Below are 52,665 nucleotides of genomic sequence, written 5' to 3' on the forward strand. Positions count from 1 at the left end.
GGTGGGGGTGGAACAACCGCAGTGTGAGAGCGCTCTCAGGCTGAGTCGAGCAGAGCTTAGCGAGCCGAGTGCTGTCAGGTCTATGCCAATGCAGAGGCCGATTCCCGGGTGCCCTGGGCGCCGCGTCCGGCACCGGCCGGAGCCGAGGGCTCGAGACCTCCCGGAGCGCTGCTCCGGAAGGCGGCCCGAGCCGTGCGTCCCCCTGGGCGGGGAGCGGTCAGAGCCGTTCGCCCGCCACCTCGTCCTCGCCCGGCTCCGGTCCCGCGCCGGCCGCCCGTGCCCGGTGGGTCCGCAGCCGGTCGAGGCGCGAGATGACGGGGGTGGCGCTCACCCCGTGCAGTACGACGGACGCCAGCACCGTGAAGGTCACCACCGCCCACAACCGCTCGGCCGGGACGCCGAAACCGGTGGAGCCGAGTGCGTGCGCCAGGTAGAACAGCGAGCCGATGCCGCGGACCCCGAAGAAGGCGATCACCACCCGCTCCCGGGGGCCGGCGGACGTACCGAACTGGGCGGCCCACGCGGTCAGCGGCCGGACCGCCACCAGCAGCAGCAGCCCCACGACCGCCCCCTGCCAGGTCAGCGACGCCAGCCCGCCCTGCGCGACGAACACACCGAGCAGGAACAGCAGTACGGCGGTCAGCAGCCGCTCCACCTGCTCCACGAAATCGTGCAGCACCATGTGGTAGCCGTGGGCGCGCTCCGCCGCACGGATCCGGCAGGCGGTGACGAACACGGCCACGAAGCCGTAGCCGTGCAGCAGCTCCGTCACCCCGTAGGCGAGGAACGTGGCGCCGAGGGCGACGAACCCCTCCCGGTGCTCGGACAGCCGCATCGCCCGCCGGCCCGCCCGGAAGAACAGCCACCCGAGCAGCGCGCCGACGGCGAGCCCCGCGGACACGCCCACCGCGCACTTGTACAGCACGTCGACCAGCGCCCAGTGGGCGATCCCGCCACCGGTGGGACGTCCGCCCGCGGCGGCGAGGGCGACGGCGGCCAGGACGAAGGGGAAGGCGAGGCCGTCGTTCAGCCCCGCCTCGCCGGTCAGCGTGAAGCGCACCTCGTCCTCGTCGTGCTCGGAGTCCGTGGGCGCGCCCACCCGCACCTCGGAGGCGAGCACCGGATCGGTCGGCGCCAGCACGGCCGCCAGCAGCAGCGCGGCGGCCGGCGGCCAGTCGAGCAGGCCCCAGGCCAGGAGACCCACGGCCGCGATGGTCAACGGCATGGTGACGCCCAGCTGCCGCCAGGTGCCCTGCCAGCTCCGGCGGCCGAACGGCCGGTTCAGGGCGAGACCGGCGCCCATGAGGGAGACGATCACACAGATCTCGGTGACGTGCTCCACCCACGTCCGGTCCGACACCGGGTCGATGCCGGGAACGGGCAGGGGCGACAGCTGGAGGGCGATTCCGCAGACGAGGAACACCAGTGGCAACGACAGCGGTCTGCGGGCCACCAGCCGGGGCAGCACGGCCGCGCCGAGGGCACCGGCTCCGAGCAGGGCGAAGAGGTAGTCGGGGGAGGTCACCGATCACAGGTGCCCGGAGTCGGCCGCGGACACGCCGAGGTTCCGGCCGAAACATCATCCCGGCGTCGGGAGCCCGCCCGAACGGACGGACGGACGAACGGGTGCCGCCCTCGCCGCCCGCCGGGTCGCGCACTCCGGTGTGAAGGGCGGGGCCCGCGGGAAGCACCGCGACCGGTGTGCACCGAGTGCGCCGCCTCGTGACGCGGAGGACTTGACGGAGCGGGGCGTGCTCGGCGCTACTGGAAGACGTGCCGGGCGCACATGCGTGGGGGGCCCGCCCGGCGCCGACCCGGTGTACCCACCCCCGCCGGACGCATGCCGAAGGGGTGACCGGTGCGGTCTCGATGGGCGGCGGCGGTCGTACTGCTGGCCTCGGTGCTCCTCCTGACCCTGTGCTCCCCGGCGCCGGCAGCGGACCGGCCCGCCCCGGCGCACCCCGGAGCACAGCAGAACCAGCCGGCGCAGGACCGGCACGACGAGCCGGCCGAGGCGGTGCCGGAGGCCGCCGGAACGCCGGAGACCGCCGGAACGCCGGAGACCGCCGGAACGCCCGAGACCGCCGGAACGCCCTTCCCCGGAGAGGGCGACGCCTCCCCCCACCGGCCCGTCGCCCGCCCGCCGAGGGCCTCGGGAGCGGCCGGAGCGGTCGGCACCGTCCACCCGACGGCCGGGACCGCGTCGACGGCCACCGCGCAGCGACGATCCGCTCCCCGGCCGTACCCGGTGGGACCGCCACGGGGCCGGGGTCCGGCCGATCCGGCCCCCGTCGCCGCCGGCCTGCAGACATTCCGCTGCTGAGCGACCGCGGTACCGCCCAAGGCCTGCGCCGTGCGGCCGGGTGCTGCCCGCCGCGTGCTCCCCGAGCCGGTCCACGGCGACGAGCAGGTCTTCTCGTGTCCCGGAGACCATGACGACACAGGAGGCACACATGCAGGGAAAGCGCGTTCTCGTGGTGCGGCCCGACGAACTCGGGCCGAGCGAGCACAAGACGTGGAGACAGCTGCGCGCGGAGTCCGGCGCGCCGGAGAACCCGTTCCTCGATCCGGCGTTCACCACGGCCGTCGGACAGGTCAGGCCCGGCGCCAGGGTGGCCGTCCTGCAGGACGACGGGGCCCCGGTCGGCTTCCTCCCGTACGAGAAGGGGCCGCTGGGCCAGGGCCGGGCCATCGGCCTGGGAGTGTCGGACAGCCAGGGCGCCGTCCTGCGCCCGGGCCTCCGGCTCGACCCGCGCACCCTGCTCGCGGCCTGCGCGCTCTCCTCCTGGGAGTTCGACAACCTGGAGGCCGGCCAGCACCTCTTCGTGCCGCACGCCGTCGAGGAACTGGCGAGCCCGGTCATCGACCTGGACCGGGGACACGAGCACTACACCGACGGGCTGCGCGCCCGTTCCCCCGGTTTCCTCAAGCAGACCCTGGCCAAGGAACGCAGGCTCGCCCGGCAGGTCGGCGAGGTGCGGTTCGTGTACGACAGCCGGGACCCGGAGGCCTTACGGGCGCTGATGCGCTGGAAATCCGCCCAGTACCGGCGGACGGGCCGCCGGGACCGGTTCGCCCAGCAGTGGATCACCCGGCTGGTGGACCTGCTGGCGCACGGCGACGATCCCGAGTGCCGCGGACTGCTCTCCGTGCTGTACGCCGGCGGCCGCCCCGTCGCCGCGCACTTCGGCCTGCGCTCGGCCACGGTGCTGTCCTGGTGGTTCCCCGCGTACGACCGCGACCACGGCCGGTACTCACCCGGACTGGTGCTGCACCTGCGGATGCTCCGGGCGGCCGCCGCCGACGGCATCCGCATGGTCGACCTGGGCAGCGGTCCCGCCCGCTACAAGGACTCCCTCAAGACCCGCGAACTCCCCGTCTACGAGGGCGCCGTGGTGCGTCCGGGACCGGGCGGGGCCGCGTACCGGCTGGGCCGGGAGCCGGCGCGGGCCGCCCACCGCTTCGTGCGCGGCCATCCCCGGCTGGCCGACGCGGCCCGGCGCACCCTGACGGGGCTGGGCCGGCTGCGCGAGCGCTGACCGCGTCCGGCGTACGCCGACGTCGGTACGCGGGATTACTCCCGCCGTCAGATGTCCGCGCGGCGCGGGCCCGGCACCGTGGGCCGGGTGAAACTCAGCCGACCCGCACGCCGGGCCCACCTCGTCGTCCACGTCCTCGCCTCCGCCGGCTGGCTCGGACTCACCGCCGGGCTGCTCGCGCTCGGCGTCACCGCGAACACCACCGGATCCGCGGCCGCGGTGGAGGCGTCCGTCCGGGCCATGAAGCTCTTCGCGGACTGGCTCCTGCTGCCGGTCGCCCTCCTGACGCTCACCAGCGGGCTCGTCCTGTCCCTGGGCACGTCCTGGGGACTGGCGAGGCACCGCTGGGTGTGGACGAAGTTCTGGCTGACCCTGGCCACGACCACCGCCACGGCCTTCGTGCTGCGGCCGGGCGTGAACGCGGCCGCGGCGGCCGTGTCCGCCGGGCATCCCCTGCCCGACGGGGGCGACGTCCTGATGGGGCCGGTCGTCTCCCTGACCGCCTACGTCTTCATGACGGTGATCTCGGTCCTCAAGCCGTGGGGCCCGACCCGCCGCGGCCGGCGCCTCCGGGCGGCCGCCCGGAGGCCGGGGACGGCCGAACCGGCGCGCCGGTGACCTACGGGCGCGTCACAGGGTGCGCTCCAGCCGGTCCGCCATCAGCCGCACGAAGCGCGCCGGGTCCTTCGGCCGGCCGCCCTCCGCCAACTCGGCCAGGGAGTACAGGAGTTCGGCCGTGTCGGTGAGGTCCGAACGGTCCTCGCGCTCCCCGTACGCCTCGTTCAGGCCCTTCACCAGCGCGTGGTCCGGGTTGAGTTCGAGGATGCGCTTCGTGCGCGGCACCTCCTGGCCCATGGCCCGGTACATGTTCTCCAGCGCCGGCGTGAGGTCGTTCGCGTCAGCGACGAGACAGGCCGGGGACACCGTCAGACGCGTGGACAGCCGCACCTCCTTGACGTCCTCCTCCAGCCGCTCCCGCAGCCAGCCGAGCAGACCCGCGTACTCCTCGGCCTGCTGCTCCCGCTCGCCCTCGCCCTTGTCGTCCTCCCGCGCGCCGAGGTCGACCTCGCCCTTGGCGATCGACCGCAGCCGCTTGCCCTCGTACTCGCCCACGGCGTCGACCCACATCTCGTCGACGGGATCGGTGAGCAGCAGCACCTCGATGCCGCGCTCCCGGAACGCCTCCATGTGCGGCGAGTTGTCGATGCTCTCCCGGGACTCACCGGTGATGAACCAGATGTCGTCCTGCCCGTCCGGCATCCGCTCCACGTACTGCCGCAGCGTGGTCGTGCCGTCGTCCCCGTGCGTGGTCGCGAACGAGGCCACCGCGAGGAGGGCGTCACGGTTGTCGGGGTCGGTGACCAGGCCCTCCTTCAGCACGGCGCCGAACTCCCGCCAGAACGTGGCGTACCGCTCGGCGTCGTCCGTCATCATGCTCTTGACCGTGGCCAGCACCTTCTTGGTGAGCCGGCGCTGCATCATCCGGATGTGCCGGTCCTGCTGGAGGATCTCGCGGGACACGTTCAGCGAGAGGTCCTGTGCGTCGACCACACCCTTGACGAAGCGCAGGTACGGCGGCAGCAGCTCCTCGCAGTCGTCCATGATGAAGACGCGCTTCACGTACAGCTGCAGCCCGTGCCTGAAGTTCTGGGTGAACAGGTCGTGCGGGGCGTGCGACGGGAGGAACAGCAGGGCCTGGTACTCGAAGGTGCCCTCGGCCCGCAGCTGGATGGTCTCCAGCGGTTCGCGCCAGTCGTGGCCGATGTGCTTGTACAGCTCGTGGTACTCCTCCTCGGACACCTCCTCGCGCGAGCGCGCCCACAGCGCCTTCATCGAGTTCAGCGTCTCGGGCCCGGCCGCCTCGCCGTCCTCGCCCGTCTCCCCGACGAGCCTGACCGGCCAGGTGATGAAGTCCGAGTAGCGCTTGACGATCTCCTTGATCTTCCACACCGAGGTGTAGTCGTGCAGCTGGTTGTCGGGGTCGGCCGGCTTGAGGTGCAGCGTGACCGAGGTGCCCTGCGGCGCGTCGTCGACCCGCTCCAGGGTGTACGTGCCCTCGCCGCGCGACGTCCACCGGGTGCCCTGCCCCTCGCCCGCGCGCCGGGTGAGCAGGGTGACCTCGTCCGCGACCATGAAGCCCGAGTAGAAGCCGACGCCGAACTGGCCGATCAGCCCCTCCGCCCCGGCCCCGTCCTGCGCCTGGCGCAGCTCCCGCAGGAACTCCGCGGTGCCCGAGTGGGCGATCGTGCCGATGAGCTGCCCGACCTCGTCGTACGACATGCCGACGCCGTTGTCCCGCACGGTGAGGGTGCGGGTGTCCTTGTCGATCTCGAGCTCGATGTGCAGGTCGGAGACGTCGGCGTCGAGGGAGTCGTCCCGCAGCTTGGCCAGACGCAGCTTGTCGAGCGCGTCGGAGGCGTTGGAGACGAGTTCACGGAGGAAGACGTCCTTGTTCGAGTAGACCGAGTGGATCATCAGCTGGAGCAGCTGACGGGCCTCTACCTGGAACTCAAACGTTTCGGTCGGCATGATGCGCGATTACCTCACTGATCCACGGATCACCGGATACTGGCGCGATCACTTTAGTAAAAGACGGCGCCGGCCGGTCGCGTTCACCGCCGCTTCCCCGGCGTCCCGGACGCGGGCCCGACGGCCGGCGCCGTACCCCGGGCGCTCCCCGGGGCGCGCCGACGGCCTTTTCCGTCCGGCGTGCGAGCATGGACGGATGGGCATCCACCGCAGGAACAACATCCGTGTGACCGGGCGCACCTCCGGCCGCACCGTGGTCCTGGTGCACGGGTTCGGCTGCGACCAGAACATGTGGCGGCTGGTCGAGCCCGCACTGGCCCGGGACTTCCGGGTGGTGCTCTTCGACTACGTGGGCGCGGGCCGCTCCGACCTGTCGGCCTGGCAGGAGGAGCGCTACTCCTCCCTCGACGGTTACGCCCGTGACGTGGTGGAGGTCTGCGAGGAACTCGATCTCCGGGACGCGGTCGTGGTCGGCCACTCCGTGAGCGCGATGACCGGGGTGCTGGCCCGGGCCGCGGCCCCGGACCGGATCGGCTCCCTGGTCATGGTCTGTCCGTCGCCGTGCTACATCGACGAGGACGGCTACCGCGGCGGCTTCAGCGCGGAGGACATCGACGAGCTCCTGGAGTCCCTGGACTCCAACTACCTGGGCTGGTCGGCGGCGATGGCTCCCGTGATCATGGGCAACCCGGACCGGCCCGAGCTGGGCGAGGAGCTCACCAACAGCTTCTGCGCCACCGACCCGGACATCGCCCGGGTCTTCGCGCGCACGACGTTCCTGTCCGACAGCCGCGAGGACCTCGCGGGCGTGACCGTGCCCACGCTGATCCTGGAGTGCGAGCAGGACGTCATCGCGCCTCCGGAGGTCGGCGCGTACGTCCATGCCGCGATACCCGGCAGCGAGCTGGTCACCCTGCCCGCCACCGGCCACTGCCCCCAGCTGAGCGCCCCGGAGGCCACCAGCGCGGCGATCCACGCGTTCGTGTCGGCCCTAGGCCGATGAGCAGGGCGGCAGGGGGGCCGGAGGAACCGGACACGGACGGGTCCGGCACGCGCGCGGCGTTCAGCGCGCTGCTGGAGGACTCGGCGGAGGACCTGTACGAGTCGGCGCCGTGCGGCTACCTGTCCACCCTGATGGACGGCACCATCGCCAAGATCAACGCGACCCTGCTGGGCTGGCTCGGCCTGTCCCGCGGCGAGGTGGTGGGCCGGATGCGCTTCAGCGACCTGCTCACCGTCGGCGGCAAGCTCTACCACGAGACGCATTTCGCCCCCCTGCTGCGCATGCAGGGACACCTCGGCGGTATCGCGCTGGAGATGAGGACCGCGTCCGGCTCCCGGCTGCCGGTGCTGGTCACCTCGACGGTCAGGCGCAGCGACGGCGGCGAGCCAATGCTGATCCGGACCACCGTCTTCGACGCCACGGCCCGGCGCGCCTACGAGAAGGAACTGCTGCGCGCCCGCCGCGCGGCCGACGAGGCCCGCAGGCAGGCCGAGACCGACCGCGAGGCGCTGCGTGAGGCGCTGGCCGTGCTCCAGCAGAGCCTGCTGCCCGCGGCCCTGCCCGACCTCCCCGGGGTGGAGGCCGCCTGCCACTACCACACGGCCTCCCCGATCCAGCTGGGCGGCGACTTCTACGACCTGTTCGCGCTCGACGACGACCGCTCCGCCTTCTTCCTCGGCGATGTGTGCGGCAAGGGGCCGCAGGCCGCCGCGCTGACCTCACTGACCCGCTACACCCTGCGCGCCGCGGCGCTCCACGACGCCGATCCCGTCGCCAACCTGCGTGTCCTCAACACGCTCCTGCTGGACCGGTACACCGGCGACGATCCGCGGTACTGCACCGTCGTGGCCGGTGTGCTGGAACGCGCGGGGGACACGGTGGAGGTCCGCCTGGCCTCCGGCGGCCACCCTCCCGCGCTGGTCCTGCGCGCGGACGGCCGGGCGGAGTACCTCCCGACGCGCGGCGGCATGCTCGTCGGAGTCCTGCCCGGGGCACAGTTCGTCCAGGTCCGCACCACCCTGCACCCGGGCGACACCCTGCTGATGTACACCGACGGCCTCACCGAGGCCCGTATCGGCCCCGGCCGGGAGCTGTACGGTTATGAGGCCCTGGAGTCCTTCGCCGCCGGTCTCGCCCCCTCGGGCCCCCACCGCGTGGTCGACGCCCTGAAGGACCTGCTGAAGGGTTTCGGCGAAGGACTGGACGACGACACCGCCCTGCTCGCCATCGGCCTCCCCGCCCGCACCGACACCGAATGCAGAACCCCGCGATGAAACCTTTGACGATCACCGAGTCGCCCACGCCCGCCGGTCTCGCCCTCGAGGTCGCCGGTGACCTCGATCACAGCAACGCGCGGCAGCTGCGCGAGGCCGCGTACGGAGCGACCCTGCCGACCGGGCGGCTCCTGGCGGTGGACCTGGGCAAGCTGGAGTTCTGCGACTCGAGCGGCATCACCGCGTTGATCGCCGTCCGCAACCACGTCCTCTCGGCCGGTGCCGACGTGGTCCTCGTGGCTGTGCCGGCCAACCTGCGGCGACTGCTGCACCTGACCGGCCTCGACGAGTGGTTCGACATCCGCGACAGCGTGTAGCCCGGCGGGGGACGCCCCTCCCGCGCACCCGCGGAGGACCCGGCCGCTCATCCGAGCACCGTGTCCCGATTGCGGTCCCCGTATCCGGGGCACCCGGACCACGCCGCATCCACCGCCGGTGACCTCGGGAACCGCGCGGGGCGGCTCAGGACTACCGGCAAGGGGACAGCGGTGACGGTGCGTATCGGAGCAGAGGAAGAGTTCCATGTCCTGGACGTGGAGAGCGGTCGGCTCGCACCACGGGCCGACACGCTGCTCGGCCGGCTCGGCGGATCCGGGTTCAGCCGTGAGCTGCAGCAGTCGGCCGTGGAGCGCAACAGCCGGGTGCACGACACCCTCGACGGTCTCCACGCGGACCTGTCCGGCGCCCGGCGCCGGCTGGACGCCGCCGCGTCCTCCTGCGGCCTGGCCGTCGTGGCCGCGGGCACCGTTCCGCTGGCCCGCGTCACCTCCCGCGACATCACCGCGGATCCCCGCTACCGGCACATGGCCGACGATTACCGCCGGGTCGCCGACGAACAGCTCATCTGCAGCGCCCAGGTGCACGTCGACATACCGGACCGGGACACCGCGGTACGCGCCATGTGCCTGGTGTCGCCCTGGCTGCCGCCGCTGCTGGCCCTGTCGGCCAGCTCACCGTTCTGGCTCGGCTCCGACACCGGATACGCCAGCTGGCGCACCATGGTGTGGCAGCGGTGGCCGACCGCGGGCCCCGCGGGATGCTACGAGGACGCCGCCGACTACGACGCCGCCGTGGCCGAGCTGATCGGTTCGGGCGTCATCAGCGACACCGGGATGCTCTACCACGACGTACGGCCGTCGGCGCACCAGCGCACGCTGGAGCTGCGGGTCTGCGACGCCTGCCCGCGCGCCGAGACCGTGGTGCTGGTCGCCGGACTGTTCCGTGCGCTGGTGCGCGACGCCTGCGACCGTCTGGAGCGCGGGGCGGACCGCGGGTGCGACGGACACCACGAGTGGCTGCGCGCCGCCACCTGGCGTGCCGCGCGTTCGGGCCTGGAGGGCCGGCTCGTCGATCCGGTGACCCGCCGCGCGACCCCGGCCCCCATGGTGCTGCGCGGGATGCTCCACCGGCTGCGCCCGGCACTGGAGGCCTCCGGTGACTTCGCCACCGTGCGCACGCTGCTCGAAGAGGCCCTCGCGACGGGCAGCGCGGCGCACCGGCTGCGGCGGGTGGCCCGGGACGAGGACCTGCTCGCCGGCATCGACACGCTGGTCGCCGAGACCCGCGGCGACCGCCTCGCGGCCGGCGCCTCCGGCCGCCGCCACCGGCGTCCGGGCACCCCGCGCGGCGCCGGCCGGACCCCGGCCCGCGTCCACTCGGCGACGACACCGGGCACACCCGGCTGATCCGGACGGACCGCGGGCCCTCCGGCCCCTCACGCGCGTCCGCAACCCCCTGACCAAGGAGAGTGTCACACCGTCATGCCCAGCAGCACGCACGTCTCTTCGCCCCCGCCCCAGGACCGGTACCCGAGGGAAAGGAGGGCCCACTGATGTGCGGCCTCTGCGGGGAGATCCGGTTCGACGGCGGGCAGCCGGACATCGCGGCGCTGGAACGCGCGACCGACCGGCTGGCACCGCGCGGCCCCGACGGACGCGGCCTGTGGTCCCAGGGGCCCGTGGCCCTCGGACACCGCCGACTGAAGATCATCGACCTGTCGGACAGCGGCGCCCAGCCCATGACCGACCCGCGTGCCCGTCTCGCCGGCGTCTTCAACGGCTGCGTGTACAACTACCGCGAGCTGCGGGACGAACTGCGCGCGCTCGGCCACCGCTTCTTCTCGCAGTCCGACACCGAGGTGGTGCTCAAGGCCTACCAGCAGTGGGGCACCGGCTGCGTCGAGCACTTCCACGGCATGTTCGCCTTCGTGATCGTCGAACAGGACACCGGGCGCGTCGTCCTGGCCCGCGACCGGCTGGGCGTCAAGCCGCTCTACCTGTCCGGCACGACCGAACGCCTGAGGTTCGCCTCCTCCCTGCCCGCACTGCTCGCGGCCGGCGGCGTCGACACCTCGCTGGACCCCGTCGCACTGCACCACTACCTCAGCTGGCACGCCACCGTCCCCGCGCCCCGCACCGTCCTCACGGGCGTACGCAAGCTGCCCCCGGCCACGGTGCGGGTCGTCGAGCCCGACGGAAGCCACCGCGACCACCGCTACTGGCACCCCGCCCACACCCGCCGCCCCGAGTACGCCGGCCTCGGCGCCGACGACTGGACCGACGCCGTGCTCGACGCCCTGCGCACCGCCGTGCGCCGCCGCATGGTCGCCGACGTGCCGGTCGGCGTGCTGCTCTCGGGCGGCCTGGACTCCAGCCTGATCGTCGCCCTGCTGGCCGGCGAGGGCCAGGAGGACCTCGCGACCTTCAGCGTCGGCTTCGAGTCCGAGGGCGACGAGGAGGGCGACGAGTTCTCCTACTCCGACCTCGTGGCCCGGCACTTCGACACCCGCCACCACCAGCTGATGGTTCCCTCCGACCGGGTCGCCGGCGCCCTCGACGGGGCGGTCCGCGCCATGAGCGAGCCCATGATGAGCCATGACGTGGTGGCCTTCCACCTGCTGTCCGAGCAGGTGGCCAAGGAGGTCAAGGTCGTGCAGAGCGGCCAGGGCGCCGACGAGGTGTTCGCCGGTTACCACTGGTACGCGCGGATGGCGGACGTGCCGCGCCCGCGTGCCGCCGAGGCGTACACCGACACCTACTCCGACCGCTCGCACGCCGATCTCGCAGCCATGGTCCACCCCGACCTGCTGCCCGGCCACGACGTCTCCGCCGAGTTCGTCCGCGCGCACATGGCGACCGAGGGCGCCGAGACGGCGCTCGACGCCGATCTCCGCCTCGATACGCTCGTGATGATGGCCGACGACCCGGTCAAGCGGGTCGACAACATGACGATGGACTGGGGCCTGGAGGCCAGGGTGCCGTTCCTCGACCACGAACTGGTCGAACTGGCCGCCGCCTGCCCGCCCGAGCTGAAGCTCGCGGACGGCGGCAAGGGCGTCCTGAAGGCCGCCGGCCGCAAGGTCCTGCCCCGCCGGGTCGTCGACCGGCCCAAGGGCTACTTCCCCGTCCCGGCGATCAAGCACATGGCCGGGCCCGTCCTCCAGCGGGTCCGCGAGACCCTCGCCGCCCCCGAGGCCAGGGCCCGCGGCGTCTTCCGCGAGGAGTACGTCGCCGAACTGCTCGCCGCACCCGACGCGCACCGCACCAGGCGAGGAGCGAACACGCTGTGGCAGATCGCGCTGCTGGAGACATGGCTGCAGACGCACGGCATCCGCTGACACCCGTGGAGACGCGCACCGACGCCACCACGCGGGCGCTTCCCGCACCCGAGCCCGCCCCGCTCGCCGACGCCTCGACGCCGTACGACGTACCGCCCCCGGCCGTCCACGGCTGCTGGTACCCCTCGGCCGACCCCGGCGGCCGGCACGTCGCCTTCATCTGCGACCGGGCCGGGGTGCCGCAGCTGTGGACCGCCCCCGTGGACGGCGAGGAGGTGCGCCGGCTCGACGCCGACCCGAATCCGGTCACGGAGGTGTCCTGGTCCCCGGACGGACGCTGGATCGCCTACACCGTGGCGCCGGACGGCGGCGAGCTCACCAGCGTCCTGTGCGTACGCCCCGACGGCACCGGGCGGCGCCTGCTGGCCGGCGGCGAACCGGGCACCTCCGCACGCCTGGGCTGCTGGCAGCACGACGGCTCGGCGGTCGCGGTGACCGTCACCGATTCCGCCCCGCCCGGGCGGCCCTTCGCCGCGCACCCCGGGGCGGACGGCTTCTCCCGCCCCGCCCGGGCGGGCCGCGACGGCCGGGCCGTGCTGCTGGAACCCGGCGCACCACGGCCCGGCCTCACCACGGGGGCCGTCGACGGCGACCGGACGGCGTCCGCCGAGGAGCCGGAACCGAGGGCCCTCTCCGCCTACCTCGTCGACCCCGAGGGCATGGCCGCACCCGTGCTGCTGGCGAGCGAACGCGGCGCGGCCAACCAGCGCGTGTGCGACCTCAGCCGGGACGGCAGGCTCGCCCTGGTGTACCGGGGCCCCCGCGGACGCCGCGAGGCCCTCGTGGTCCGCACCGGCGACCGGGTGGTGACCTGCGCGCTGCCGGTCGCCGACGGCGACCCGTGGATCGGAGGCTTCTCACCGGACGCCGGCACCGTGTGGCTGCGCAGCGACGGCGACCGCGAACACGCCGCCCTCGTCGCCGCGCACCTCGATCCGCGGGGACACCTGCTCGGCACCGCGGTGGCCGCCCAGCGCCCCGACTGCGGCCTGGAGCTGCTCGCCCTGAGCCGCGACGGGCGGAGCGCGGTGCTGGCGTGGAACGTGCGCGGCGTCAGCGAACTGGAGGTGACCGAGCTGACCGCCGCCCGGTCGCCCGACTTCCCGGCCGGCGTCCCGTCCTCCCGGTCCGCCTCCGCCGGTGCCGCACGGACCGTCGGCCTGCCCCACGAGGTGGTCACGCGCATCGCGCCCACCGCCGACCCCGACGCCCCCGTCGTCGCGCTGTCCGGGTCCCGGCGCCACCCCGGAGTGTGGTGGCTGCCGCACGGACTGCCCCTGCGCACCCCGTGGTCCTCGCGCGACGAGGACGCGTTCCCCGAAGGCCGCACGCCGGTGCGGCCGATGCCCATGAGCCCCGTGGCCCGCGACGGCCTCGTCCTGGGCGGCTGGTACTACCGTGCCCCGGGCCGCTCGCCCGGCGAACCGGCACCGTGCGTCCTGCACCTGCACGGCGGGCCGGAGGAACAGGAACGCCCGGTGCTCGAACCGCTCTACCTCGAACTGCTCGGCAGGGGACTGGACGTGTTCGCGCCCGACGTCCGCGGCTCCTCCGGCCACGGCCGTTCCTTCGTCGACGCGGACCTGGGCGCCGGGCGCTTCGACGCGATCAACGACGTCGCGGACTGCGCGGCGCACGTGATGGTGCGGGGCCTGGCGGACCCCCGGCGGATGGCCGTGATGGGCCGGTCGTACGGCGGCTACCTGGTGATGGCGTCCCTGGTGTGGCACCCGGACCTGTTCCGCACCGGCGTGGCGGTCTGCGGCATGTCGGACCTCACCACCTTCTTCGCCGGGACCGAACCCTGGATCGCGCAGTCCGCCGCCCACAAGTACGGACACCCGGAGCACGACCGGGAACTGCTGCGCGCGCTGTCGCCGATGAGCCGGATCGACGCCCTGCGGGTCCCGGTCCTCGCCGTGCACGGCGAGCACGACACCAACGTGCCTCCGGGGGAGTCCGAGCAGTTCGTCCGGGCCGCCAGGGAGCGCGGGCTGGAAGCGGAACGCCTCCTGCTGCGCCACGAGGGCCACGACTTCCGCCGCTCCGACAACCGCCGCCTGTTCCGCCGGACCGCCGCCGACTGGCTGGAGAGGCACCTGGCGGACTGAGATGTCTGAGGTACCTGTCACACTTCAGTGGCGTGCGGGGGAGCGATGCGGGTAGTCGCGCGGTGTGATCGGTGAGTGAAGGCGGACCGGATGGAATCAGTTCCAGTCGACGAGGGGGACACGGTGCCGGGCGCACCGCGACTGCGGGCTTCGTACGCCCTGGACGAGGACGGCACCTGGATAGCCCAGGCGCGTCACCTCGCCGCCGCGTTCCTGGCCCGGGTGCGGGCCGAGGACGGCCTGCCGGTGTCGACCCGCGCGGTGGAGATCACCCAGCTCGTGGTCAGTGAACTGGTCACCAACGCCCGCAAGTACGCTCCGGGCCCCGTCGGTCTCGACCTGCGGGTCGCCGGCGACACCGTCGAGGTGATCGTCCGGGACGGCAACCCCGCGCCGCCGGTGGCCCGGGACGCGGACCCCGGCCGGGTGGGCCAGCACGGACTGGAGATCGTGATGGCCGTCGCCCAGGCCCTGCACGTACGGCAGGAGCCGGCCGGCAAGAGCATCACGGCCCGCATCTCGCTCCTCGCCTGAACCCGCCGGGCCCCGGGGCCCGCCGATGCGGCGCCGTCCGCACGCCCGGCGCCCGGGTGAAGGCCCGCGCGGTTCACCGCCGCGCGAAGGCGGCCCGGGAAACCGCCCGTGTCCCTTTTCCGGCATCGCCGCGAGGGCGGGCGCGAACGCGTCGGTGCGCCGCAGCCCGGCCCGCTGTCCGAAGGCGGTGGCGCGGCCGGAACAATGGGGTCTCCGGTGCGGTTCTCACTGGTGGACGCCGCAGGACACGTGGGAGAAGGGCGAGACGAAGATGACGACGAACGAGGAGAGGGCGCTGCTCGCGGGCGGCTGCTTCTGGGGCATGCAGGAGCTGATCCGCACGTTCCCGGGTGTGCTGACCACCCGGGTGGGCTACAGCGGCGGTGACGTGCCGAACGCGACGTACCGCAACCACGGTACCCACGCCGAGTCGATCGAGATCACCTACGACCCCGCCGTCACCGACTACCGCACGATCCTGGAGTACTTCTTCCAGATCCACGACCCGAGCACGAAGAACCGGCAGGGCAACGACATCGGGACGAGCTACCGCTCCGCCATCTTCTACCTCGACGACGAGCAGAAGCGCGTCGCCGAGGAGACGATCGCCGATGTGAATGCCTCGGGGCTGTGGCCGGGCGCCGTGGTGACCGAGGTCGTGCCGGCCGGCCCGTTCTGGGAGGCCGAGCCGGAGCACCAGGACTACCTCCAGCGCTACCCGGACGGCTACACCTGCCACTTCCCGCGGCCCGGCTGGCGTCTGCCGAAGCGCGCGGAAGCCTGACCGGACCACCCGCCCCGGCCCGTCGCGGGCCGGGCGGGCGCGGCCGGTCAGCCGAACTGGCCGGGCCGGTAGTCGCCGGCGGGCTGCCGGCTGATGAGGTTGACGCGGTTGTAGGCGTTGATGACGGCGATCAGCGAGACCAGGGCCACGAGCTGGTCCTCGTCGTAGTGCTTGGCGGCGTTCGCCCAGGCGGCGTCGCCGACGCCGCCGGCCGCGTCGGCGATCCGGGTGCCCTGCTCCGTCAGCTCCAGGGCGGCGCGCTCCGCCTCGGTGAAGACCGTGGCCTCCCGCCAGGCGGCGACCAGGTGGAGCCGGACCGATGTCTCCCCGGCCGCGGCGGCGTCCTTGGTGTGCATGTCGGTGCAGAAGCCGCAGCCGTTGATCTGGCTGGCGCGGATCTTCACCAGCTCCTGGGTGGCCTGCGGCAGCCCGGAGTCCGCCACGGCCTTGCCCGCCGAGTTGATGTGCTTCAGCACCTTGGCCGCGAGGGGGCTGGCGAAGAGGTCGAGGCGCGCTTCCATGATGATCTCCTGTTCGGTCCTTGTCCGGTCCCTGTGGTGACACAGCGCTGACGGGCGGGCTCCGCCCCGTGTGACCGGAACGGGAGTGTGACCTACGTCTCTCTGCCGGGCGGCGTCGCGCAACGTGCCGTTCTCGGGGCACCGGACGACCGATAACCTGGCCGGATGGACGGGGAGCGGAGCGTAGGTGAGTGAGCGTCGGGAACGCGACTGGACGGACATGACGCCCGGGGACTTCGACCTCGACGCTCCGCTGTGCCTCAACGTGGGAACCGGCCCCGTCGTGGTGCCGGCCGAGCCGGACGAGTACGGCACGGCGCCGCTGTTCGGGGACGAGGCCCCGGTGCGGAGCCCCGGCCCGCGCCGTACCCCGCGCCGGGCCGCCCCCGACGAGCAGGGGCGGTTGTTCTGAATCCGGCGCGGGGCACCGCCACGCTCAGGGGAACCGCGTGACCTTGGACGGGACGGTGTCCGTCCCCGAGGTGGGCGCACCCGTGTCGTTGATGACGTGGCGGTACTGCCCCTTGCCGCCGAGCGAGATCACCTGCAGGTGCCGCATCCTGATGCCGGGCTTCACCGGCACCTGGAATCCGTGGTGCTGCACGATGGTGTCGTCGGACGTGTAGTTGCAGTAGCTGCCGAGTGCCCAGGCCTCGTGCTCGTCCACCAAGTCGGCGACCTTGTAGGCCGCGTATCCGACGATGCCGTCATGAGTGATGGCGGCCTCGTTCGGGGCGTCGTAGGCCTTCTCGTTCTGGAAGAAGATCGTGCGGCCGCGCTCACCGCTCCAGACCACGTCGTACTTGTTGAAGTGCTCGACGAACAGGCCCGTGGTGAGGACGTCGTCGCCGTTGACCCGTAGTCCGTAGTCGGCCCGGTTGGTCTCCCAGCCGACCCCCTCGCCGTGGTCGGCGCGCCAGATCCAGGTGTGGTCGACGATCACGTCGTCGCTGTTGACCACGACGGAGTCGGTGGCCCGGCCCGGCCCCGCGCCGCCGATGCGGATGAACACGTCCTGCACGGTGGTCGGGTCGGCGGAGTGGTCCGCGGACGAGCCCTCCTCGCCGATCCGCAGCAGCGTGTCGGAGTTGACCGGGCCCGCGTCGATCAGGAAGCCGGCCAGCCGGACGCCGTCGACGTCCGCCACGTGCATGGCGTCGACCCCGCCGTCCGGGACGATCGTCGCCAGACCGAGACCGAGCACGACCGTGTCGGCACGGTCGACCTCGATGGTCCGGTCGATGTGGTGGACCCCGGGCGTGAACAGCAGGTTGAGGCCCTGGTCGAGCGCGGCGTTGATGGTCGCGGCCGTGGCGCCGGGCTTGACCACGTAGAACCGGTCGAGCGGAAGGGACGTACCGCCGGCGTTGGCCGGCCAGGACACCCCGCGCGCGTCGGTGCGCTTGGCGGGCACGAACACCTTGTACGCGTCGCCGTCCAAGTAGAGGAACGGCTTCTCGCGGGAGATCGGGGTGGTGTCGAACGTGGTGTACGGGCCGGTCTCGAAGTTGGTCGCCGGAGCGCCCTGGACACCCGTGAACGTCATGTTCCACACGCCGTTGGTCCAGCCGCCGACGGAGCTGTCCCGCGTGTACCACTGCTGCTGGGAGTACGGCCCGACGGTGCCGTCGATCCTCGAGTCGGCGATGTAGCCGCCGGAGGCCCAGCCGTAGCCGTTCGGGGCGAGGTTGAGGCCGCCCTTGACGTGGATCCGGCGGAACGGAGCGGCCTGGGCGACCGCCCACCGGTTGGTGCCGTTGACGGGGGTGATCGCGAGGTTCTCCGCCGAACGCCAGAAGTTCTGCGTGGCGTTGCCGTTGAACCAGCCGGCGTCCACGGTGATGTCGCCGTTGATCTGCACGTCGTCGGGGTTGAGGCCGAGCCCGGAGACCGAGGTGTAGAAGCCGAGTTGGGCGTTGATGCCGTTGTACGTGCCCGGCTTCAGCAGGAACTGGTAGCGGCCGCTGCCGAACTGGCTCGTCTCCTGCTGGGCGAAGACCTGGTCGAACTTCTGCTGGAGGCCGGGCGTCGACGGGTCCACGACGATGACGTTCGGACCCAGGTCGCCGCCGCCCTCGACCGGGCCGCCGCCGCCGTCCGACGCGGTGTGCACGGCGACCTCCCACAGGGAGTAGCCGTACCCGGTGGCGCGGGCCGTTCCCAGGACACGCACGTACCGGCCCGAGCCGCTCACCTCGTAGGAGGACCGGCCGCCCGTCGCGCCGGTGACGGACTCGAGCGTGCTCCAGTTCTGCCCGTCGGTGGAGGCCTCGATCCGGAAGTCCTGGGCGTAGGCGGCCTCCCAGCTGAGGTCCACCTCGCACAGGTCCTGCACCGAGCCCAGGTCGACCCGCACCCACTGCGGGTCCGAGGCCAGGCTCGACCAGCGGGTGCCCGCGTCCCCGTCGAAGGCGGCGGAGGCGGGGGTGCCCGCGTTCTCCGTGGAGGAGGCGGAAGCGGGCCTGCCCAGGGCGGCGTCGTCCGTGCCGCAGGAGGGGGGCGGGTTGCCGCCGGCGGTGCCGAAGACCTGGAACTCCCACAGGGAGTAGCCCCACGCGGTGGCCCGGTCCAGGCCCTGCATCCGGACGTACCGGGCCTGCCCCGACACGTCCACGGTGTCGGTGCCGCCGTCGCTCCCGGTCACGGTCCTGGCGTCGGTCCAGCCGCCGCCGTCCTGCGAGAACTGGATCCTGTAGTCCTTGCCGTGGGCGGCCTCCCAGTTCAGGACGACACGGGTGACGGACGCCGTGGCGCCGAGGTCGACCTGCAGCCACTGGTCGTCGCTCGCGGCCGACGACCACCGGGTGCCCGGGTCGCCGTCCACGGCGCCGCTCGCGGGTGTGCCGGCGTTCTCGGTGGACGATGCGGTGGCCACCCTGCCCTGGGACAACGGGGTCTCGGCCGCGGCGGCCGGGGCCTGGGCGGCGGGCAGGGTGACGAGCGCCGCCGTGGCGGCGAACGCCGCACCCAGGGCTCCGCGTCTCAGGCGGCTCAAGTGCTTCGTGTGTCTCATGCGTCAGCCTTCTGCCGGTGCGATGTGGGGATGCGGGCGAGCCCGCGTGCGCGCGGGCCGGGCCGTTCGGACGGCGGTGGTGCGGTGGCGCGGCCCCCTGTGCGCGAGGGCATGCCGGAGGACTGGACGCGGCCCCGCGACTGCTTAGTTCAGGATTTGATTTAAGTGGTGAGGCATTGCACGGGCAAGCCCTTGGACGTGAATTGGTGAGCGGGCGCCCGTCGGTGGGCGACGTGCCGCTCCACATCCGTATGCCTTGACCGCCGTGCCGCGGGTACGCGGGCGGGGCGGTCGGATCCGATGGAGGGGAGTGGAGAGGGGAGTGCGGGTGCGCCGGGGCGCGGGGCGTGGCGGTGTTCCGGAGCGGAGATTTCACCCCATCGGCGGGTGCCCGCTGCGAGGGCGCGCCCACCGTGAGACGTTGACGGCACCCGATGCCCTTTTCCTGGTGTTTCGTCCCCTCGGGTCGCCCGCAGTCGGCAATGGAACGCACGGCCACCCGTCCGTGGCCGGTCTGAAGCGGAGGAGTGTCACCCCATGAGCGAGGCCAACCCCGTCAAGCGGGCGGCGAAGAAGATCGCCGAGAAGCTGCAGGACGACGGCTCGGCCCCGGCCGACGGCATTCCCGGACGGCCGGGTCCCCAGCCGCCGTCGGTGGCCGAGCCGACCGAGCCCCGCGAGCCGCTGCCGCCGAAGCCGGACCAGAGCGGCCCGGCCACCGTGTCGCCCACCGGTCAGCCCACCGGTGCCGACCAGGCCAGGGTGGCGCAGTCCGGGAGCTACCTGACCAACGCGCAGGGCACCCGGCTGTACGACACCGACCACTCGCTCAAGGCGGGGCCGCGCGGCCCCGTACTGCTCCAGGACCACCACCTGCGCGAGAAGATCATGCACTTCGACCACGAGCGCATCCCGGAGCGCGTGGTCCACGCCCGCGGCGCGGGCGCGCACGGGGTCTTCCAGAGCTACGGCACGGCGGCCTCCGTGACCAAGGCGGGGTTCCTCGCCCCGGACGTCGAGACGCCGGTGTTCGTACGGTTCTCCACCGTGGTCGGCTCGCGCGGGTCCGCCGACACCGTGCGCGACACCCGCGGTTTCGCCACGAAGTTCTACACCAGCGAGGGCGTCTTCGACCTGGTCGGCAACAACATCCCGGTCTTCTTCATCCAGGACGCCATCAAGTTCCCCGACGTCGTCCACGCCGCGAAGCCGCACCCCGACAGGGAGATCCCGCAGGCGCAGAGCGCGCACGACACCTTCTGGGACTTCGTCTCCCTGCACACCGAGGCGACCCACCACACCCTCTTCTTCATGGGCGACCGCGGCATCCCGCGCTCCTACCGGATGATGGAGGGCTTCGGCGTCCACACCTTCCGGCTGGTGAACGCCGAGGGCGCCACGACGCTGGTGAAGTTCCACTGGAAGCCGAAGCTGGGCGTGCACTCCCTGGTGTGGGACGAGGCGCAGACGATCAACGGCGTGGACCCGGACTTCCACCGCCGGGACCTCGCCGACGCCATCGAGGCGGGCGCCTACCCGCAGTGGGAGCTGGGCATCCAGACCTTCCCCGACACCCCGGAGCAGACCTTCGAGGGCATCGACCTGCTGGACGCGACGAACATCGTGCCCGAGGAGCTCGCCCCGGTGCAGCCGGTCGGGCTGATGACCCTCAACCGGAACCCGTCCAACTTCTTCGCCGAGACGGAGCAGGTCGCCTTCCACGTCGGTCACCTCGTGCCCGGTATCGACGTCACCGACGACCCGCTGCTCGCGGGACGGCTGTTCTCGTACCTGGACACGCAGATCACGCGCCTGGGCGGCCCCAACTTCCCGCAGCTGCCGATCAACCGGCCGCAGGCACCGGTCAACGACATGCTGCGCGACGGCATGCACCAGACGGCCGTGCACCGGGGCGTGGCCCCCTACCGGCCCAACTCCCTCGACGGGGGCTGCCCGTTCACCGCGGGCGCGGACATGAGCGCGTTCATCGAAGCGCCGGTGCGCGTCCCGGAGGCGTCGAAGGTGCGCGAGGCGCCGGAGTCCTTCGCGGACCACTTCAGCCAGCCCCGCCGGTTCTGGCTGAGCATGAGCCCGGTGGAGCGCGAGCACATCATCGGCGCCTACACCTTCGAGCTGGGCAAGTGCTACGAGCAGGCCATCAGGGAACGGACCCTCCAGGTCCTGGCCAACATCGACCCCGAGCTGTGCGCCGGTGTCGCCGAGGGGCTCGGCCTGCCCGCGCCGAAGCCCACCGTGCCGCTCGCCGACGTCGAGCCGAGCCCGGCCCTCTCGCAGATCGGGGGGACCTGGCCCGTGGACGGGCGCGTCATCGGCATCGTCACCGGCCCGGACGGCGACCTCGACGGCGTCCACGCGGTACGCGACGCGGTGCTCGAAGCGGGCATGGTCCCGCTGGTCGTGGCACCGACCGGTGGCACGCTCGGCTCGGCGGACCCGGCCCTGACGGTCCAGCGCACCTACGTCACCGCGCGGTCCGTCGAGTTCGACGCCGTACTGCTGGCCGGGGTGCCGGCAGTGGGCGGCGACACGGCCGGCGCGCGCGACGGCAAGGGCGCGCCGTCCGCCGCGCGGCGGACGGCGACCGACCCGCGGATCGGACTGCTGCTGACCGAGGCGTTCCGGCACGGCAAGGCGATCGGCGCGTGGGCGGGCGGCGAGGCGGCCCTCGAAGCGGCCGGCGTCCCCACCGACGCCCCCGGCATCGTGGTCGGCGACTCCGGGGCCACCGTCCTCGGCCAAGTCCGCGAGCTGCTGGCCTCGCACCGCGTCTGGGAACGCTTCACGGTCCGGGCCTGACACCCCGACCCCGACCCCGCCCCCGGCCCCGGCGACCGGCTCGCCCCGGCCGCCGGGGAGCGGGCGGGCGCCGGTGGGTTCCCGGCGGCCGGCAGGGTCCCGTCGCACCGGGCGACGTGCTGCCGGCGCCCGTGCGGTGGTGCGGGGGAGCGGCTGGGCGTACGGGCCGCCCCCGGCGGCCGGCTCGGCCGCGGTCGCGGTGGGAGCACGTGCTGTCCGCCGCCCGCGAGGGCGGCGGGACGGGGCCTCGGCGTCGGTTCGGCCCGGCCGTGGTGGGGTCTTCGTCACCGCCGTCCGCACGGGCGGGGACGGCCGGGCGGGGGCCGGTGAGTCCTCGGCGGCCGGTTCGGCTGCGGTCGCGGCGGGGCACGTGCCGCCCACCGCCCGTACGGCCGGGCGGGGGCCGGTGACCCGGGGGTCCGGTCGGCCGCGGCGCGCCGTCCCGTCGCCGTACAGTGGGAGGACGGCCGGAGCCCGACAGAACCGGTCGGCGGGCACCCGTACCGCATCCCCGCCCGAGAAGCCGGTCAGAACATGCGCCACCACCCCTCCCCGTCCCACGGCCCGCAGGAGCCGCTCTTCGGCCTCGGCGACCTGCCGCCGGCACCGGCGGCCGAGCCGCCGCCGTCCACCTCCGCCTTCCGGGACTCCGCGCAGGCGCGCCGGCTTCTCGCGATCCGGGAGATCCACGCGGAACCGGCCGCCGCCGCCTCGCCCCGCGGGCGGCAGATCCTCGCCCGGTTCCCCGGGGCCCGGCTGATCGAGGCGGACTCCCACTGGCGCGTCCCCGAGCTGCACGGCAACGAGGGCAGCGCCGACCGCTGGATGCGGATCAAGCGCGAGACCCTCGTCCTGGGCGTGAAGAAGACGCTCACCACCCGCCCCAACGGCCGCTCCGCCGACTGGATCGCCCCCGGCCCGTCCAACGGCTGCGCCCTGTCCTGCGTGTACTGCTACGTACCCCGCCGCAAGGGCTTCGCCAACCCGATCACCCTCTTCACCAACATCGACGGGATCATCGCCCACCTCGGCCGCCACGTCGCCGCCCAGGGGCCCAAGACGGAGCCCAACCAGTGCGACCCCGAGGCGTGGGTGTACGACATCGGGGAGAACGGCGACTGCTCCGTCGACGCCCTCGTCTGCGACAACACCGCCGACCTGGTGCGCGCCTTCCGCGACTGGCCCACCGCGAAGGCGTCCTTCGCGACCAAGTTCGTCAACCCCGACCTGCTGGAGCTCGACCCGCGCGGACGCACCCGCATCCGGTTCTCGGTGATGCCGGCCGGCGACTCGCGCCTGCTGGACCTGCGCACCAGTCCGGTCGACCGGCGGATCGCCGCCGCCGCGGACTTCCTCGACGCCGGGTACGAGGTGCACTTCAACCTCTCGCCCGTCGTCGTCCGCCCCGGCTGGCAGGACGCCTGGGCCGAGCTGCTGCGGCACATGGACGACGTACTGCCGCAGCGCGTGAAGCGGCAGGCCCGCGCCGAAGTCATCATGCTCACCCACAACGCGGACCTGCACGACGTCAACCTCCGCTGGCATCCGCGCGGTGAGGACGTGCTGTGGCAGCCCGCCGCGCAGGAGACCAAGCGCTCCCAGAACGGTGCCCTCAACCTCCGCTACCGCGCCGGCATCAAGCGCCGGGCCCTCGCGGATCTGCGGGAACTGGTCGCCCGTCACACGCCGTGGCTGGATATCCGCTACGCCTTCTGACGGCCCGGCAGGAAACGGTCCGGTCTTCCCGCAGGTCACCCCCCGATAACGGGAATTAAGGGTAGGCTAACCTTGCCGTGTGATTCCTGCTGAAGAGGCGGCCCTGGGCCCCCGTGGCCATCGACTGTCGGCCACCGACGTGACCGTGGCGTACGACGGCGCCGACGTCGTGCACGACGCGGCACTGACCCTGCGGCCCGGCGAGGTGACCGTCCTGGTGGGCCCGAACGGCAGCGGCAAGTCGACCCTGCTGCGCACCGTCGCCCGGCTGCAACAGCCCCGGCGCGCCACGCTCACGATCGACGACGGCACCGACGCGCTGGCCCTCGGCCCCCGGGAGTTCTCCCGCCGCGTCGCCCTGCTGCTCCAGGGACGCCCCACGCCCAGCGGTCTGAGCGTGCGGGACGTCGTCGAGTTCGGACGCTACCCGCACCGCGGCCGATGGGGCGGGAACGACCCCGGCGGCCGGGCCGCCGTGGACCGCGCACTCGCCCTCACCGGCGTCGCCGAACTCGCCGAGCGCGGGGCCGAACACCTCTCCGGAGGGCAGCTCCAGCGCGTGTGGCTGGCCGGCTGCCTCGCCCAGGAGACCGGCGTCCTCCTCCTCGACGAACCCACCACCTACCTCGACCTGCGCTACCAGGTCGAACTCCTCGACCTCATGCGCGACCTGGCCGACGAGCACGGCATCGCGGTCGGTGCCGTCCTGCACGACCTCGACCAGGCGGCGGCCGTCGCCGACCGGATCGTGCTCCTCGCGTCCGGACGCGTCGTCGCCGAGGGCCCGCCCGAGGACGTCCTCACCCCGGAGCGCCTGACCGAGGTCTACGGCATCCGGATCGAGGTCGACACCGACCCCCTCACCGGCCGGCTGCGCACCCGCGCCATCGGCCGCCACCACACCCGCACCGAAAGGCTCAGCACCACCTCATGAGACGCCTCCTGCTCACCGCGCCCCTGGCCACCGCCGCCGCCCTCCTGCTGGCCGCCTGCGGCACCACCGAACCCGCCGCCGACGACGAGGCCAAGGAGTCCGCGCAGGCCATCACCCTCACCGACGCCACCGGCGCGAAGGTGGAACTCGACGGCCCCGCCAAGAAGGTCGTCGGCACCGAGTGGAACGTCGTCGAGCACCTGGTCTCCCTCGGCGTCGACCCGGTGGGCGTCGCCGACGTCAAGGGCTACAAGACCTGGAACACCGCCGTCCCGCTCAAGAACGAGCCCAAGGACATCGGCACCCGCGGCGAGCCCAGCATGGACACCATCGCCTCGCTCAAGCCCGACCTCATCGTCGCCACCACCGACCTGCAGCCCGACGCGGTCAAGCAGCTGCGCGAGGTCGCCCCGGTCCTGGAGGTGAAGTCCGCCGACGCCGCCGACCCGATCGGGCAGATGCTGAAGAACGTCGACCTCATAGCCGAGGCCACCGGCACCACCGAGCGCGCGGCCACGCTGAAGAAGGACTTCGACGCCAAGCTCGCCGAGGGCGAGAAGGCCCTCGCCGACGCCGGTCTGGACGGCGCGGAGATCGCCTTCGCCGACGGCTACGTCACCTCCAACCAGGTCTCCGTCCGCCCCTACACCTCCGGTTCGCTCATCGGCGCCGTCAACGAGCGGCTCGGGCTGAAGAACGCCTGGAAGCAGAAGGGCGACGAGGCGTACGGCCTGGCGGCCACCGACGTCGAGGGGCTGACCGACCTGGGGAAGGTCCAGTTCGTCTACATCGGCAACGACCAGGACCCCAGCAGCGACCCCTTCGGCAAGGAGCTCGCGGACAACTCCGTCTGGAAGTCGCTGCCGTTCGTGAAGTCCGGTGACGTCCACCGCATCGACGACGGCAGCTGGATGTTCGGCGGCACCGGCTCGATGGAGGCGTACACCGACTCCGTCGTCGCGGCGCTGACGAAGTAGCACGATGGCCGTCACCGCCACCACTCCCACCGCCCGTCCGGCGACGGTGTCGTCCCGGACGGGCGCGGCCGCGGTGACGACCGCGCTCGTGCTCCTGGTCGCGGCCCTCGCCGTCGTCGACATCACCCAGGGCACGGCCGCGGTCGGCCCGGCCGAGGTCCTCAAGGCCCTCACCGGACGGGCCGACGCGGCCGACGCGTCGGTCGTCATCGCCTCGCGGCTGCCCCGGATGACCGCCGGGCTCCTCGTGGGCGCGGCGCTCGGCATGGCCGGCGTCGCCCTGCAGGCCGTCAGCCGCAACGTCCTGGCCTCCCCGGACACCCTCGCCGTCAACGCGGGCTCCTACTTCGCCCTCGGCGTCGCCGCCGTCACCGGCGTGTCCCTGCCGCTGCTCGCCTCCTCGGGCGTCGCCTTCGCCGGCGGACTCGCGGCGGCGGCCGTCGTCCTCGGACTGTCGGGGCTCGGCGCCGGAACCGTACGGCTGGTGCTCGCCGGCACCGCGCTCGCCCTCGGGCTCACCGCCGTCACGGAGGGGCTGCTCCTGCTGTTCCCGCAGCAGACCGAGGGCCTCTACCAGTGGAACCAGGGCAACATCGGCCAGAACGGCTTCGACGGTGTCCTCCAGATGCTGCCCGTCGCCCTCGTCGGACTCGTCGGCCTGCTGCTCGTCGCCCGCCGGGTCGACGCCCTCGCCCTCGGCGACGACGCGGCCCGCGGACTCGGCGTCCCGGTGCGGGCCACCCGCGTCACCGCCGTCGTGCTGGCGACGCTGCTCTCCGCCGCCGCCGTCACCCTGGCCGGACCGATCGGCTTCGTCGGCCTGTGCGCCCCGGCCCTGGTCCGCCCGCTCGCCCGGTGGTTCCGGGGGGTGCTGCGGCTGCGCGCGGGCGTGCCGGTCGCGGGTCTCGTCGGCGCCGCGCTGGTGCTCGGGGCGGACGTGCTGCTGCGCACGTTCGTCGACGCGGACACCGCGGTCGCCGTGCCCACCGGTGTGGTCACCAGCCTCGTCGGCGCGGTGTTCCTGGTGGTGATGGCGGCCCGGCTCCGCGACACCGCCGGTGCCGCCGCGCCGGACGCGCTGCGCATCCGCAGCCGCGCCGTCTTCCTCACCACGCTCACCGTGCTGTCGGTCGTCCTGGTCGGCATCACGATCGCCGCCGTCCTGCTGGGCGACAGCAAGCTGCTGCTGGGCGACGTGGTCAACTGGGCGCAGGGCAGGGCGGGCAGGACCGTCTCCTTCGTGCTGGACACCCGTGTGCCCCGGGTGCTCGCCGCGCTCCTCGCCGGAGCGGCGCTCGCGCTGGCCGGCACCCTGGTGCAGGCCGTCACCCGCAACCCGCTGGCGGAACCCGCCGTCCTGGGCGTCTCCGGCGGCGGCGCGCTCGGCGCGGTGATCCTCGTGACGACGGTCCCCGTCGCCGGGGGGTGGGGCATCGCCGGGGCGGCCTTCGCGGGGTCCGCGGTCACCGCGGTCGTCGTGTTCGGCCTCGCCGCGCGCGGGGGCTACCGGCAGAACCGGCTGGTGCTCGTCGGCATCGGTGCCGCGACCGCGACGACGGCCCTGATCAGCCTGCTGATCGTGCTCACCGACCCGTTCAACGCGACCAAGGCCCTCACCTGGCTGTCGGGCTCCACGTACGGCCGGACCATGCCCGACGTCCTTCCCCTCGCGGCCGTCCTCGCCGTCGGCGCCGCGGTGGCCGGCGTACGGCACCGGGAACTCGACCTGGTCTCCCTCGACGAGGACACCCCCCGGCTCCTCGGACTCGACCTGGCGCGCGGCAGGCTGGGCTTCCTCGTCCTGAGCGTGCTGCTCACCGCCACCGCCGTGGCCGCCGCGGGCACCATCGGCTTCGTCGGCCTGGTCGCCCCGCACGCGGCACGCGCCCTCGTCGGGCGGCGGCACACCCGGGTGCTCCCGGTCGCGCTGCTCCTCGGCGCCGTACTGGTGTGCACGGCCGACCTGCTGGGCCGCACCGTGATCGCCCCCGCCCAGCTGGGCGCCGGCCTGATGACGGCCGTGATCGGAACGCCGTACTTCCTGTACGTGCTGGTGCGCGGCCGCCGGTAGACCGCGCGGGCCGGCGGCGCACCGCCGCCGACCCGTCGGGCGGCCGGCGGCGGTGGGACCGGGTGGCGGTGGAACGCTGGGGTCAGCCGAAGGCCCTGACGGCCTGGTAGTACGTCCACGCGGTGCTGTCGCAGGCGGTCTTCGTGGCGCCGCCGTAGCCGTTGCAGACTCGCTTGAGGTCCTCGTGGAAGGCACTGTCGAGGCGGGACTTGTGGGCGCTGAACGTGCCCGCGGCCTTGTAGTTGCGGTAGCCGAAGTCGTGGCGGGCGCAGGCGGTCGAGAACGGGAAGCCGAAGGGGTTGTCGGGGGAGGAGGAACAGTGGTCGGTGGACCAGGCGGACCGGTTGGCCCGGGCCGCGGTCCAGAGGCTGTAGCTCGACGAGCTGGTCTGCGTCCAGCTCGCGAGGACCTGGGACTTGTCGGCGGGTACGGCGTCGGCGGCGGTCGCGGTGCCGAGGACACCGGCCAATGCCAGGGCCGGGGCGGCGAGTGCGGCGGCGAGCCTTCGGTGCATCCCACACCTCCATGAGACTGCGGCCCGGCCATCGGACCGCAGGTTCATGCCAAGACGATGCCCGTGGTACCTGTCCTCCCACACCACGCGCGTCCAACAAACCGTTAACTCTCGGCCGCGCACCCGGACGGTGGCGGCGGAACGTGCTCAGGCCCGCGCGGTACGGGGCGGCCGGTACGTCCATTCCCGGTCCGCGTCGGTGATCGGCCGCAGCACACGGGCCGGGGTTCCGGCGACGACCGTCATCGGCGGCACATCGGCGGTCACCACACTGCCCGCGCCGACGACCGAGCCCCGCCCGACGGTCACCCCGGGCAGGACCACCGCGCCGGCCCCGACCCACACGTCGTCCTCGACGCGCACCGGCGCCGAGAACTGGCTGCCGTCCCGGCGCAGTTCCGGGTGGACGGGATGACCGGTGGTGCTGACGGTCACATGGGGCGCGAACATCACGCGGTCGCCGACGAAGACCTCCACGTCGTCGACCAGGGTGAGGCCGAAGTTGATGTACACGTCGTCACCGAGGTGCACGTGCCGGCCGTAGGCCACGTACAGCGGGGGCTCGATCCACACGCCCCGGCCCACCGAGCCGAGCAGTTCGCCCAGCAGGGTGCGGCGGGCCTCCCCGTCGCGCGGTCCGGTGCCGTTGTACGCGGCGGCGAGCTCCTTGCCGCGCAGCCGCTCCTCCTCGAGGCGCTCGAGGCCGGGCGCCGAGTCGGTGTACAGCTCGTGGGCCGCCATGCGGCGGCGCACCTCGCGCTCGGCGGCGTCGTCCTGTGCCACTGGTTCTCCAAGGAGTGGGCGGAAGCGGCCCGGCCGCACCGCGCGGGCGGTGCGGCCGGGCCCGGCGGGACCGGTCAGTCCGTGACGTCCGTGACCGTCCAGCGCTGGTTGGAACCGGAGTTGGGCTGCCACGTCGTGACCGCGGCACCCTCGTGCGTGGCCTGCCCGCCGACCTCCAGGAGGCGGCCGGTGGCCGCGTTCACCAGGGTCCAGGTGCCGTCACCCGTCGTGGACATGATCCATTCGGCGGCCGGGTCCCGTTCACCGGTGTGCGGTTCGGCCACCGGGACGTCGTCGCGCACGGCCAGCCGCCCGCCGTCCACCGGGCTGGTGAACTCGTAGCGCTCGCGCACGCCGTCGTCGGGGCGCACCGCGCTCAGCCGCCACCGCTGGGAGGCGGAGCCGTCGCCGGTGCCGATGACGAGCTTCGTGCCGTCACCGGCCACGGTGACCGCCTTGCCGCTCTGCACACCGGTGAGGGTGTACGTGTGTCCCTCGCGCAGCAGCGGGGCGTCCTCCGCGACGCCGGAGACGCCCTTGACGACGAAGGACGTCACCGACTGGGCGGGCACGGTGAAGGTGGCCGCGCGGTCGCTGACCTTGATCGCCCGGTGCCGCTCCAGCTTGCCGTCGGCGCTGGTCACGACGGGCGTGACGGTCGCGTTCCGGCTGATGGTGCGGAACTTGGACAGGTCGACGGTGACGTCGCGCGCCCCGGTGGTGCTGTTGACGTGGACGAGCGAGGCGCCCTTGCCGTTCTTCGTCACCGCCGCCGCGCTGGAGGTGTCGTCCACCTTGATCAGCCGGTCGCCCGGCTTGATGAAGTGGGTGAAGTTGCGGGCGGTGTCGAACTTCGTGTTCGTGTATATGGGGCAGGTCTCGAGGGTGTCCTCGGCGGTGCAGCTGAAGGGGAGCTGGATCTCGCCCCAGTTGCCGCCCTTGGCGGACTCGCCGCCGGGTTTCATGTTGTCGTGGTCCTCGACGGGCTGCCAGAACACCCAGGCGCGTGGTTCCAGTTCGCGCAGGTCGTCGACGATGCGCTGGGCGAGGCCGAGACCGGGACGCATGTCCGTGAAGCTCTGTCCGTCGCCCCAGTCGCCCTCGACCTCGCTCATCCACAGCCGTTTGTCCTCGGCCTTGGCGATGTCGCGCACGGTGGTGCGCTGACCGGTGCCGTAGGTGTGGACGTTCAGCTGGTCGACGAGGTCGCGCGCCTCGGGCGAGTAGGTGTTCCAGTTCTGAGCGAAGAGGGACGGGTTGGTCTCGTCCATGGCGGAGATCTCCGCCTTGGTCTTCGCCTTCCTCAGTGCGGGGGAGAGGGCGTGGAGCACCTTCTCCTGGAGCTCGGGACCGATGTGGGCGCCCTCCTGACGGCCGCCGACGGGTTCGCCGTCCGCGCCGAGCCGGGTGCTCCAGTAGGTGGTGTTCGGCTCGTTGAAGGGGTCGACGGTGTCGACCTCGATGCCGTGCGCCTTCTCCAGCCGCTTGGTGGCGCCCGCCAGGTAGGCGGCGAAGTCGTCGACCGACTCGGTCTTCAGCTGGTCGGCGCCGGCGTCGAACCCGCCGGACACATAGCCGCTGACGGTCATGAACCAGGGCGGGGAGTTGCTGAAGGTCTCCCAGTGGGTGATGTCCTTCTTGATGCGGTCCACCCACCACCGCTGGGTGGCGTCGGCGTTCTCGTTCCAGTCGGCGGGGTCCTCGGCGTCCCACCAGTCGGTGTCCTCGCGGGTGGTGCCCGAGGGCGCCTTCCACCAGCCCTCGACCGCGCCGCCGGCCCGCAGATAGTCCTTCACGTCGGGGGCGTTGCCGCCGCCGATGTTGTACCGGGCGATGTTCAGGGCGAGGCCGTCGTCGCCGAACAGCAGCCGTGCGAGCTTCTCGCGGATCTGAGGCGGGTAGTCGCCGGTGGCGTTGGCGAACCAGACGAGGCTGGTGCCCCAGCCCTCGAACTCCTCCTGCTGGTAGGAGGGGTCGGGCCGGACGGTGACGGAGGGGAGGTCCGCGGCCTGGGCGGCGGACGTCGGCCCGGGGATCAGGGCGGCCCCGGTGGCCAGGGCGGCGGTGAGCCCGGCGGCCGTGAGGAGCCGTCTGTTGCGGGTGCGGCGTGCCATCGGTGTGCTCCCAACATGGAGGTGTGTGGTCGCGCTTCGGTGGACCCTCCCGCCGCACCGGCTGGCGGCGGGAGGGGACGGCCCCCGGAACGGGTGCGTGCCGTTCCGGGGAGCTGTGGGGTGTCAGGCGGCCGGCTGCCGCAGTACGGCGACCGCGCGGGGCCCGAGCGTGAGGACGCCGTCGGCGCCGGCGGTGCCGACGAGCACCTCCCCGTCGAGACCGCGCACCGGGACGGTGCCGTCGGTCCGGTTCACCAGGAACAGGAACCGGTCCTCGGCGCTCCGGCGTACGACCGGCTCGACCAGCCCCCGCACCTCGGCGGGCAGTTCGCTCTCCACGCCGGCCGGCTCCAGCAGCCGGGGCAGCAGCGAGGTGAGCCCCTCGACACCGAGCCGGGTGGAGACGTACGCGGCGGAACCCCCGCCCGCAGGCCGCCGGGTGACGGCGGGCCTGCCCGACTGCTCGCCGGTGCGGTAGCGGGCCAGGACCTCGGTCCCGGCATCGGACACGGTGATCCGGTCGGTCCACAGGGTGCCGGTCGTGCCGTCGTCGAGCTCGACGCTGTCACCGGCGAGCAGCGGGCCGAACTCCTCGATGCGGATGCCGAGCAGGTCCCGCAGGGCGCCCGGATAGCCGCCGAGCCAGACGTGGTCGTGCTCGTCGACGACACCGGAGAAGTACGTGGTGATCAGATGGCCGCCCTGTTCGGCGTACCGGGCGAGGGTCTTCGCCAGGTCGGCGGGGACCATGTGCAGCACGGGGGCGATCAGCACCTGGTGGCGGTGCAGGTCGGCCCGGGTGGTGACGAGGTCGGCGCGGACGCCGAGGGCGAGCAGCGCCGAGTACCAGTCGAGCGCCTCCTGCCGGTAGTCGAGCAGGGAGGTGGGGTGGGAGTCCTGCTCGCTCGCCCACCACGACTCCCAGTCGTAGAGGATGCCGACCCGGGCGGGCTCCCGCTCGGACCCGGTGACCGGGGCGAGGGTCTCGAGGGTGGCGCCGAGCGCGGCCACCGCGCGGAACAGCTCGCTGTCCGCGCCGGCGTGCGGGACCATCGCCGAGTGGTACTTCTCGGCGCCCGCCGCCGACTGCCGCCACTGGAAGAAGCAGACCGCGTCGGCGCCGTGGGCGACGTGCAGCAGCGAGTCGCGGGCCAGGTCACCGGGACGCTTGGCCACGTTGACGGGCTGCCAGTTGACGGCGCTGGTGGAGTGCTCCATCAGGAACCAGGGCCGTCCGCCGGAGATGCCGCTGGTGAGGTTGGCGGAGAAGGACAGCTCGTCGCGGTCCTGCGGGCCGGGGTGGACGTAGTGGTCGTTGGAGACGAAGTCGACCTCGCCCGCCCAGTCCGGGTAGTTCATGCCCTTGACGCCGCCCGTCAGCATGAAGTTGGTGGTGACGGGGACGTCCGGGGTCAGCTCCCGCAGGATCTCCCGCTCGGCGCGCAGGTGCTCCTTGAGCACGTCCGAGGAGAAGCGCTTGAAGTCGAGCTGCTGGGTGGGGTTGGGGTGGGAGGCGGCCAGCCGCGGCGGCAGGATCTGCTCCCAGTCGGTGTACCGCTGCGACCAGAAGGCCGTGCCCCAGGCGGTGTTGAGCGCCTCCAGCGTGGTGTAGCGGGCGCGCAGCCAGTCGCGGAAGGCACGGGCCGCGTCGTCGGAGTAGTCGTAGACGTTGTGGCAGCCCAGCTCGTTGTTGACGTGCCAGGCGACGAGCGCCGGATGACCGGCGTAGCGGGTCGCCAGCTCCCGCACCAGGCGCAGCGCGTGCTGGCGGAAGACGGGCGAGGTGGGCCGCCAGTGCTGGCGCGCCCCCGGCCAGAGGGTCTCGCCGGTGGCCGTGACCGGGAGGATCTCCGGGTGGGCGGTGGTGAGCCAGGGCGGCGGGGAGGCGGTGGCGGTGGCGAGGTCGACGCCGATGCCGCCCTCGTGCAGCAGGTCCATCACCTCGTCGAGCCAGGCGAAGTCCCAGGTGTCCTCGGCCGGTTGCAGCCGAGCCCAGGAGAAGATCCCCACGGACACGAGGTTCACGCCGGCCTCGCGCATCAGCCGGACGTCCTCCTCCCACACGGTGCGGGGCCACTGCTCGGGGTTGTAGTCGGCGCCGTAGACGAGACGGGGAGCGGGGTCACCGTCCGCCCCGCCGGTGCGGGACAGGAGGGTGGAGATCATGGCGGTCCTTCCGGGGGTGTGGTGCGCGGGGGGCGGCGCGGAGTCCGTCCGCGCCGCCCGGTGTCTGGTGCCGTCCTACTTCTCGACGGTGAAGCCCTGTTCCTCGGCGTACTTCACCGAGGCGTCCTGCCAGGCCTTCAGACCGTCCGCGAGCGTGGTGTCCGAGACGTAGGCCTTGCCGACCGTGTCGTTGAAGACCGAGTGGGCGTACTGCTGGAACGGCAGGTACGTCCAGTCGCTGGCGACGTTCGCGGCGGACTCGGCGAAGATCTTGTTCGCCTCCTGGCCGCCGAGGTAGTCGAACTTGGTGCTCTGGAAGTCGGCGGACTGCAGCTCCGCCTTGGTGGCCGGGAAGGCGCCCTGCTCGACGCGGGTTCGGATGCCGTCACCGGAGTTCGCGTACTCCACGAAGGCGTAGGCGAGTTCCTTGTTCTTGCCGAGCGAGGGCAGGGTCAGCGAGCTGCCGCCGTTCTCCGCACTGGCCTTGTCGCCCTCGGTCCAGGCCGGCATCGGGGCCGCGCGCCAGTCGCCGGCCGCGTTCGGCACGCCGCTGACGAAGTTGGCGGGCATCCAGGCACCGGTGGTCAGGGTGGCGATGCTGCCGTCGCCCAGGCCCTTGTACCACTCGTCGGTCCAGCCGTTGACCGGGGCGAGGAGCTTCTCGTCGATGAGCTTCTGCCAGGTGTCCGTGAACTTCCTGGCCTTCGCGTCGCTGAAGTCGATCTTCACGTTGGTGCCGTCGACCTTGTACGGACGCGAACCGGCCTGCCACAGCAGGCTGGTGGTGAAGCCGGCGTCGCCGGCGTCATTGGCGATGTAGACCCCGGGGTCGGCCTTGTGCAGCTTGCGCGCGGCGTCGACGTACTCGTCCCAGGTGGTCGGGACGGCGATCTTGTGCTTGTCGAAGACCTTCTTGTTGTAGAACATCGCCATCGGGCCGGAGTCCATCGGCAGGCCGTAGACCGCCTCGTCCTCGCTCACGGCGTTCCACGGACCGGGCGTGTACTTGGCGGCCAGCTTGTCGGCGCCGAAGGGGGCCAGGTCGGTGAGGCCCTTGCCGAGGGCGTACTGGTTCACCGCGAAGTACTCGATCTGCGCGACGTCCGGGACGCCCTTCTCGGCCGACATCGCGTTCGACAGCGCGGTGTAGTGCTTGTCGCCCGACCGCTCGCTGACGAGGTTGACCTTGACCTTCGGGTACTTCTTCTCGAAATCGGCGGCGACCGTCTTCAGCGTGGGCTCCCAGGCCCACACCGTCACCGTGCCGCCCTTCTTCAGGGCCGCCTGGACGTCCGAGGCGGAGACCGCCTCGCCGGTGGAGCCGTCGTCGGAGCCGCCGCAGGCGGTGGCGCCCAGGGCCACGGCGGACAGAAGGGCGATGCCGCGCAGCAGGCGGCCGGTGTTTCTGCGCATGAGGGTGCTTCCACTTCTTCGTGGGCGGGACGGGGGCGAGGGTGGTGGTGCGGGGGGCGGGCCTGAGGGGGCGGCCGGGGGGCCGCGCGGTCACTCCTTGACGCTGCCCGCGGCGAGACCCGACTGCCAGTACTTCTGGAGCAGCAGGAACGCGGCGATGAGCGGCAGGATGGTGATCAGCGAACCGGTGATCACCAGGTTGAAGACGACCTCGCCGCCGACGGTCTCGGCCTGGGAGTTCCACGCGCTCAGACCGAGCGTCAGCGGGTACCAGTCCGGATCCTTGAGCATGATCAGCGGCAGGAAGTAGTTGTTCCAGGTGGCGACCGTGGTGAACAGCAGCACCGTCACGATGCCGGGGGCGAGCAGTGGGAGGGCGACGGTGAAGAAGGTGCGCGCCTCGCCGGCCCCGTCGATGCGGGCGGCCTCGAGGAGCTCGGAGGGGACGGCCTCGGTGGCGAACACCCACATCAGGTACAGGCCGAACGGCGAGACCAGCGAGGGGACGATCACCGCCCACGGGGTGTCGGTCAGGCCCATTTCGCTGAACATCAGGAAGGTGGGCACCGCGAGGGCCGTGGCGGGCACCGCCACCGCGCCGATGACCGTGGCGAAGACGCCGCGCTTGCCGGGGAAGTCGAACTTCGCCAGCGCGTAACCGCCGAGGACCGCGAGGAGGGTGGCCCCGCCGGCGCCCAGCACCACGTACAGCAGGGTGTTCAGCAGCCAGCGCGTGAACACGCCGTCGTGGTAGGTGAACGTGGAGCGGATGTTGTCCCACAGCGCGAAGTCGTCGGCGAACCACATCCCGGCCGAGTCGGCCAGCCCCGCCTGCGTCTTGGTGGCGTTGACGACCAGCCAGATCAGCGGCACGACGGTGTAGACGACGACCAGGGAGGTCAGCACGGTCAGCAGCACGCTGCGCCTGGGCTTGTCGGCGGAGTGCCTGCGCGTCCCGCGCAGCCGTGGCGCGCCGCGGCCGGGACCGGAGGCCCTGGCGGGTGCGGCCGGGGAGGCGGTGGTGAGAGGGCTGCTCATCGGGTCACGCTCCCTTGCGCATGCCGCGCAGTTGCACGACGTAGGCGATCACCATCGTGATCAGGCCCATGATGATGGCCACCGTCGCGGAGTAGTTGTGCTGCTGGCCGTTGAAGGACAGCGAGTACGTGTAGAAATTCGGCGTGTAGTCGGTGGTGAGGGCGTTGCGGGCGAGCGGACGCAGGATGTTCGGCTCGTTGAACAGCTGGAAGCTGCCGATGATGGAGAAGATCGTCGCGATGACCAGGGCGCCCCGGATCGCGGGCAGCTTGATCGCGGTGATCACGCGGAGCTGTCCGGCGCCGTCGATCTCCGCCGCCTCGTACAGGGAGTGCGGTATGACGCGCAGCGCGGAGTAGAAGATCAGCATGTTGTAGCCGACGAACTCCCAGGTGACGATGTTGCCGATGGACGCCAGCACCAGGTCGGGGGAGAGCGGGTCGGGCAGCGAGACGCCGAACGCCCCGTTGATGTCGCCGACCAGGCCGTACTTCGTGCCGTACATGAAGCCCCACATCAGGGTGGCGACCACGGCGGGCACCGCGTACGGCAGGAAGATCGTGATGCGGAAGAAGCTCTTGCCGTAGAGCCGGCCGCTGTCCAGGGCCAGTGCCACCAGCAGCGCGATGCCGAGCATGATCGGCACCTGGACGCACAGGAAGAGCGAGACCCGGCCGAGGGCCGCCCAGAACCGCTCGTCCCGCAGCGCCTGTTCGTAGTTGTCGAGGCCGACGAAGGTGGTCCCGCCGATGAGCTGGTCGCGGAAGAGGCTCAGGTAGAGCGAGTACGCGATCGGTGCCAGGAACACCAGGGCGAACACGGCCACGAAGGGGCCGATGAAGCCCCACCCCGTCCAGGAGCGGCGGTCCCGCCCCGCGGGGGGCGGGGCAGGCCGCGCCTCGGCGGCCACCGGCGGTTGCAGCGTCGTCATGTCGTTCCTCGCTCGTCACCGTTCCGGACCGGCCGCCGCCCGGCGCGTGAGCCGGACGGCATGCCCCCTGCACGTGATGTTTGCGTAAACATCGGCTGCCGCGAAGCGCCGGGGAGCTGTTATGTTTACGTAAACATCGGATGGCGGCATGTTTACACTGCCCTCCTGAGGACGGTCAAGGGTTTCCTGGGGAAACCGTGACGCGAGCAGTGACAGGAAGGCGGCTGACGGCGAGTGGACACGGCCGAGAGAACGCCGGCGGACGCACCCGGCCCCGCCACCGGGACGGCCACCGCGGTCGGCGGCGCGCGCCGCACCCGGGGCGGCGCCCGGACCACGGCCTCCATGGCCGACGTGGCCCGCCTGGCGGGGGTCTCGTCCCAGACCGTCTCCCGTGTCTCCAACGGCTATGCCGGGGTGACCGAGGAGACCCGCCGTCAGGTGCTGGCCGCGATGAAGGAACTCGGCTACCGGCCCAACAGCGCGGCCCGCGCCCTCAAACGCGGCGAGTTCCGCACCATCGGCGTCATCACCTTCACCCTGTCCACCACCGGCAACGTGCGCACTCTGGAGGCGATCGCCACCTCCGCCGCGCGCGAGGGCTACGCGGTGACGCTGCTGCCGGTCGCCGTGCCCACCCAGGACGAGGTGCGCGGGGCGTTCTCCCGGCTGGAGGAACTCGCCGTCGACGCCGTGATCGTCATCATGGAGGTCCACCTGCTGGACGCGGCGACGGTCACCCTGCCCCCGCACGTCCAGGTCGTGGTGGTCGACTCCGATGCCGGCGACCGCTACACGGTCGTCGACACCGACCAGGCGGGCGGCACCCGCGCCGCCGTCCAGCACCTGCTCGGCCTCGGTCACCGCACGGTGTGGCACCTGGGCGGCCCCGAGGACTCGTTCGCCGCACAACGCCGTACGGCCGCCTGGCGCGCCGCCCTTACCGAGGCCGGACGGGTGCCGCCGCCCCTTGTCCGGGGCGACTGGTCGGCGGACTCGGGCTACCGGGCCGGCCTCGAACTCGCGGCCCGTCAGGAGTGCACGGCCGTCTTCGCCGCCAACGACCAGATGGCGCTCGGCCTGTTGCGCGCCCTGCACGAACACGGCCGGCGCGTCCCCGAGGACGTCAGCGTCATCGGCTTCGACGACATCCCCGAGGCGTCCTCCTTCCTGCCCCCGCTGACCACCGTCCACCAGGACTTCGCCGAGGTGGGCCGGCTCTGCGTGCAGGCGGTGCTGAGCAAGATGCGCCAGGTCGGCCCCGAGCGGGGCACCACCCTCGTCCCGACCCGGCTGGTGCGGCGTGCCAGCACGGCGCCGCCGCCGGATCCAGCCTGACGGCCGGACTCCTCGGCCCGGAGCCGGCCGGCCCCGGCCCGGCGACCGCACCGGAGTGGTTCCGGACGGCCCCGCCGCCCCCGGAGGACAACGGCGTCCACGCGGGCGTGGCCCGCCTCCCCCGATCCCGGAGACCGTCCCGGACCCTTCGGTGATCACCGAAGGGTCCGGGCGTTAGCGTCCTCCCATGAACGTTCATCCGGGCCCCGGCCCGCGACAGGCACCCCCGGGCGGCGACGAGGCGACCGGGGCCGCGGCATGACGCCGCTGGAGATGCTCGGCGTCTTCGCGGCGGGCGTCGGCGCCGGCGCCATGAACGCCGTCGTCGGCTCGGGAACGCTGGTGACCTTTCCCGTACTGCTCGCCACCGGGCTGTCCCCCGTCACCGCCACGGTCTCCAACGCGCTCGGACTGATTCCCGGCTCCGTCAGCGGCGCCATCGGCTACCGCAGGGAACTCGCAGGACAGGGCCGGCGCGTGCGCAGGCTCGGCGTCGGCGCCGCGCTGGGCGGGCTCTGCGGCGCGACGCTTCTGCTGGCCCTGCCCGCCGAGGCGTTCGAGACCATCGTGCCGACCCTGGTGGGGCTCGCCCTCCTCCTCGTCGCGTTCCAGCCCCTGATCGGCAAGAAGGTGCGCAGCCGCCGCGCGAAGGGGCACCCCTCCCGCCGCGACGGCGGATGGCCGCTGTCCATCGGCCTGACCCTGGCCAGCGTCTACGGCGGCTACTTCTCCGCCGCGCAGGGCATCATCTACATCTCCCTGATGGGGCTGCTCATCGACGAGCCGCTGCAACGCCTCAACGCCGTCAAGAACGTGCTCGCGGCGATCGTCAACACGGTCGCGGCGGCCTTCTTCGTCTTCGTCGCCGACTTCGACTGGACGGCCGTCGCGCTCATCGCGGTCGGATCCGCCCTCGGCGGCCAGCTCGGTGCCAGGACCGGCCGCAGGTTCAGCCCCGCGGTGCTGCGCGCCCTCATCGTCACGATCGGCACCCTCGCCCTCGTCCAGCTGCTGCGCTGACCACCGCCCGCGCTCAGGGCAGGATCGCGTCGACGTAGCCGCCGTCGACGCGCAGTGCTCCTCCCGTCGTCGCGGGGGCCTGCTCCGAGCTGAGGTAGACGACCATTTGACATCCTCCCCCTCTCAAAAGAGGGGAGTTCCAACCCGGACGGGTTGAGGTTCACGGGTGCTCGAGCGGCTGGTGGCCGCTGTCACCCCTCCGGCACCGGCTGTGCGCCGGGGGCGGGGGATCCCGCCCTGTCCTGCCGCGACGTCGACTGCCGCGTTCTCGTCGGCGTCGCAGGTGAATCCGCAGGACACGCAGACGAACCCGGCTTGGCTCTTGCGCGAGTCCTTCTCGATCCGGCCGCAGGCACTGCACCGCAGCGACGTGTACGGGGCGGGGACGTCCTCCACCCGCCCGGGGGCCTTCTCACCGGTGCGGCGGCGCAGCAGGCCCCAGCCCTGGGCCAGGATGCTCCGGTTCAGCCCCGCCTTCTGCCGGACGTTCCTGCCCGGCTGTTCAGGGGTTCCCTTCGACCCTGCCCGGCAAGAGAGGTGGATCATCTCGGCGGGCGTGACGATCGCCGAGTCGCTGGCGATGTACTGGACGCGCCCCCAGCCGCGCCCGGTCGTGCCCGGCAGGAAGAGCCGGGGCAGCCGCACGGCGGCCAGGACGTTCACCTCGAAGTAGCGCCGCCACTCGTCGTCGGTGATCTCCAGCGGGTCGGCGGAACCGAAGACGCCGAGGTCGTTGACGAGGATGTCCACCCGCGGCAGGGCCGCGGCGACCTGTCCGGCGCCCGCCTCGGTGGTCACGTCCGCCGCGACCGGCACCACGTCGGCGCCCGGCACCTCCCGCTCGAGGGCGGCGGCACCGTCCCGTACGCGCTCGGCGGAGCGCCCGTTGACCGCGACCCGGGCGCCCGCCCGCGCCAGCCGGTGGCGATCGCCGCACCGATGCCCTGGGTGGAGCCGGTGACCAGCGCCGTACGGCCCTTCAGATCGATCCGCACGTCGTGCGTCCCCTTCGTCTGGGTACCAGTGCCTGCATGAGATGCCCGAACACGGACGGAAGGCGCCGCTCGCGCACGTGCTCCGCCCGATCCTGCTCCTTCCCCGGACCCGCGCTCGAATCACCGCAAAACGCCCGGTGGGCATACGCTTCTTGTGACGCACTCGTAAAAACGCGGGAGGCGACGTGACGGCCGAACACACGGACGCGCCGGACGGCCGGACGGAGACCGGCGGCGACGGCGACGACCTGCTCCACGGGCTGGAGGTGGACGACCGGCGCCCGGAGCGGCCCGTGCTGCTCGACGCCGACGGCACCCCGATCGAGACCTGGCGGGAGAACCACCCCTACGACCGCAAGATCCGCCGGGCGGAGTACGACCGCACCAAACGCATCCTGCAGATTGAACTGCTGAAGATGCAGCGGTGGGTCAAGGACACCGGCCAGCGCATCGTCGTGCTCTGCGAGGGACGGGACGCGGCCGGCAAGGGCGGCACCATCCAGCGGTTCATGGAACGCCTCAACCCCCGTGGCGCCCGCGTGGTCGCCCTGGAGAAGCCGACCGAGCGGGAGGCGGGACAGTGGTACTTCCAGCGCTACGTGGCCCACCTGCCGTCCTGCGGCGAGATCGTCTTCTTCGACCGCTCCTGGTACAACCGCGCGGGCGTCGAGCGGGTCATGGGGTTCTGCACGGACGCCGAGTACCACCAGTTCCTCGAGCAGGCGCCCCTGTTCGAGCGGCTGCTCACCGACGACGGCATCATGCTGGTGAAGTTCTGGTTCTCCGTGTCCCGGGCCGAGCAGCGGACCCGGTTCGCGATCCGCCAGGTCGACCCGGTGCGCCGCTGGAAGCTGTCGCCGATGGACCTCGCCTCGCTCGACCGCTGGGACGACTACACCGAGGCCAAGATCGAGATGTTCCGGGCGACGGACACGTCCCACGCGCCGTGGACGGTCGTGAAGAACAACGACAAGCGCCGGGGCCGGCTGGAGGCCATGCGCAGCCTCCTCGACCGCTGCGACTATCCGGCGAAGGACCACGGGGCGCTGGGCAAGCCGGACCCGCTGATCGTGGGCGCGGCGGACACCCTGCTGGAGGCCGGTGAGGAACCCGCGGCCCTCTCACCGACCCCCCTCGCGGGACCCGGCCACGGCCCGGGCAGCCACCCGGGTGCGTGACCCCGTCATCCCAGGGGCAGCGTCACCTCGCCCGCGCCCTGTGCCTCCGGCCCGCCGGGCACGCGCACCGTGAACGGCCGGTCGGTCCCGGACGCCGTGACCCGCAGGACGTCGCCGTCCCGCCGGACCCGGAACGTCGCGGCCGGAAGCCCCGCCGTGTCCGGCACGGTGACCTCGGCCGCGTAGTCGGCCGCGGCCGACGGGTGCACGAGCAGGACCGGGGCGTCCAGCCAGTCGCCGTCGGGCCTGGAGTCGTCGCCGGCCAGCGGCAGCACGGCGCCCTCACGGACGTAGAGCGGGAGGCTGTCGTAGCCGTGCCGTTCGGTGCGCCAGCACGGGCCGGTGACCCGCTCGCCGCTCAGCAGGTGCGTCCAGGTGCCCTCGGGCAGATAGACCTCCACCTCGCCGTCCTCGCTGAACACCGGCGCGACCAGCAGGTCGGGGCCCAGCATGTACTGGCGGTCGAGCGGGCGGCACGCCGGGTCCCGGGGGAACTCCAGCAGCATGGGCCGCATCACCGGGACGCCCGTGTGGTGGGCCTCGGCGGCGGCGCCGTACAGGTACGGCATCAGGCGGTGCTTGAGCAGGGTGAACCGCCGGGCGACGTCGACCGCCTCGTCGCCGAACTCCCACGGCACCCGGTACGACGTGGAGCCGTGCAGCCGGCTGTGCGAGGAGAGCAGGCCGAAGGCGAGCCAGCGCTTGAACACCTCGGGGACGGGCGTGCCCTCGAAGCCGCCGATGTCGTGGCTCCAGAAGCCGAACCCGCTCAGCGACAGGGACAGACCGCCGCGCAGCGACTCGGCCATCGCCTCGAAGGACGACCAGCAGTCGCCGCCCCAGTGCACCGGGTACTGCTGGCCGCCGGCGGTCGCGGACCGGGCGAAGAGCACGGCCTCGCCCTGCCCGCGCTCCTTCTCCAGGAGCTCGAACACCGTCCGGTTGTACAGGTGGGTGTAGTAGTTGTGCATCCGCTCGGGGTCGGAGCCGTCGTGCCAGACGACATCGGTGGGGATGCGCTCGCCGAAGTCCGTCTTGAAGCTGTCCACCCCCTGGTCGAGCAGTGGCTTGAGCTTGGACTGGAACCAGGCGCGGGCGTCGGGACTGGTGAAGTCGACCAGGCCCATGCCGGCCTGCCACAGGTCCCACTGCCACACGTCGCCGTTCGGGCGGCGCACCAGGTGCCCGAGGGCGGCGGCCTCGTCGAAGAGCGGGGACTTCTGGGCGATGTACGGGTTGATCCAGGCGCTGATCCGCAGGCCCTTCTCCTTGAGCCGGGCCAGCATGCCCTCCGGGTCGGGGAAGACCTCCGGGTCCCACTGGAAGTCGCACCACTGGTACTCGCGCATCCAGAAGCAGTCGAAGTGGAACACCGACAGCGGGATGCCGCGCTCGGCCATGCCGTCGACGAACGAGGTCACCGTCGCCTCGTCGTACGACGTGGTGAAGGAGGTGCTGAGCCACAGGCCGAACGACCAGGCCGGGGGCAGGGCCGGGCGTCCGGTGAGGGCCGTGTAGCGGCCGAGGACCTCCTTCGGGGTGGGGCCCGCGACGACGTAGTACTCCAGCGCCTGGTCCTCGACGCTGAACTGGACCTGCCCGACGGACTCGGAGCCGATCTCGAAGGAGACGGCGCCGGGGTGGTTGACGAAGACGCCGTAGCCGCGGGAGGAGAGGTAGAACGGGACGTTCTTGTAGGCCTGCTCGCTGCTCGTGCCGCCGTCGGCCTGCCAGACGTCGACGGTCTGGCCGTTCTTGACGAACGGGGTGAAGCGCTCGCCCAGGCCGTAGACCTGCTCGCCGACGCCGAGCGACAGCCGGCTCAGCACGTGGTGGGCTCCCTCGCCGGTGGTGGCGAAGGCGGTGCTCTTGGCGCCGGCGCGGGTCAGTTCGCGTCCGTCCGCGTCGTGGAAGGAGAGCCCGAAGGGACCGGACCCGTCCAGGCGCAGGGTCAGGGGACCGCTGGTCAGCTCGGTGACGGTGCCGTCCTGGCGTACCGCCCCGGCGCCGTCCGCGTCCCCGGCCAGGGCGAAGTCGGGGCCCGGCCGGTACTTGCCCGCGTGGTGGGTGACCCGGACGCCGATCACGCCCTCGGCGGGGGAGAAGCACTCGACCGTGATCAGCGGCGCGTTCAGGGTGTCGCCCCTGCGGGTCACTTTCTTCACGGCGGCATAGCCGGTGAAGCGCTTCGATTCCGGGCGCACATCGCGCACTTCGGTGGCGTACGAGATCTGGACGCCGTCACGGATGCGCCAGAAGCCGTCGGTGAATTTCATGGTCTTCCTCGGAGGGGGAGGGCGGCAGAGGCCCGGAAGGAAGCCTCTGACCAGGAACTATGACAGGAGACGCAGGACCTGTCACGCCTTGGCGCAAGCAGATCGTATCGCTGGGGGTCTAGCGCGACCGGCTTCCGCTGGCGTATTAGTAATCAGGCAAAACAAATTACACCCGGTGCAGCGCCAGGCAACACCTCGGCGAGAGCCGCCCCAAGTCGAAGCGCTTCACCAGCCTCCCGAAAGAGTCACCAGCTCAGCGCAGGCTGAGCCGGTCCCCACGCAAGGGCACCCACCGTGACAGCACATCCTCCGGTTGCCGCACACCGCGCGCGCGGACGTTCGCGCGGAGCCGTCACGTCGTTCGCCGCCGTCTCCGTCCTCATCGCCGGAGCGGCGCTGACCGGCTGCGCACAGCAGCGCGACAGCGACGTGTACACCGTGATGAACTCCTCGACCGACGAGACCTACCACCGCTGGGACGCCGAGGCGATGGCCCGCTGCGGCGAGCAGCTGGGCGTGCGCATCGAGCAGCAGAGCGTCCCCGCCGCGCAGGTGATGACGAAGGCCCTGCGCATGGCCTCGTCGAAGTCGCTGCCGGACATCGTGCAGTTCGACGCCTCCGAGATGCCGACCTTCGCCGACGCCGGCGGCCTCGTCGACCTGCGCACCCTGGGCCTCGCCACCGACGACGTCCCCGAGGGCATCGTGGACTTCGGCTCCTACAAGGGGACCTACTACGGCGCGGCCCGCTCCGTGAACACCCTCGCGCTCTTCTACAACAAGGACATCCTGGACGAGGCGGGCGTACGGGTGCCCACCACCTGGGACGAACTGCGCGAGGCGGCGAAGAAGCTCACCGAGGGCGACCGGTACGGCCTGGCGCTCAGCGCGGGCGGCGCCGAGGACGGCGTCTTCCAGTTCACGCCGTTCATGTGGTCCAACGGCGGCGACGAGACGGATCTGGACAGCCCCCAGGTCGTCGAGGCGCTCGACTACTGGAAGGCGCTGCTCCAGGACGGGTCGCTGTCCAAGTCCACGGTCAACTGGACGCAGGCCGACGTGAACGACCAGTTCATGGCCGGGAACGCCGCGATGATGATCAACGGCCCGTGGCAGGTCGAGACCCTCAACACCAAGAAGTCGCTGAACTGGGAGATCGCACAGATCCCCGTCCCCGAGGCGGGCGCCGACTCGGTGGGACCGCTCGGCGGCGCGGTGCTCACCGTGCCCAACACCGGCGACACCGAGCGCGAGAGGACGGCCGGCCGGATCGTCGCCTGTCTGGCGAGCGAGAAGGAACAGCTCACCTACGCCCTCAACAGCTGGATGGTCCCGGCCAACGAGAAGGCCGCCGCGAAGTGGCGCGAGGAGGTGCCCGAGCTGGACGCGCTGGCCGACCAGGTCGCCGCCGCCCGGTCCCGCACCGCCCAGCTCGGCGCCGGCTGGTCGGGCGTCTCGCTCGCCCTGCAGAGCGCCTTCCAGTCCGCCCTGACCGGCCAGTCCAGCGAAACCGCCCTGCAGCGCGCCCAGCAGCGCGCGACGAGCGGGAACTGAGGTACGCGTCCATGACCACGTCCACCGTCACCACCCCGGTGTCCGCGCAGACCTCCGGGAAGGGCGCCGCGCCGGACCCGGCCCGGCAGCGCCTGCGCCGCAGGCTCGCCCAGTGGGGCTTCGTCGCCCCCGCCGTCGCCTTCATGCTGCTGTTCTTCGGCTACCCGCTCGTCCGCAACGTCGTGATGAGCTTCCAGCACTACACGCCGAAGACGTTCTTCACCGGCGAGGCCCCCTTCAACGGCACCGACAACTGGTCGTCCGTCTTCCAGGACGTCCTGTTCGGCAAGGCCCTGTGGCACACCCTCGTCTTCACCGCCGGCTCCCTGCTCGGCCAGTTCTGCATCGGCCTCGCCCTCGCCGTCTTCTTCAACCGCAGGTTCCCCCTGAACGGCGTCCTGCGGTCGCTGATCCTGCTGCCCTGGCTGGTGCCCATGGTGGTGTCCGGCATCGTCTGGCGCCGCATCCTCGACCAGGACACCGGCGTGCTCAACACCTTCCTGGACACCCTGGGCCTGGGCGGCAGCACCCCGTGGCTGACCAGCCCCGACATGGCGCTGCTCTCGGTGATCCTGGTCAACATCTGGATCGGCATCCCGTTCAACATGGTCATCCTCTACGGCGGCCTCCAGGAGATCCCCAAGGAGCTGTACGAGGCGTCCGCCCTGGACGGCGCCTCGGCCTGGCGGACCTTCCGCTCCATCACCCTGCCGATGCTCAAGCCGGTGATCACGGTCGTCCTGGTGCTCGGCTTCATGTCGACGGTCAAGATCCTCGACCTGATCCTCGCCCTCACCGACGGCGGGCCCGCCGACGCCACCCAGACCCTGGGCACGCTCACCTACCAGAACTCCTTCGTGGAACTGGACTTCGGCGCCGGCGCGGTCGTCGGCAACGTACTCATCCTCATCTCCGCGGTGTTCGCGGTGTTCTACCTGCGGGCCAACCGCACCGAGGGGAAGTGACCGACATGGCCGCTCACACTCCCGCCGCGTCCCGGCGCCGCTGGGGCTCCACCGTCGCCGGTGTGCTGATCCTGGGCGTGATGCTCTTCCCGCTGTACTGGATGCTCAACACGGCGCTCCAGCCCGAGTCGGGCCTGCTCCAGGTCGACCCGGTGCCCGGCAGCCTGGACCTCTCCGGATTCTCCAAGGCCATCGACGACCAGGGCGGACACCTGCTGACCTCGCTGCTGGTCTCCTTCGGCGCCGTCGCCATCTGCCTGGCGATCTCCGCCCCGGCGGCCTACGGCCTGGCCCGGTTCGGCCTGCGCGGCTCGCGCACCATCGTGTTCGGCACCCTGATCACCCAGATGGTGCCGGGCATCGTCATCGCCAACGCCCTCTACAACTCGTACGTCGACCTGGGCCTGGTGAACTCCTACTTCGGCCTGATGCTCGCGGACGCCTCGCTCGGCATCCCGTTCTCCATCGTCCTGATGCGCTCCTTCATGGTGTCCATCCCGGGCGAGGTCATCGAGGCCGCCGAGATCGACGGCGCCGGGCCGGTACGGGTCTTCCTGCGGGTGGTGCTCCCGATGAGCCGCAACTCGCTGATCACCTCCGGCCTGTTCGCGTTCCTGTTCTCGTGGAGCGACTTCATGTTCGCGCTCACCCTGAACACCACCGACGACGTCAAACCGATCACGCTGGGCATCTACCAGTACATCGGCGCCCACGTCGGCGACTGGGGCGCCGTGATGGCCGCGTCCGTGCTCTCCGCCGTCCCGGCCGCGATCCTGCTCGTCCTCGCCCAGAAGTACATCGCCGCCGGCATCACCGGGGGCTCCGTCAAGTGATCACCGCACACACCGAGATGGACTCGCACCGCATGAGCGACTTCCCCCGTTTCCCGCCCGGCTTCGTCTTCGGCGCCGCGACCGCCTCGTACCAGATCGAGGGCGCGGCGTACGAGGACGGGCGCGGACCGTCGATCTGGGACACCTACAGCCACACCCCCGGCCTGGTCGCGAACGGCGACACCGGTGACACCGCCTGCGACCACTACCACCGCTACCCCGAGGACGTGGCCCTGCTGCGCGACCTCGGCGTCGGCTCGTACCGCTTCTCGATCGCCTGGCCGCGGATCGTGCCGGACGGCACCGGCCCGGTGAACCCCAAGGGCCTGGACTTCTACTCCCGCCTGGCCGACGAACTCCTCGCCGCCGGCATCGAGCCCGCCGCCACCCTCTACCACTGGGACCTCCCGCAGGCGCTCGAGGACCGCGGCGGCTGGCGGGTGCGGGAGACCGCGGAGCGGTTCGCCGAGTACGCGGCCGTCGTCGCCGAGCGCCTGGGCGACCGGGTGCCCCGCTGGATCACCCTCAACGAGCCGTGGTGCAGCGCCTTCCTCGGCTACTCCGTCGGCCGTCACGCCCCGGGCGCCCGCGAGGGCCGGGGCGCCCTGGCCGCCGCCCACCACCTCCTGGTCGGCCACGGACTGGCCGTCCAGGCGCTCCGGTCCGCGGGCGTCCGCGAGGTCGGCATCACCCTCAACCTCGACCACCACCTGCCCGCCACCGGCTCCGCCGCCGACCGGGAGGCCGTCGTACGCGCCGACACCCTGCACAACCTGGTGTGGACGGAGCCGATCCTCGCCGGGCGCTACCCGGACACCGAGGAGGACACCTGGGGTGAGCTGATCACCGCACAGGACTTCCGCCGCGACGGCGACCTGGAGCTGATCCATCAGCCCCTGGACTTCCTCGGCGTCAACTACTACCGCCCGATCGTCGTCGCCGACGCCCCGTACCGCGAGGACGACCCCGCCCTGCGCGTGGCGACCGACAACCGCTACGCCGAGACGACGCTGCCCGGCGTCCGGCACACCGCGATGGGCTGGCCGGTGGCCCCCGACACCTTCACCGACCTCCTGGTGGACCTGAAGGAGCAGTACGGCGACGCCCTGCCGCCGGTCCACATCACCGAGAACGGCTCCGCCGAGGACGACGAGGTGAGCGCGGACGGTGCCGTGCACGACACCGACCGGGTGGCGTACCTGCGCGACCACCTCACCGCGCTGCGGGCCGCGATCGACGCCGGCGTGGACGTGCGCGGCTACTACGTGTGGTCGCTGCTCGACAACTTCGAGTGGGCCTTCGGCTACGACAAGCGCTTCGGCATCGTCCGGGTCGACTACGACACGCAGCAGCGCACCCCGAAGGACAGCTACCACTGGTACCGGCGCATGATCGCCGCCCAGCGGCCCTGACGGACCGGCCCTAGGCGGCGCCTTCACGGTCGTCGAAGGCGCCGCCGACGCCCGGTTCCGGCCGCGCCGTGAGCGGCAGGACGACGGGGGAGTCCGCGTCCACCGCCCCGGCGGCGAGGACGGGCTTGCGCAGCAGGAGCAGTGCCGCGTCGTCGTGCAGCCGGCCGCCCACGTGGTCCAGCAGTTCCTGGTGCAGCGCGGCGAGCGTACGGGCCGGCTCGTCGCACAGGTGCCGGGCCAGGCCCTCGGCCAGCGGGTAGAACTCACGGCCGGCGTCACGGGCCTCCGTGACCCCGTCGGTGTAGAACAGCAGCTGGTCCCCCTCGGTGAAGGACACCACCTGAAGGCCGGGGCACTCACCCGACAGGGCACGCAGCCCCAGGGGCGGCGCCGGGCTGACGGGGTCCACCGGCACCACCTCGGTGCCGCGGACCAGCAGCGGGGGAGCGTGTCCGCAGTTGACCACCTCCAGCCGCCCCGGCTCCGGGTAGCCGGCGACCACGGCGGTGACGAAGTCGTCGTGGCCGAGGTTGCGGGCCAGGCTCCGTTCGATCCGGCAGACCACGTCCAGCAGGTCCGGCTCGTCGTAGGCGGCCTCCCGGAAGACACCGAGCACCAGGGCGGCCGTCCCCACGGCCGGCAGACCCTTGCCGCGCACGTCACCGACGATCATCCTGACCCCGTGCGGGGTGGGGATGAGGGCGTAGAGGTCGCCGCCGATCCGGGCCTCCGCCGCGGCGGCGCTGTAGTGGACCGCCGCCTGGAACGGGCCGACGGTCTCCGGGACCGGCTTGAGCAGGGCGTGCTGCGCGGTCTCCGCGACGGAACGGACGGCCGCGAGCACCCGCTCCCGGCGTCCGCGCAGGGCGCTGGCGAACGTGCCGGCCAGGGCGACGGTCACCAGCGCGGCGAGCACGACGGCCAGCTCCGGGGCCGCCATGCCGTGCCGGGCGCCGATCGCCCCGCCGAGGAGGGAAGCGAGGAGACCCACCCCGAGGACCCCGGCCGGCCGGCTGGTGGCCGCCGCCAGCGCCGGTCCGGCGGCGAGCAGCGGCAGCCAGACCGTGCCCGTTCCGCCGACGAGGTCGACGAACACGACGAGGAAGACGATCAGTACGGGGAGGGCGGGCGTGCCGGCGGCCCAGTGCGCGGCGGCCCGTGCCCGGGGCGACCACGTGTGGCGGACTCCCCGCTGGTACTGCCGTATCGGCCAGTGGTCGCGTCCATGCTGACGGGCGTGACTCATGTGTCGTCCGCAGTCCTCACCTTTGCGCGGCGTGCGCGCGTCCGTAATGCCTGACTTGACCAGGAAAGATGACTGTCGCGAACGTCACAAGGGCGCGCTTTTCAGATAGTGAACGACAGCCCTCGGGTCACCCGCCCGGCGGTCGGCAGGAGGCGCTCGCGGACCTCGTCGAGCCGGTGCAGCCGGTCCTTCGGCATGGAGACGCCGAGCGAGCCCAGGGTGTCCCCGCTGTAGACCGGCACCGCGACACAGACGGTGCCCAGGGAGTACTCCTCCAGGTCGGTGACGGCCGGCGCCAGGTCGCTGGTCTCGAGCCGGCGGATCAGCTCCGGAGCCGTGGTGATCGTCCGCGGGGTGAGGTCGTTGAGGGGGTGCCGGGAGAGGTACTCCCTGCGTGCCTCGTCGTCGAGCTCCCGGAGCACCGACTTGCCCAGCGCGGTGGCGTGCCCGGCGTCCTCGAACCCCACCCACAGCTCGGCCCGCGGGGTGCGGGGGCTGTCGACGATCTCGGCGACGCGGATCTCGCCGTCCTCGTAGAAGGTGAGGTAGGCGGCGGTGGACAGCTCGTCCCGCAGTGCGGCGAGCGCCGGCCGGACCCGGCTGAGCAGCGCCTGGCCGCGGCCCGCCGTGTGCAGGGTCTGGAACCGGTCGCCCAGGACGAATCCGCCGTCGTCCAGCTTGCGCAGATACCCGTCGTGCACCAGCGTGCGCAGCAGGTGGTAGGCCGTGGCCAGGGGCAGCCCCGTCTCACGGGCCAGCTGTTTCGCCGGCGCGCCGTTCTCGTGGGCGCCCGCCGCCTCCAGCAGCCGGAAGGCACGCTGCACGGAGGTGATGAGCGTCGGGCCCGCACCCATGGGACCAGCCTGCGCCGGCCGCCCGCCGCAGGCAAGACCGGCGTCGCTCCCGCTTCCCGCCGCGGCCGGACGCCGCGTCGCTCAGTGGGCCGCCGCCTTCACTGTCGTGAGGTCCTCACCGGTCAGTTCCGCGATCCGGTGGGCCGGAACCCCGGCGGCCAGCGCCCGCGTCAGCAGTCCGTCCCGTCCGTTCGTGCAGGACCGGTAGGCCAGCAGTTCCTCCTCCACCCGCGCCTGGTCCGGGGGAGTGAGCTCACCGCGCAGGCGGCTCAGCTCCTCGGCGCCGAGCGGAACGGGAAGGCGCTCGGTGCCCTCCGGAATGGCCCCCGTCTCCTCGGGCGGGAGGAGGCGCAACCGGGGGGAGGTGACGGTGACCCCCTGCGCGCCGAGCCAGGCACGCACCGCCGGCGTGTCCAGGCAGGCGAGTTCCCCCACGGCGGCCAGGGGGACGCCGAGCGGTCCGTCCGCGTCGTCGAGCAGGACCAGGTAGGCGTCGTCGGTCATGTCCGGATGTCCCTTCCTCACGGGAAAGCGGTCACTGATCGCAGCTCCTCTACCCCGTGAAGGCACTCTCACCGCGCACTGCCCACGATGGGGTGACCACCGTCCCGCGACCCCGGTCCCGCCCGTGGCTCGTCGGCGGAAGCCCCGGAAGCCCCGGAAGGTTGCGTGAACGCGGGGGGAACGGACGGGCGCCCACCGGAATGCGGCCGGGTCCGCACGGAGCGGACCCGGCCGGCGGGTTGGCGGGGATCACGCCGCCGCGCGAGGGCTCAGGGAGCGGGGACCTCGTCCACGAAGGACGTGCCGGCATCGCGGTAGGCGTCGATCCTCGCGGACACCTGGGCCGGGGTGAGCACCTGGTCCTTGACGTGCAGCACGTAGTCGACCTGCTGGTCGTAGGCGCGGGGTGTGGTCGACGTCTGGCCGTCGAGGTCGATCAGCCACTGGTTGAAGTTGATCGACATCGGGCGCTCGGGCAGGTACGCGGCGTCGTGGGTGCCGAAGTGCTGCCCGTCCACGTAGTAGGTGATGGCGGTGTCGTCGATGGTCACGACGAGGTCGTGCCAGCCGGCGAAGCTGCGCCGGCTCTCGCTGTGCTGGTTGACGGCCTGCCAGGGGTCGGGATCGTAGGTCTCCCACGAGGTCGTGTACAGGATGTTGGACGGCTCGCCCCAGCCCCCGTTGGGCAGGTACTCGAAGTCGTACTCGGCGTAGTCGTCGGCCATCGGGGCCTTGAGGTCGTTGATGGTGAAGAAGGTCTGGACGACGCGGTCGCCGTCGGGGCCGTACTTGGGGGCGTCGGAGAACCGCACCCGGGCGGCGTAGGTGCCGTTCCTGAACTTCATGCTCCTGGTGAGGACTTCGGTGTGGACGGTGGAGGCGCCGGTGCCGGCGGTGGAGGTCTCCAGGTTCATCACCGAGTTGCCGCCCGAGGCGCTGAAGGTGACCTTGGACGGGTCCCAGGCCGCGCCGGGCACGCCGGGGCCGCCGGAGTTGGAGCGCACGCTCCAGCCGTGCGCGGAGAGCGCCGGGTCGGTGTGCGAGGTGTAGGAGAAGTCGTCGAACAGGGTCCGGCCGTCGCCCGGCGGGTCGGTCGGGTCCGTGGTGTCGTCGCCCTCGGGCGCGGTGCCCCACACCGTGGCGCCGGCGAGCCGGGCGGTGACCTTGTTCCAGTCGGCGTACGAGGTCCGCGCGCCGTCGAAGGAGTAGTCGTCGCTCTGCCGCAGCGTCCGCCAGTCGGCCCGGTGGAAGCGCAGTTGCATGTCCCCGGTGTCGGCGCCGGGGGCCAGTGATCCGGCGGACGCGGTGAACCCGATCTCCAGGTAGCGGTCGGCCGTCGCCGTGGGGTGGGCGAGGGTCCCGAACGTGCCGGTGACGGCGGAGCAGCCCCTGACCGCCCAGGAGCAGGCGAAGCGGTACGAGGCGTCCGGGGAGTCGGCCTTGAAGTAGTAGCGGATCTTCACCTGGCTCAACCGCACGGTGGTGGAGCCGGTGTTGCGGACCTTGAACCAGGGCTCGCTCTGGTCGGCGGTGGCCCCGCCGGAGCCGGTGCGGTACTGGACGGCGAGGGCGCCGTCCGCGGCGGCGGCGGTGGTGGCGGGGAGGCCGGTCAGGGCGGCGCCGCCGAGCAGGGCGGTCAGTGCGAGTGCCGCTCGGGTGCGGCGGCCGGTGGGACGAGTGCTCATCGGTGCTCTCCTTTGTGGATACCCCCGGCTTCAGCCGGGGGTGGGGGTACCTCCCGCTTGCGGGGGAGAAACGAAGCTCCCGCGGAGCGGGGCGGGGAAAGCCGGTTCGCCGCCGGGGCGGACCGGCTTTCACCCCAAACCACCGGCAGCTCGTCACAAACTGATGGGCTGGTATGTGAACCGTGCGGACCACCCCTGTGAAGCGGGCGTTCAAGTACCGCTTCCAGCCGACCGATGCGCAGGCAGCCGAGCTGTCGCGCACGTTCGGCTGCGTGCGGAAGGTCTACAACCTGGCCCTGGCCGCCCGCACTCAGGCGTGGACGCGGCAGGAGCGGGTGAACTACAACCAGACGTCGGCGATGCTGACGGCCTGGAAGAAGACCGAGGAACTCGCGTACCTCAACGAC

42 protein-coding genes and 2 pseudogenes are annotated in these 52,665 nt (G+C 72.3%); 25 read left to right on the forward strand and 19 right to left on the reverse strand.

Annotated features, from left to right (window positions below):
* Nucleotides 1-217 precede the first annotated feature (217 nt).
* Nucleotides 218-1,525: a cation:proton antiporter gene (locus AB0A94_RS29030; RefSeq protein WP_361748872.1), complete on the reverse strand. Its 1,308-nt coding sequence runs from the start codon at nt 1,523-1,525 to the stop codon at nt 218-220.
* Nucleotides 1,526-1,858: 333 nt separating this feature from the next.
* On the opposite strand from AB0A94_RS29030, the gene AB0A94_RS29035 reads away from it, so the two are divergent.
* From AB0A94_RS29035 to AB0A94_RS29045, 3 genes are all read left to right on the forward strand, one after another.
* A complete protein-coding gene (locus tag AB0A94_RS29035; protein WP_361748873.1) occupies nt 1,859-2,323 on the forward strand; it encodes a hypothetical protein in 465 nt (154 codons plus the stop codon).
* Between the two features lie 130 nt (nt 2,324-2,453).
* On the forward strand, nt 2,454-3,539 hold the full coding sequence (locus AB0A94_RS29040; RefSeq protein ID WP_361748874.1) for a GNAT family N-acetyltransferase: 1,086 nt from the start codon (nt 2,454-2,456) through the stop codon (nt 3,537-3,539).
* 51 nt (nt 3,540-3,590) lie between these two features.
* On the forward strand, nt 3,591-4,157 hold the full coding sequence (locus AB0A94_RS29045) for a DUF2269 domain-containing protein (protein WP_361748875.1): 567 nt from the start codon (nt 3,591-3,593) through the stop codon (nt 4,155-4,157).
* A 12-nt stretch (nt 4,158-4,169) separates the two neighbouring features.
* Here the strand turns inward: AB0A94_RS29045 and htpG are convergent, their stop codons facing one another.
* Nucleotides 4,170-6,068 (reverse strand): molecular chaperone HtpG, encoded by a 1,899-nt coding sequence (gene htpG, locus AB0A94_RS29050; protein WP_361748876.1) that lies wholly within the window; start codon nt 6,066-6,068, stop codon nt 4,170-4,172.
* Nucleotides 6,069-6,264: 196 nt separating this feature from the next.
* Here htpG and AB0A94_RS29055 point away from each other — a divergent pair, with 196 nt between their 5' ends.
* From AB0A94_RS29055 to msrA, 8 genes are all read left to right on the forward strand, one after another.
* Nucleotides 6,265-7,071 carry an alpha/beta hydrolase gene (locus AB0A94_RS29055; RefSeq protein ID WP_361748877.1) on the forward strand — a complete coding sequence of 269 codons (807 nt, stop codon included), beginning with the start codon at nt 6,265-6,267 and terminating at the stop codon, nt 7,069-7,071.
* The gene (locus AB0A94_RS29060; protein WP_361748878.1) at nt 7,068-8,345 is read left to right on the forward strand and encodes a SpoIIE family protein phosphatase; all 1,278 of its coding nucleotides are present in this window, start codon (nt 7,068-7,070) and stop codon (nt 8,343-8,345) included. Before AB0A94_RS29055 ends, AB0A94_RS29060 begins: the two co-directional genes overlap by 4 nt.
* Nucleotides 8,342-8,662 carry an STAS domain-containing protein gene (locus AB0A94_RS29065; RefSeq protein ID WP_361748879.1) on the forward strand — a complete coding sequence of 107 codons (321 nt, stop codon included), beginning with the start codon at nt 8,342-8,344 and terminating at the stop codon, nt 8,660-8,662. Before AB0A94_RS29060 ends, AB0A94_RS29065 begins: the two co-directional genes overlap by 4 nt.
* A 171-nt stretch (nt 8,663-8,833) precedes the next feature.
* Nucleotides 8,834-10,030, forward strand: coding sequence for a glutamate--cysteine ligase (locus AB0A94_RS29070; protein ID WP_361748880.1), 1,197 nt, complete (start codon nt 8,834-8,836; stop codon nt 10,028-10,030).
* 146 nt (nt 10,031-10,176) lie between these two features.
* Complete coding sequence (locus tag AB0A94_RS29075; RefSeq protein ID WP_361748881.1) at nt 10,177-11,961, forward strand: N-acetylglutaminylglutamine amidotransferase; 1,785 nt, start codon at nt 10,177-10,179, stop codon at nt 11,959-11,961.
* Nucleotides 11,934-14,072, forward strand: a complete 2,139-nt coding sequence (locus tag AB0A94_RS29080) for a prolyl oligopeptidase family serine peptidase (protein ID WP_361748883.1) — start codon at nt 11,934-11,936, stop codon at nt 14,070-14,072. The genes AB0A94_RS29075 and AB0A94_RS29080 overlap by 28 nt, the downstream gene beginning before the upstream one ends.
* Before the next feature lie 90 nt (nt 14,073-14,162).
* Nucleotides 14,163-14,606 (forward strand): ATP-binding protein, encoded by a 444-nt coding sequence (locus AB0A94_RS29085; RefSeq protein WP_361748884.1) that lies wholly within the window; start codon nt 14,163-14,165, stop codon nt 14,604-14,606.
* Between the two features lie 271 nt (nt 14,607-14,877).
* Nucleotides 14,878-15,390 (forward strand): peptide-methionine (S)-S-oxide reductase MsrA, encoded by a 513-nt coding sequence (gene msrA, locus AB0A94_RS29090; protein WP_361748885.1) that lies wholly within the window; start codon nt 14,878-14,880, stop codon nt 15,388-15,390.
* Nucleotides 15,391-15,437: 47 nt separating this feature from the next.
* Here the strand turns inward: msrA and AB0A94_RS29095 are convergent, their stop codons facing one another.
* A complete protein-coding gene (locus tag AB0A94_RS29095) occupies nt 15,438-15,911 on the reverse strand; it encodes a carboxymuconolactone decarboxylase family protein (RefSeq protein ID WP_361748886.1) in 474 nt (157 codons plus the stop codon).
* Nucleotides 15,912-16,098: 187 nt separating this feature from the next.
* Between AB0A94_RS29095 and AB0A94_RS29100 the strand changes: the two genes are divergently transcribed.
* Nucleotides 16,099-16,323: a hypothetical protein gene (locus AB0A94_RS29100; protein WP_361748887.1), complete on the forward strand. Its 225-nt coding sequence runs from the start codon at nt 16,099-16,101 to the stop codon at nt 16,321-16,323.
* Nucleotides 16,324-16,347: 24 nt separating this feature from the next.
* On the opposite strand, the gene AB0A94_RS29105 is transcribed toward AB0A94_RS29100, so the two are convergent.
* On the reverse strand, nt 16,348-18,897 hold the full coding sequence (locus AB0A94_RS29105; protein ID WP_361748915.1) for a discoidin domain-containing protein: 2,550 nt from the start codon (nt 18,895-18,897) through the stop codon (nt 16,348-16,350).
* Between the two features lie 564 nt (nt 18,898-19,461).
* Here AB0A94_RS29105 and AB0A94_RS29110 point away from each other — a divergent pair.
* From AB0A94_RS29110 to AB0A94_RS29130, 5 genes are all read left to right on the forward strand, one after another.
* Complete coding sequence (locus tag AB0A94_RS29110; RefSeq protein WP_361748888.1) at nt 19,462-21,741, forward strand: catalase; 2,280 nt, start codon at nt 19,462-19,464, stop codon at nt 21,739-21,741.
* Nucleotides 21,742-22,275: 534 nt separating this feature from the next.
* Nucleotides 22,276-23,457 (forward strand): spore photoproduct lyase family protein, encoded by a 1,182-nt coding sequence (locus AB0A94_RS29115; RefSeq protein WP_361748889.1) that lies wholly within the window; start codon nt 22,276-22,278, stop codon nt 23,455-23,457.
* A 79-nt stretch (nt 23,458-23,536) separates the two neighbouring features.
* Nucleotides 23,537-24,391 (forward strand): ABC transporter ATP-binding protein, encoded by an 855-nt coding sequence (locus tag AB0A94_RS29120; RefSeq protein WP_361748890.1) that lies wholly within the window; start codon nt 23,537-23,539, stop codon nt 24,389-24,391.
* On the forward strand, nt 24,388-25,368 hold the full coding sequence (locus tag AB0A94_RS29125; protein ID WP_361748891.1) for an iron-siderophore ABC transporter substrate-binding protein: 981 nt from the start codon (nt 24,388-24,390) through the stop codon (nt 25,366-25,368). Before AB0A94_RS29120 ends, AB0A94_RS29125 begins: the two co-directional genes overlap by 4 nt.
* Before the next feature lie 4 nt (nt 25,369-25,372).
* Nucleotides 25,373-27,439 carry an iron ABC transporter permease gene (locus AB0A94_RS29130; protein ID WP_361748892.1) on the forward strand — a complete coding sequence of 689 codons (2,067 nt, stop codon included), beginning with the start codon at nt 25,373-25,375 and terminating at the stop codon, nt 27,437-27,439.
* 82 nt (nt 27,440-27,521) lie between these two features.
* Here AB0A94_RS29130 and AB0A94_RS29135 read toward each other — a convergent pair whose 3' ends face one another.
* The 7 genes from AB0A94_RS29135 to AB0A94_RS29165 all read right to left on the reverse strand — a co-directional run bounded on the left by AB0A94_RS29135 (nt 27,522) and on the right by AB0A94_RS29165 (nt 36,398).
* Entirely contained in the window at nt 27,522-27,953 is a 432-nt protein-coding gene (locus AB0A94_RS29135; RefSeq protein WP_361748893.1) for a phospholipase, read from the reverse strand.
* Between the two features lie 147 nt (nt 27,954-28,100).
* On the reverse strand, nt 28,101-28,694 hold the full coding sequence (locus AB0A94_RS29140) for a sugar O-acetyltransferase (RefSeq protein WP_361748916.1): 594 nt from the start codon (nt 28,692-28,694) through the stop codon (nt 28,101-28,103).
* Nucleotides 28,695-28,810: 116 nt separating this feature from the next.
* Nucleotides 28,811-30,850, reverse strand: a complete 2,040-nt coding sequence (locus AB0A94_RS29145) for an RICIN domain-containing protein (protein ID WP_361748894.1) — start codon at nt 30,848-30,850, stop codon at nt 28,811-28,813.
* Between the two features lie 123 nt (nt 30,851-30,973).
* A complete protein-coding gene (locus tag AB0A94_RS29150; protein WP_361748895.1) occupies nt 30,974-33,016 on the reverse strand; it encodes a beta-galactosidase in 2,043 nt (680 codons plus the stop codon).
* A gap of 75 nt (nt 33,017-33,091) precedes the next feature.
* Nucleotides 33,092-34,429 carry a sugar ABC transporter substrate-binding protein gene (locus AB0A94_RS29155; RefSeq protein WP_361748896.1) on the reverse strand — a complete coding sequence of 446 codons (1,338 nt, stop codon included), beginning with the start codon at nt 34,427-34,429 and terminating at the stop codon, nt 33,092-33,094.
* A gap of 90 nt (nt 34,430-34,519) precedes the next feature.
* Nucleotides 34,520-35,467 carry a carbohydrate ABC transporter permease gene (locus AB0A94_RS29160; RefSeq protein WP_361748897.1) on the reverse strand — a complete coding sequence of 316 codons (948 nt, stop codon included), beginning with the start codon at nt 35,465-35,467 and terminating at the stop codon, nt 34,520-34,522.
* Between the two features lie 4 nt (nt 35,468-35,471).
* Nucleotides 35,472-36,398: a sugar ABC transporter permease gene (locus AB0A94_RS29165; RefSeq protein ID WP_361748899.1), complete on the reverse strand. Its 927-nt coding sequence runs from the start codon at nt 36,396-36,398 to the stop codon at nt 35,472-35,474.
* A gap of 345 nt (nt 36,399-36,743) precedes the next feature.
* Between AB0A94_RS29165 and AB0A94_RS29170 the strand changes: the two genes are divergently transcribed.
* Together AB0A94_RS29170 and AB0A94_RS29175 are read left to right on the forward strand one after the other, a co-directional pair.
* Entirely contained in the window at nt 36,744-37,736 is a 993-nt protein-coding gene (locus AB0A94_RS29170) for a LacI family DNA-binding transcriptional regulator (RefSeq protein ID WP_361748917.1), read from the forward strand.
* Nucleotides 37,737-37,994: 258 nt separating this feature from the next.
* Nucleotides 37,995-38,756, forward strand: coding sequence for a sulfite exporter TauE/SafE family protein (locus tag AB0A94_RS29175; RefSeq protein ID WP_361748900.1), 762 nt, complete (start codon nt 37,995-37,997; stop codon nt 38,754-38,756).
* A 13-nt stretch (nt 38,757-38,769) separates the two neighbouring features.
* Here the strand turns inward: AB0A94_RS29175 and AB0A94_RS29180 are convergent.
* From AB0A94_RS29180 to AB0A94_RS29190, 3 genes and pseudogenes are all read right to left on the reverse strand, one after another.
* Nucleotides 38,770-38,862 (reverse strand): annotated as a pseudogene (locus tag AB0A94_RS29180) (oxidoreductase); the annotation flags it as partial.
* Between the two features lie 17 nt (nt 38,863-38,879).
* Complete coding sequence (locus AB0A94_RS29185) at nt 38,880-39,302, reverse strand: transposase (protein WP_361748918.1); 423 nt, start codon at nt 39,300-39,302, stop codon at nt 38,880-38,882.
* Nucleotides 39,294-39,751 (reverse strand): annotated as a pseudogene (locus tag AB0A94_RS29190) (SDR family NAD(P)-dependent oxidoreductase); the annotation flags it as partial. The gene AB0A94_RS29185 and the pseudogene AB0A94_RS29190, both read right to left, overlap by 9 nt.
* A gap of 185 nt (nt 39,752-39,936) precedes the next feature.
* On the opposite strand from AB0A94_RS29190, the gene ppk2 reads away from it, so the two are divergent.
* The gene (ppk2, locus tag AB0A94_RS29195) at nt 39,937-40,929 is read left to right on the forward strand and encodes a polyphosphate kinase 2 (protein ID WP_361748901.1); all 993 of its coding nucleotides are present in this window, start codon (nt 39,937-39,939) and stop codon (nt 40,927-40,929) included.
* 5 nt (nt 40,930-40,934) lie between these two features.
* Here ppk2 and yicI read toward each other — a convergent pair whose 3' ends face one another.
* Nucleotides 40,935-43,205 (reverse strand): alpha-xylosidase, encoded by a 2,271-nt coding sequence (gene yicI / locus AB0A94_RS29200; RefSeq protein ID WP_361748902.1) that lies wholly within the window; start codon nt 43,203-43,205, stop codon nt 40,935-40,937.
* A 294-nt stretch (nt 43,206-43,499) separates the two neighbouring features.
* On the opposite strand from yicI, the gene AB0A94_RS29205 reads away from it, so the two are divergent.
* The 4 genes from AB0A94_RS29205 to AB0A94_RS29220 are packed head-to-tail and all read left to right on the forward strand — an operon-like array spanning nt 43,500 to nt 47,969.
* Nucleotides 43,500-44,759 (forward strand): sugar ABC transporter substrate-binding protein, encoded by a 1,260-nt coding sequence (locus tag AB0A94_RS29205; protein ID WP_361748903.1) that lies wholly within the window; start codon nt 43,500-43,502, stop codon nt 44,757-44,759.
* A gap of 11 nt (nt 44,760-44,770) precedes the next feature.
* Nucleotides 44,771-45,724 (forward strand): sugar ABC transporter permease, encoded by a 954-nt coding sequence (locus tag AB0A94_RS29210; RefSeq protein ID WP_361748904.1) that lies wholly within the window; start codon nt 44,771-44,773, stop codon nt 45,722-45,724.
* 5 nt (nt 45,725-45,729) lie between these two features.
* Nucleotides 45,730-46,557: a carbohydrate ABC transporter permease gene (locus tag AB0A94_RS29215; RefSeq protein ID WP_217134037.1), complete on the forward strand. Its 828-nt coding sequence runs from the start codon at nt 45,730-45,732 to the stop codon at nt 46,555-46,557.
* Nucleotides 46,558-46,589: 32 nt separating this feature from the next.
* Complete coding sequence (locus AB0A94_RS29220) at nt 46,590-47,969, forward strand: GH1 family beta-glucosidase (protein ID WP_361748905.1); 1,380 nt, start codon at nt 46,590-46,592, stop codon at nt 47,967-47,969.
* A gap of 10 nt (nt 47,970-47,979) precedes the next feature.
* On the opposite strand, the gene AB0A94_RS29225 is transcribed toward AB0A94_RS29220, so the two are convergent.
* The 4 genes from AB0A94_RS29225 to AB0A94_RS29240 form a co-directional block, all read right to left on the reverse strand.
* Entirely contained in the window at nt 47,980-49,215 is a 1,236-nt protein-coding gene (locus tag AB0A94_RS29225; RefSeq protein ID WP_361748906.1) for a PP2C family protein-serine/threonine phosphatase, read from the reverse strand.
* Nucleotides 49,216-49,316: 101 nt separating this feature from the next.
* Complete coding sequence (locus AB0A94_RS29230) at nt 49,317-50,069, reverse strand: IclR family transcriptional regulator (RefSeq protein ID WP_361748907.1); 753 nt, start codon at nt 50,067-50,069, stop codon at nt 49,317-49,319.
* Between the two features lie 81 nt (nt 50,070-50,150).
* Entirely contained in the window at nt 50,151-50,573 is a 423-nt protein-coding gene (locus AB0A94_RS29235; RefSeq protein ID WP_361748908.1) for a DUF6003 family protein, read from the reverse strand.
* Between the two features lie 269 nt (nt 50,574-50,842).
* Nucleotides 50,843-52,258: a cellulose binding domain-containing protein gene (locus AB0A94_RS29240; RefSeq protein ID WP_361748909.1), complete on the reverse strand. Its 1,416-nt coding sequence runs from the start codon at nt 52,256-52,258 to the stop codon at nt 50,843-50,845.
* Between the two features lie 182 nt (nt 52,259-52,440).
* Between AB0A94_RS29240 and AB0A94_RS29245 the strand changes: the two genes are divergently transcribed.
* Nucleotides 52,441-52,665 (forward strand): helix-turn-helix domain-containing protein (locus AB0A94_RS29245; protein WP_361748911.1); only part of this gene is annotated, 225 nt, incomplete at its 3' end.

The sequence above is a fragment of the Streptomyces sp. NPDC044984 genome (genome assembly GCF_040646935.1).
GTDB lineage: Bacteria > Actinomycetota > Actinomycetes > Streptomycetales > Streptomycetaceae > Streptomyces.

Bases quoted from the DNA above. Each gene is read 5' to 3' on its own strand.
- htpG (WP_361748876.1), bottom strand. From the start codon at position 6,068: ATGCCGACCGAAACGTTTGAGTTCCAGGTAGAGGCCCGTCAGCTGCTC.
- AB0A94_RS29230 (WP_361748907.1), bottom strand. From the start codon at position 50,069: ATGGGTGCGGGCCCGACGCTCATCACCTCCGTGCAGCGTGCCTTCCGG.
- AB0A94_RS29240 (WP_361748909.1), bottom strand. From the start codon at position 52,258: ATGAGCACTCGTCCCACCGGCCGCCGCACCCGAGCGGCACTCGCACTG.
- AB0A94_RS29110 (WP_361748888.1), top strand. From the start codon at position 19,462: ATGAGCGAGGCCAACCCCGTCAAGCGGGCGGCGAAGAAGATCGCCGAG.
- AB0A94_RS29040 (WP_361748874.1), top strand. From the start codon at position 2,454: ATGCAGGGAAAGCGCGTTCTCGTGGTGCGGCCCGACGAACTCGGGCCG.
- AB0A94_RS29095 (WP_361748886.1), bottom strand. From the start codon at position 15,911: ATGGAAGCGCGCCTCGACCTCTTCGCCAGCCCCCTCGCGGCCAAGGTG.
- AB0A94_RS29135 (WP_361748893.1), bottom strand. From the start codon at position 27,953: ATGCACCGAAGGCTCGCCGCCGCACTCGCCGCCCCGGCCCTGGCATTG.
- AB0A94_RS29150 (WP_361748895.1), bottom strand. From the start codon at position 33,016: ATGATCTCCACCCTCCTGTCCCGCACCGGCGGGGCGGACGGTGACCCC.
- AB0A94_RS29165 (WP_361748899.1), bottom strand. From the start codon at position 36,398: ATGACGACGCTGCAACCGCCGGTGGCCGCCGAGGCGCGGCCTGCCCCG.
- AB0A94_RS29235 (WP_361748908.1), bottom strand. From the start codon at position 50,573: ATGACCGACGACGCCTACCTGGTCCTGCTCGACGACGCGGACGGACCG.
- AB0A94_RS29085 (WP_361748884.1), top strand. From the start codon at position 14,163: ATGGAATCAGTTCCAGTCGACGAGGGGGACACGGTGCCGGGCGCACCG.
- AB0A94_RS29225 (WP_361748906.1), bottom strand. From the start codon at position 49,215: ATGAGTCACGCCCGTCAGCATGGACGCGACCACTGGCCGATACGGCAG.
- AB0A94_RS29130 (WP_361748892.1), top strand. From the start codon at position 25,373: ATGGCCGTCACCGCCACCACTCCCACCGCCCGTCCGGCGACGGTGTCG.
- msrA (WP_361748885.1), top strand. From the start codon at position 14,878: ATGACGACGAACGAGGAGAGGGCGCTGCTCGCGGGCGGCTGCTTCTGG.
- AB0A94_RS29055 (WP_361748877.1), top strand. From the start codon at position 6,265: ATGGGCATCCACCGCAGGAACAACATCCGTGTGACCGGGCGCACCTCC.
- AB0A94_RS29220 (WP_361748905.1), top strand. From the start codon at position 46,590: ATGAGCGACTTCCCCCGTTTCCCGCCCGGCTTCGTCTTCGGCGCCGCG.
- AB0A94_RS29155 (WP_361748896.1), bottom strand. From the start codon at position 34,429: ATGCGCAGAAACACCGGCCGCCTGCTGCGCGGCATCGCCCTTCTGTCC.
- AB0A94_RS29185 (WP_361748918.1), bottom strand. From the start codon at position 39,302: ATGATCCACCTCTCTTGCCGGGCAGGGTCGAAGGGAACCCCTGAACAG.
- AB0A94_RS29160 (WP_361748897.1), bottom strand. From the start codon at position 35,467: ATGAGCAGCCCTCTCACCACCGCCTCCCCGGCCGCACCCGCCAGGGCC.
- AB0A94_RS29215 (WP_217134037.1), top strand. From the start codon at position 45,730: ATGGCCGCTCACACTCCCGCCGCGTCCCGGCGCCGCTGGGGCTCCACC.
- AB0A94_RS29115 (WP_361748889.1), top strand. From the start codon at position 22,276: ATGCGCCACCACCCCTCCCCGTCCCACGGCCCGCAGGAGCCGCTCTTC.
- AB0A94_RS29210 (WP_361748904.1), top strand. From the start codon at position 44,771: ATGACCACGTCCACCGTCACCACCCCGGTGTCCGCGCAGACCTCCGGG.
- AB0A94_RS29075 (WP_361748881.1), top strand. From the start codon at position 10,177: ATGTGCGGCCTCTGCGGGGAGATCCGGTTCGACGGCGGGCAGCCGGAC.
- AB0A94_RS29060 (WP_361748878.1), top strand. From the start codon at position 7,068: ATGAGCAGGGCGGCAGGGGGGCCGGAGGAACCGGACACGGACGGGTCC.
- AB0A94_RS29045 (WP_361748875.1), top strand. From the start codon at position 3,591: ATGTCCGCGCGGCGCGGGCCCGGCACCGTGGGCCGGGTGAAACTCAGC.
- AB0A94_RS29140 (WP_361748916.1), bottom strand. From the start codon at position 28,694: ATGGCGGCCCACGAGCTGTACACCGACTCGGCGCCCGGCCTCGAGCGC.
- yicI (WP_361748902.1), bottom strand. From the start codon at position 43,205: ATGAAATTCACCGACGGCTTCTGGCGCATCCGTGACGGCGTCCAGATC.
- AB0A94_RS29065 (WP_361748879.1), top strand. From the start codon at position 8,342: ATGAAACCTTTGACGATCACCGAGTCGCCCACGCCCGCCGGTCTCGCC.
- AB0A94_RS29170 (WP_361748917.1), top strand. From the start codon at position 36,744: ATGGCCGACGTGGCCCGCCTGGCGGGGGTCTCGTCCCAGACCGTCTCC.
- AB0A94_RS29175 (WP_361748900.1), top strand. From the start codon at position 37,995: ATGACGCCGCTGGAGATGCTCGGCGTCTTCGCGGCGGGCGTCGGCGCC.
- AB0A94_RS29145 (WP_361748894.1), bottom strand. From the start codon at position 30,850: ATGGCACGCCGCACCCGCAACAGACGGCTCCTCACGGCCGCCGGGCTC.
- AB0A94_RS29125 (WP_361748891.1), top strand. From the start codon at position 24,388: ATGAGACGCCTCCTGCTCACCGCGCCCCTGGCCACCGCCGCCGCCCTC.
- AB0A94_RS29080 (WP_361748883.1), top strand. From the start codon at position 11,934: ATGGCTGCAGACGCACGGCATCCGCTGACACCCGTGGAGACGCGCACC.